Genomic DNA, 55,668 nt, shown 5'->3' with positions numbered 1-55,668 from the left:
CGCCCAAGCCGTACCGGAAGCGGCCCTGCAGGCCATCCGCAAACTGATCAAGGAGCAGGGCTTTGCAGCGGGCGATGCGTTGCCCTCACAGCGCGACCTGGCGGTGCAGTTGGGCGTGAGTCGGGCATCGCTGCGCGAGGCGTTGTCGTCCTTGAGTGCGCTGGGCGTGGTCAGCGTGCAGCCGGGCAAGGGTGTGTTCGTGCAAGAGGTGCAGGAGGCGCCGGGTTTTGCCTGGCCTTTCGCCGCCCAGGCCACACCGCTGGATATCTTCCAGTTGCGCTATGCGCTGGAGGGTTTTGCCGCCGGGCTGGCGGCCGTAACGTTGAGCATCGATGAGTTGGACTGCCTGGAAGACAATGTCGAGGCGATGCGCAAGGTGCTCAAGGCCGGCGATTTTGAAGCCGCCGCCCGGCTCGACTTCGAATTTCACCAGCGGATTCTGCTGGCCAGTGGTAATCAGGCGATGGTGAGCATCCTGAGTGCCAGCGCCGAGGTGTTTCTGGAGAGCCAGAAACTACCGTTCATCCGGCCGGAACGGGCCATGGAAACATGGCAGGAGCACCGCAAGATCCTGCGCGCACTGGCTCGGCGCGCCAGTGCGCAAGCCCAGAGAACCATGCAGGAACACGTACGCAATGCGGCATTGCGCACTGGTATTGCCTTCGTGACTCCCGTGACGCCGTAAGTTGAGCTATACCCAAACTCATGCGTCACCATAGCAAGAGTCAATCAGAGGCGGCTTCCTGAACGGGGGAAGGGCGGCTATGATGGGCCACGTTTTTTTTGCTTACAATCCGGAGACATCCATGAGCAACGATCTTATCAAGCACGTCACCGACGCGAACTTTGAGGAACAAGTACTCAAGGCTCAAGGCCCGGTCCTGGTTGACTACTGGGCTGAATGGTGCGGCCCTTGCAAAATGATCGCCCCTGTTCTGGACGACATTGCAACCACCTACGACGGCAAGCTGACCATTGCCAAGCTGAACATCGACGATAACCAGGAGACTCCGGCCAAGCACGGCGTGCGTGGTATTCCGACCCTGATGCTGTTCAAGAACGGCAACGTCGAAGCCACTAAAGTAGGCGCGCTGTCCAAGTCCCAGCTGCAAGCTTTCCTCGACGCGAACATTTAAGCGTCGTCAAAAAAGCCCCGCAAATTGCGGGGCTTTTTCGTGAAACAGGGCTAGACGCTCCGAAACTCAGGTGGTACATTCGGCCCCGCACTGGTTTCTCCACTGCCCCCTGCAAGCCGTCGCCGACGCATTCCTTTTCGATTAGTACGCGATCCTGTCGCCTTCTCTGCGGCGCGGCCTCATTAAGCCAAAAGCTTAATTTCCCCCCTCCATAAATGATTACGTCATTCCTATATGAATCTGACTGAACTCAAGCAAAAGCCGATTACCGACCTGCTCCAATTGGCCGAAGAAATGGGCATAGAAAATATGGCCCGTTCGCGCAAGCAGGACGTGATTTTCTCCCTGCTCAAAAAGCACGCGAAAAGCGGCGAGGAAATCTCCGGTGATGGCGTGCTGGAGATTCTCCAGGACGGCTTCGGCTTCCTCCGCTCTGCAGACGCTTCCTATCTTGCCGGCCCAGACGACATCTATGTCTCGCCGAGCCAGATCCGTCGCTTCAACTTGCGCACCGGTGACACCATCGTTGGCAAGATCCGCCCTCCTAAGGAAGGCGAGCGTTATTTCGCCCTGCTCAAGGTCGACACGATCAACTTCGACCGTCCCGAGAACGCGAAAAACAAGATTCTCTTCGAGAACCTGACCCCGCTGTTCCCGACTGTGCGCATGAAGATGGAAGCCGGTAACGGTTCCACCGAAGACTTGACCGGTCGTGTCATCGACCTGTGCGCCCCGATCGGTAAAGGCCAGCGCGGTCTGATCGTCGCACCGCCGAAAGCCGGTAAGACCATCATGCTGCAGAACATCGCAGCGAACATCGCTCGTAACAACCCGGAAGTTCACCTGATCGTGTTGCTGATCGATGAGCGTCCGGAAGAAGTAACCGAAATGCAGCGCACTGTGCGCGGCGAAGTGGTTGCCTCCACGTTCGACGAGCCGCCAACCCGCCACGTGCAGGTTGCCGAAATGGTGATCGAGAAGGCCAAGCGCCTGGTCGAACACAAGAAAGACGTGGTGATCCTGCTCGACTCCATCACCCGTCTGGCCCGTGCCTACAACACCGTGATCCCAAGCTCCGGCAAAGTGCTCACCGGTGGTGTCGATGCCCACGCCCTGGAGAAACCAAAGCGTTTCTTCGGTGCTGCGCGGAACATCGAAGAAGGCGGCTCGCTGACCATTATCGCCACCGCGCTGGTTGAAACCGGCTCGAAGATGGACGAAGTGATCTACGAAGAGTTCAAGGGTACCGGCAACATGGAACTGCCGCTTGACCGTCGTATCGCTGAGAAGCGTGTGTTCCCTGCGATCAACATCAACCGCTCCGGCACCCGCCGCGAAGAGTTGCTGACCGCCGACGACGAACTGCAGCGCATGTGGATCCTGCGCAAGCTGCTGCACCCGATGGACGAAGTCGCCGCCATCGAGTTCCTGATCGACAAGTTGAAAACCACCAAGACCAACGACGAGTTCTTCCTGTCGATGAAGCGTAAGTAACACGACGCTCCAGGTCCGAAAAAACGGCGCCCTTCGGGGCGCCATTTTTTTGTGTTGAGAAAGAGAGCTTTGCAGGACAATAGTGTCAGTTAAGAAACAAAAAAACTGAGTGCGGCTACGCTCATTCCCATTCGAATCAGGCTGACCTACGATTTATGACCGCTCTTGCTTACCGAAGGGACATTGACGGCCTGCGTGCCATCGCTGTCCTGGCTGTTGTGCTGTTCCATTTTGGAGTACCAGGCGTCACTGGCGGCTTTGTTGGCGTTGATGTGTTCTTTGTGATTTCAGGGTTTCTGATCACTTCGATTATCTGGCGCGAGCGTGAAGCCGGGCGTTTCAGTTTTCTCGATTTCTGGGCTCGCCGGGCCCGGCGCATCCTGCCGGCACTGGTCGTCATGATGTTCGTGTCATTGGTGGTTGGCTGGTTTTTGATGGCGCCCAAGGACTATTCAGAGCTGGGACGCTCGATTCACAACCAAGTGATCTTCATCTCCAACCTCTTCTTTATGCGGCAGGACGGCTATTTCGATACAGCCTCCGATATGAAGCCGATGCTGCACACCTGGTCGCTTTCGGTTGAAGAGCAGTTCTACATCGGTTTCCCACTCTTGCTGGCGCTGCTGTCGAGCCGGCTCAAGCAATGGCGTGGTGCCTTGTTTGTGCTGATGCTCGCCTCATTTGCTGCCAGCGTGTGGGCGGTGTCCCGAGAACCGGACAAGGCCTTTTTCCTGCTGCCGATGCGGGCCTGGGAGTTGTTGGCGGGTTCCATGCTGGCGGTAATGCCGGCGCGGGCGCAGCGCGCAAGCCCGATGCTGGCGCAGACGGTCAGCTTGATCGGCCTGGGAATGATTCTGGTGGCGGTACTGGGTTATGACGCCAGCACCGCCTTTCCAGGGGTTGCAGCGCTGTTGCCGGTAGTGGGTGTGGTGGGGCTTATTTGGGCCAACGGTCAGCACAGCACACTGGTAGGCCGGTTGTTGGGTAGCCGTGTGCTGGTGGGCGTGGGGCTGATTTCCTATTCCTGGTACCTGTGGCACTGGCCGGTGCTGGTGTTTGGCAAGTACGCCAGCATTTTCGGCCTGGCGCCTGTGGAGGTTGCGGGCCTGTTTTTCCTGAGTCTGGTACTGGGCTATGGGTCCTGGCGATTCGTTGAGGGGCCCTTTCGCGAGCGGCGTCTGTTGGCGGGCAATCGGGCAATCCTGGCCGCGGGCGTCATGGCGCTCGTCAGCCTCGGCCTGATCGGCAAGAGCCTGGTGTGGTCGGATGGTTTTGCGTGGCGGCTGCCGCCTCAGGCGCTGCAATTTGCCCAGGCGTACACCTGGAGTCCCACGCTTATGAACTGTTTGTCGGACGACAAGAAAAACAAGCACCGTGAGTTGTGCCATTTTGGTCCGCAGGCGGCCACGGCCAAGGCGCTGGTCTGGGGCGACAGCCATGCCTCGGCGCTGATTCCGGCATTGAGCGATGCTTCAAAACAGTACGACTTCAGCATCACCCAGGCGGGCTACGCCGGTTGCCTGCCGTTCTACCGCAAAGAAAACACCCCAGGGTGCGGGGCGTTCAACGAGCGCGTTACGCAGTTGCTCAAGCGCGAGCCCTTCAGTGATGTGGTGCTGGTGGCGCGCTGGAGCCTCTACGTGTATGGACAGCGTTCCGGTGATACCGGTGCGTCGATCCATGACCCGGCGACGGGGAAATATGACCGTGCCGTGGCTGAGCAGCTATTCAGCGAGGGTTTGAATACCTTGGTGCAGCAATTACGCGCCGGTGGTCATCGTGTATGGCTGGTCAAGGAAGTGCCGCTGCAGGAATTCAATGTGCCGTACCGGCTTAGCCGTTTGGCCATGTTGGGGCGCCCGACCGACCGCGAAGGCTTGCCCCTGGCCGAACACCTGCAGCGCCAAACCTTCATCAGCGGTGTCTTTGAGCAGATCGCAGCGGCCGATCCAGGTGTTCAACTGCTGGACCCGGCGCCGAAGCTGTGCGACACCAATGGGTGGTGTCGCGTCGAACTCGGCGGCCAGTCGCTGTATACCGATGACAACCACCTCTCAAGCGTGGGCACGCGGTATGTGGAAGGGTTCCTGGAGCCGTTCTTCCGCACCCTGCGCCAGGCCTCGGTGCAAACAGATGTAAGCCGCAATGATGTGCAATAAGCTGCCAGCGCTCGTAAGAGCAGGTAGGATGTACGCCTATTTTACGAGTGGCATGGTTAATGAAATTCAAGGATCTTCGGGATTTCGTGCAGCAACTTGAGCAGCGCGGAGAGTTGAAACGTATCCAGGTGCCGATTTCCCCGGTGCTGGAAATGACTGAGATTTGCGACCGTACCCTGCGTAACAAGGGCCCGGCGCTGCTGTTCGAAAACCCGACCGGCTTTGATATTCCGGTGCTCGGCAACCTGTTCGGCACGCCCGACCGTGTTGCCTTTGGCATGGGCGCCGAGTCGGTCAGCGAGCTGCGCGAGATCGGCAAGCTGCTGGCCTTCCTCAAGGAGCCCGAGCCACCCAAGGGCCTCAAGGATGCCTGGTCGAAGCTGCCGATCTTCCGCAAGATCATCGCCATGGCGCCCAAGGTGGTCAAAGACGCCGTGTGCCAGGAAGTGGTCATCGAAGGCGATGACGTCGACCTCGGCATGCTGCCCGTGCAGACCTGCTGGCCGGGCGACGTCGGCCCGCTGATCACATGGGGACTGACCGTCACCAAAGGCCCGAACAAAGACCGCCAGAACCTCGGCATCTACCGTCAGCAAGTGATCGGCCGCAACAAGGTGATCATGCGCTGGCTGAGCCACCGTGGCGGCGCACTGGACTTTCGTGAGTGGTGCGAAAAACACCCCGGCAAGCCGTTCCCGGTTTCCGTGGCCCTGGGCGCTGACCCGGCGACCATTCTCGGCGCCGTCACGCCAGTGCCCGACAGCCTCTCTGAATATGCCTTCGCCGGCCTGCTGCGCGGTAACCGTACCGAGCTGGTGAAGTGCCGCGGCAACGACCTGCAAGTGCCGGCCACCGCCGAAATCATCCTTGAAGGCGTGATTCATCCGGGCGAAATGGCCGATGAAGGCCCTTACGGCGACCATACCGGCTACTACAACGAAGTCGACAGCTTCCCGGTGTTCACCGTCGAGCGCATTACCCATCGGATCAAACCGATCTACCACAGCACCTACACCGGCCGTCCGCCGGATGAGCCGGCCATCCTGGGCGTGGCCCTCAACGAAGTGTTTGTGCCGATCCTGCAGAAGCAATTCCCGGAAATCACCGACTTCTACCTGCCGCCGGAAGGCTGCTCGTACCGCATGGCCATCGTGACGATGAAGAAGTCGTACCCGGGCCACGCCAAGCGGGTAATGCTCGGTGTGTGGTCGTTTTTGCGACAGTTCATGTATACCAAGTTCGTTATTGTCACCGACGACGACATCAATGCCCGGGACTGGAACGACGTGATCTGGGCCATCACCACGCGCATGGACCCCAAGCGCGACACGGTGATGATCGACAACACGCCGATCGACTACCTCGACTTCGCATCGCCAGTGTCAGGCCTGGGCTCGAAAATGGGCCTGGATGCCACCCACAAATGGCCGGGTGAAACGACCCGCGAATGGGGCCGGGTAATCGTCAAGGATGACGCCGTGACCGCGCGTGTCGATGCAATCTGGAAAGAATTGGGAATAGATTGATGCGTGTAACCCTGCAACCTTCCGGCGCTGTACTGGAACTGGTCCCTGGCGAGCGGATCCTCGAAGGTGCGCGCCGCCTGGGCTACGAGTGCCCGCAAGCCTGTCGCAATGGCGTGTGCCATGTGTGCGCGGCGCTGCTGGTAGAAGGGCGGGTACAGCAAGCCGGCGAGGTGCGCGACCATGGTGAGTTCTACACCTGCATCGCCGAGCCGCTGGAAGATTGCGTTGTGTTGTGGGATGGCGTGCTGGCGCCGGGAGAGTTGCCGTTGCGCAAGTTGTCGTGCCAATTGAGTGAGTGCGTGGAAGTCGGTGGCGATGTATGGCGCGTGCGCCTGCGGGCTCCGGCCGGCAAGCCGGTGCGTTACCACGCCGGGCAATACCTGATGATCGAGCGGGAGAATGGCGAGAAGTCGGCGTTTTCTTTGGCCTCGGCGCCCCACGCCGGGCGTGAGCTGGAATTGCATGTGCTGGCCCGTGAGGACAGCGCGCGTAACCTGCTCGAACAGTTGCAGCGTAATCAGATGGCTCGCATCGAATTGCCGTTTGGCGACACCCACCTGGCTGAACTGCCGGACGGGCCGCTGGTATTGATCGCCGCCGGCACCGGCATGGCGCAGATGCACAGCCTGATCGAGCATTGCCGCGCCTCTGGCTTCAAGCACCCGGTGCACCTGTACTGGGGCGTGCGCCGCCCGGAAGACTTCTACGAAATCGAGCACTGGGACCAGTGGCTGAAACTGCCCAACCTGTTCCTGCACAAAGTGGTCAGCGACCTCTGTGGTTGGGAAGGCCGTTGCGGCCTCCTGCATGAAGCGGTGTGTGAAGACATCAGCGACCTTAAAGCCGTGCATGTCTACGCCAGTGGCTCGCCGGCGATGATCTACGGCACGCTGGATGCGCTGGTTGAAGCGGGTATGGATGCGCACCAGATGCGCGCCGATGTGTTCGCCTACGCACCGCGCCCTTAAAAGCGCACGCCGGTGGTGACCATCGCGGCATTAAAGCCCAGTAACACCAGCTCTGCTGCTACCGGCCCATAGTGGGCGCCCACGGACGGGATGATCACCGGCGCAACGCCGAAACGGTTCAACGGGATCTTGTCGCGGTACTCGCCGCGATAGCCCTGCAATAACCCGCCCGTGAGTTTTACATACACCGGATAGTCGGCCATGTCATAGCGCTTGCCTGCATAGGCGTAGTAAGCGCGTTGGCTGAACGAATTGCGAAATGTCGCCGCGCCATACACAAAACCTGACGCCTCATTGCGCTCCAGGCCGATCAGGTCCTGATTGTTGTTGTGCTTAGGGTCGGGCGCGAAATGCCGGGTATAGACGCTGGTCTGCGCGTACCAGAACCCCTTGTCTTCATCAGCCGGCGGTACTTCGGCCGCCAGTGCGGTGGTGGCCTGGGCCAGGAACAACAGGCTGGGCAATCGAAACTTCTTCATGGGTGCGACCTCGATAGGCGGTTGGACGGCTAAGTGGGTCGTGCTGTGCGCTATTTTGAGGGCTTGGCGCGTTGTCAGGCTGAACCGCGGCTGAAATTACCGGGATTGCTGGCCCCAATCCTGATGAACAGGTGCGGCGCTTATGCTTTTGCTTATGCTTTAAAGGTATTTAATTTGTTACATAAATATCATTAAGCTATATATCAACGGACTACCGACTATCTGCCAATAACCAATAACTGACCGCCACCGCCCGCCAGCCGGATCGATCGTAGGAACTCAGAGCTTGACGTTCTGATGTTTGATTCTGAGGGGAGCGGTATGGGGAGCTACAAGAAACACGCGCTGTACACAGCGATTTTGTCGGCCAATTTGCTGACTGCTGTGGGATTCAATCCCGTCATGGCTGCGCAGACAGCGACCACCGACGCACCAAAACTCGACACCGTCATCGTCACCGGCACTCGCGCCCAAGAGCGCACGGCCAGTGCTTCGCTGTCGCCCATTGATGTGATTTCCGGCGACAGCCTGCGCAGCACCGGCTCCGATGAGCTGGGCGCTGTGTTGGCGCGCCTGATTCCGTCGATCAACTTCCCGCGTCCGAGCCTGGTGGACGGCGCCGAACTGGTGCGCCCTGCGCAACTGCGCGGTCTGTCGCCGGATCAAGTGCTGGTGCTGGTCAATGGCAAACGCCGCCACACCAGCGCCTTCGTCAACCTTGGCGGGGCGGTGGGGCGTGGCTCGGCCCCGGCGGATTTGAATGCGATCCCGTTGTCGGCAGTCGACCACATCGAAGTGCTGCGTGACGGCGCGTCAGCGCGTTATGGCTCTGACGCGATCGCCGGCGTGATCAACGTGATCCTCAAGCACGACGACCACGGCGGTTCGATCTCGACCAAGTTCGGCGAGTACAAAAAGGGTGATGGCATCCAGCGCAATGTCAGCGGCAATACCGGGTTTGCCTTGGGCGACAATGGCTTTATCAATGTCTCGGGCGAAGGTGCCGACAACGATTACACCAACCGCGCCGGCGACGACTTCCGTCCAGGCAGCATCGGTTCCACCACGTATGGCCAGCGCGTGTTCCGTCAGGGCGAACCGGCCACCAATGAAGGCAAATTCCAGTTCAACTCGGAATATTCCTTCAACGATGCAGCCGAGTTCTACACCTTCGGCGGCTACAGCAAGCGTCGCGGCGAGACGGCGGCGTTCTACCGGGCGAGCAATGCGTCCAATAACATCCCGGCGCTGAACCCTAATGGTTATCTGCCGTTGATCAAAGGCAACCTGGAAGACACCTCATTGGTCGTCGGCCTGCGCGGCTTGCTGGCTTACGACTGGCATTACGACCTGTCGGCCAACTACGGCAAGAACCAGTACGAGCTGAGCACTGAAACCATCAACACCTCACTGGGCCTGGCCACGCCGCGCAAGTTCGACAACGGCACCCTGAGCAATGACCAGAAGCAAGTCAGCCTGGACCTGTCGCGCGAATTCGACGTGGGCTTCCTGCCGTACCCGGTGTCGGTGGCGTTTGGCGGCGAGTACCTGCGCCAGGGCTATGAAATCGAAGCCGGAGAACCTGCGTCCTACTATCAAAGCGGCAGCTCGGGCCTGGGTGGTTTTCGTGATGCCGACGCCGGCAGCAGCGCGCGGCATAGCTGGGCGCAGTACCTGGACCTGGAAACCAACTTCACCGAAAAACTCAGCGCCTCGGCCGCCGTGCGTCATGAGGACTACAGCGACTTTGGGTCCAACGTCAGCGGTTCGCTGTCGGCCCGTTATGACTTCACCCCGCAAGTGGCCTTGCGTGGCAGCATCTCGAACGGCTTTCGCGCACCTTCCCTGGCCCAGCAGAACTTTGCCTACACCTCGTCCCAGTTGATCGGTAACACCATTCAGGAAGCCGGCACGTTCCCGGCCAACAGCCAGGTGGCCCGCCTGCTTGGCGCCGAAGACCTGAAAGCCGAGAAGTCGCGCAACTACAGCCTTGGCCTGGTGCTGGAGCCTGCCGATGACTTGACCGTGACGCTCGACGTGTACCGGATCGATATCCGCGATCGCATCAGCCTGTCCTCCAACCTCAATCTCAACCCGGCCACCATCGCCTACCTGCAAGCCAATGGGGTAGGCAATATCAACTACACCAGCGCCCGTTACTTCACCAACGCCACCGACACCAGCACCGACGGCGTCGATCTGGTGGCCAACTATCGCTACCCGTTCGATAACGGCATCCGCTGGAACAGCACCGTGGGCTACAACTACAACCACACCAAAGTGACCGACGTGAAGCCTAACCCGGCGATTCTGGACAGCCTGGGCGCCAACCTGGTGCGGGTGGACCGTCGTGAGCGCATCGGTTTGCTCGGCGACACCACGCCTCAGCACAAGCTGAGCCTGGGTAACGATTTCACCTATGGCCATTGGGCGCTGCACAGCAACCTGGTTCGCTACGGTGAATTCACCAGTTATCAGGCGGACAAGGTCAACGACCAGACCTTCAAGGCCGCCTGGGTGTTGGACCTGTCGGCGGACTACAAGCTCAAGAACTGGACTTTCACCCTGGGCGGCGACAACGTCACCGATAAATACCCGGAAAAGGTCAACGCTTACGCCAGCAGTGGCGGCAACCTCGCCTATAGCACTTTTTCGCCGTACGGTTACAGCGGCGCGTTTTATTACGGTAAAGTTGCTTACAACTGGTAACAGCTTATTTGAGTGATAAAGGAGACCTAAGCGATCCGCCATGACCGTTATTGAAACCGATCTTTTGCAATTGGCTTACCCTCCGCGGCTCGATCTGGGGCCGCAACTGACTCACGAGCAATTAATGAGTTCGATGCAGGCCACCATGGCCAAGCACAAGGGTGGGCCGGTCTGGCTGTTCGCTTATGGTTCGCTGATCTGGCGCCCCGAATGCTCGTCGACTCAGCGCATGCGCGCACGGGTTCACGGCTATCACCGGGGTTTGTACCTGTGGTCACACGAGCATCGGGGTACGCCGGAGTTGCCAGGGTTGGTGTTCGGTCTGGATCGCGGCGGCTCATGCAGCGGGTTTGCCTACCGCTTGCCGGAGGATCAGCTGGAGGCCTCGCTTTACGCCCTGTGGCAGCGCGAGATGCCGTATCCCTCATACCGGCCGCACTGGCTCAGCTGCCGTCTGGAAGATGGCAGTCAGGTACAAGCGTTGGGGTTTGTGTTGGAGCGGCATTTGCCCAGTTATGCCGGCAACTTGCCCGATATCGTGCTCAATCACGTACTGGAAAGCGCTTGCGGGCGTTACGGCACCACGCGCGATTATGTCGAGCAGACCGTTAACGCCCTGCGTAGCCACGCCATGCCAGATAAAAATCTGGAGGCGCGGCTCAAGCGTTGTGCAAAGGATTGCTCAGGCGGTTAACGCGCTGCGCTGACGCTGTTGGTGTGCCACAGCGTTGGGATCAGGAAGGCAATCGCCAACAGACACGCGCCTACCAGCAACACAAAACCACCGTCCCAGCCGAAATGGTCCACGGTGTAGCCCATGGCCGCACTCGCTGCCACCGAACCGCCCAGGTAACCGAACAAGCCCGTGAAACCCGCAGCGGTGCCCGCGGCTTTTTTCGGCGCCAGTTCCAGCGCCTGCAGGCCGATCAGCATCACCGGGCCGTAAATCAGGAAGCCGATGGAGAACAGCGCGATCATGTCGATCATCGGGTTGCCTGGCGGGTTGAGCCAGTAAACCAGGGTCGCCACGGTGACCAACGCCATGAACACGATGCCGGTCAGGCCGCGGTTGCCACGGAAGATCTTGTCCGACATCCAGCCGCACAGCAGCGTGCCCGGAATACCCGCCCACTCGTAGAAGAAGTATGCCCACGAGGTTTTATCCACGTCGAAGTGCTTGGCTTCCTTGAGGTACGTTGGCGCCCAGTCCAATACGCCGTAGCGCAGCAGGTAGACGAAGACGTTGGCGAAGGCGATGTACCACAGCATTTTGTTGCGCAGCACGTACTTGACGAAGATTTCCTTGGCGCTGAATTCGTCTTCGTGGCTGGCGTCGTAGCCTTCCGGGTAGTCGTTCTTGTATGCCTCGATTGGCGGCAGGCCGACCGATTGCGGGGTGTCACGCATGGTGATGAAGGCAAACGCCGCTACCAGCAATGCCACGGTCGCCGGCACGTAGAACGCTGCGTGCCAGTCGTTGAACCAGGCCATGCCCAACAGGAACAGCGGGCCGATCAGGCCACCGCCGACGTTGTGCGCCACGTTCCATACCGACACCACGCCGCCGCGTTCTTTCTGCGACCACCAGTGCACCATGGTGCGTCCGCTCGGCGGCCAGCCCATGCCCTGAGCCCAGCCGTTGATGAACAGCAAAATGAACATCATGGTCACGCTGGACGTGGCCCAAGGCGCGAAACCGAAAATGAACATCACCCCGGCCGATATCAGCAGGCCGAAAGGCAGGAAATAGCGTGGGTTGGAGCGGTCGGACACCAGGCCCATGAGGAATTTGGACAAGCCGTAGGCAATCGCAATCGCCGACATCGCCAGGCCCAGCTCACCACGGGTGTAACCCTCGTCGATCAGGTACGGCATGGCCAGCGAGAAGTTTTTGCGCAGCAGGTAGTAACCGGCGTAACCAAAGAAAATACCGGCGAAGATCTGCCAGCGCAGCCGTCGGTAGGTACTGTCTATTTTTTCTTCAGGCAGAGGCGCCTGGTGTGCGGCAGGACGAAAGAAAGCAAACATTCAAGAGCTCCAAATTTCTTGTTTTGACTGCGGATGCGAATGTTACAGTTTCGTTACCGAAAATAGCATCGCCTCTTATCTGCAAACACAGGAAATCGGAGCTATTGCATGTTCTGTTATGAACATGTCGCTAATAGGTAAGTGTGGGTCGTGATTGCGTTCTTCAGAACGATCGGAATCCAAATGTGGGAGCGGGCTTGCCCGCGAAAGCGCTGGGTCAGTCAGAACATGTATCGCTGACAGACCGCCTTCGCGAGCAAGCCCGCTCCCACATTGACCGCGTTTCAGATCAGTCAGCGGGTCTGGACGACGACCTTGCCCACCGCCTTGCGCTGCCCCAGATCATTGATCGCCTGGGCAGCCTGCTCCAGCGGATACACCTGCGACACCAGCGGCTTCAACTTGCCCTCGGCGTACCAGGTGAACAGTTGCTGGAAATTCGCCGCATTGTCCTGCGGCTGGCGCTGGGCAAACGAACCCCAGAACACCCCGACCACCGACGCACCTTTGAGCAGCGCCAGGTTCACCGGCAGCTCGGGAATACGCCCACTGGCAAAACCCACCACCAGCAGGCGGCCGCTCCAGGCGATGCCGCGAACGGCCTGGTCAAACAGATCGCCGCCCACCGGGTCGTAGATCACATCGACACCGTTGCCGTCGGTCAGGCGCTTGATCTCATCCTTGAGGCTGGCTTCGCTGTAGTTGATCAACTCGTCTGCACCGGCCGCCTTGGCCACGGCGAGTTTGTCGGCGCTGCTGGCGGCGGCGATCACGCGGGCACCCATGGCCTTGCCGATTTCCACGGCGGCCAGGCCCACGCCGCCAGACGCGCCGAGCACCAACAGGGTTTCGCCGGGCTGCAGGTTGGCCCGTTGTTTCAAGGCATGCATCGAGGTGCCGTAAGTCATGCTGAACGCGGCCGCGACGTTGAAATCCATGCTCGGCGGGATCGGCAGCACGTTGTAGCCGGGGACCGCGACCTGCTCGGCAAAGCTGCCCCAGCCGGTCAGCGCCATGACCCGGTCGCCGACTTTCAAATGGCTGACCTTCTCGCCCACTTCACTGATCACGCCCGCCGCTTCGCCACCCGGCGAGAACGGGAAGGGCGGCTTGAACTGGTATTTGCCCTCGATGATCAAGGTGTCCGGGAAATTGACCCCGGCCGCGTGCACGTCCAGCAGGATTTCGTTCTTCTTGATCGTGGGGCTTGCGATCTCTTCCAGCACCAGGGTTTCGGCGGGGCCGAAGGCTTTGCACAGCACAGCTTTCATCGGACTATTCCTTTTGGCGTCATGGCCGATAAGTGTAGGAGGGTACGCCCGTGGGTCAACGAGCATGCCCAGGCCTGATAAGTCGCCATAAGCTTGTGCTCAGCCTTGCTAGCGTTATGCTACCCGGCAACCGAATTTGAGGAATGAACTGTGAAAGCGTGGATCCTGTTGATGCTCGCCCTGACCTTGCCGATGGCAGCCCAGGCCGAAGAAGCGAAAGAAGGCGAGGCACCGAAGGTCAGCTACATCAGCCTGACGCCGCCGTTCGTGGGCAACTATGGCCTGGACGGCTCCGCAAAGCTCAAGGTGTTCAAGGCCGACATTGCCCTGCGCGTGACCGGGCCGGAAGCCGCCGCTGCGGTCAAAGCCAACGATGCGTTGATTCGTAACCAACTGGTGGCGTTGTTCACCCAGCAGACCAACGAGGCCATGAGCACCGTTGAGGGCAAGGAAAAGCTGCGCCAGGAAGCCCTCAAGCAAACCCAGCAAGTGATGAACGACGAGACCGGCAAACCGGTGGTGGAAGACCTGTTGTTCAACAACTTGATCATCCAGTAACGGTTCCATGTAGCGAGCGGGCGTGTCGTGGCAGGCAGGTTTGTCGTGGCGAGCGGGCTTGCCCCGCGTAGGGTGGCGAAGCCGCCCCACAACCATACGCCTCGGTACACCTGAACCAATGCGCTGACTTTGAAGGGGGCTACTGCGCAGCCCAACGCGGGGGCAAGCCCGCTCGCTACAACACGCCCGCTCGTCACAATTAAGAGGCCAGGCTTTTTCTGAACCGTGCCAGTGCCACTGCAAAAAACACTAACCCAATCCCCGCCAGCGCCAGCACATCCGGCCACACCACGCTCACGCCTGCGTCCCTGAACAGAATCGCCGCGCTCAAACTCACAAAGTGTGTCGACGGCGATCCCTGCATCACCCATTGCAACCACTCGGGCATGCTGTCCAACGGCGTACTGCCGCCCGACAGCAACAGCATCGGGATGATCACCGGAATCGCCAGCAGCCCGAACTGCGGCGTCGAACGGGCGAGAGTGGCGAGGAATATCCCCAGGGCGGTGCTCGCAAACAAATACAGCGCCGTCACAAACAGAAACAGGCTCAAAGAGCCGGCCAACGGCACGCCGAGCAGGCCTTTGACCACCAGCTCCAGCGACAGCCACGTGCACAGCACCACCACCAGCATGTTGCTCCAGATTTTTGCCAGCATGATTTCCAGCGCGGTCAGTGGCAGCACCAGCAAATGGTCGAGGGTGCCGTGCTCGCGTTCGCGCAGCAGCGCGGTGCCGGTCAGCACAATCGCGAGGATGGTGATGTTGTTGACGATCTGGATCACCGCCAGAAACCAGCCGCCTTCCAGGTTGGTATTGAACAGCGCGCGGGTGGTCAGCAGTGCAGGCGCCTTTTGGCTGGCGGCGGTTTGGCCGCTGTAGTTGAGCAATTCGCGCTGAAAAATCCTGCCGATGTAACCTGCGCCCATAAACGCCTGGCTCATCGCCGTGGCATCCACGTTGACCTGCACACCTGGCTGGCGCCCGGCCAGCAGATCGGCCTGGAAATTGGCCGGCACGTTGATCACGAATGTGTACTCGCCGCTGTCCATGACCTTGTCCAGCTGGTCGTAGGCCAGCGGCGCAGGCGGCTGGAATTCGGGCGGTTGCAACGCCTCGGCCATTTGCCGCGAGAGCGCACTGTGGTCTTCATCGACAAAGGCCACGCTGGCGTTGTGCACGCCAATCACCGAACCGGCGGCGGGCATGTAGATCGCGACTGTAAAGGCGTAGGCCAGAAACAGCAGCAATACGCTGTCATGGCGCAGGCTGGTCAATTCCTTGAAGCCCAGGCGCAGGATATGAGCGAGCTTGTGCATCAGGCCTCCTGCTTCTTGAGCATGATCAGGCTCAGGCCGGTGAACCCGACGAAAAACCCGAACAGCGCCAGGCATTGCGGCCACAACTGGCGCAGGTCGAGGGCCTTGGTGAAGGTGCCCACGGCGATATCCAGAAAGTGCCCGGCCGGAAACAGCATGCCCATCAGCGCGGCTGCGCCCTCCAGGGATGAGCGCGGCACGATCAGCCCGGAGAACTGGATGGTCGGCAGGCTGGTGATGATCATCGTGCCCAGGATTGCCGCGATCTGCGTGCGTGTGAACGCCGAAATCAGCAAGCCCATGCTGGTGGTGGCCAACACATACAACAGGCCGCCAAATGCCAGCGCCAGGCCGCTGCCCTTGAACGGCACGCCGAACAACCAACGGTTCATGGCCACCAGCAACGCCAGGTTGACCAGGCTAACGGCCAGGTACGGCGCCTGCTTGCCCAGCAGAAATTCCAGGCGGGTCAGGGGCGTGGCATAGAAGTTGGTGATCGAGCCCAGCTCTTTTTCGCGCACGATGCCCAGCGCGGTGAGCATCGCCGGGATAAACGCCAGGATCAGCGCCATCACGCCGGGGCCAATGGCATTCACGCTGACCACGTCCTGGTTGTAGCGAAAGCGCGTTTCCAGCTTGGCGGCGGCTTGAGTGCTGCGGGGCAGGCTGCTCAGGTCGGCCAGTTGCTGGAGGTTGCCTTGGTGTACCGCTTCCACGTAATTACGGCTGGTTTCCGCGCGAAACGGCATGCCGCCGTCAATCCACGCCGCCACGGTGGGTTGGCGGCCGGCGTAGAGGTCACGGCCAAAGCCGGGCGGGATTTCCAGGGCGAGTTTGATTTCCGAACGTTGCAGGCGCCGATGCAGTTCGTTGGCATCGCGAATGGGCGCCTGTTCGGCGAAATAGCGCGAGCTGCGGAAGGCTTCCAGGTAGGCGCGGCTTTGTGGGGTCTGGTCCTGGTCATAGACGGCGAAGGCGAGGTTTTCCACGTCCAGGGAAATGCCGTAGCCGAAGATCACCATCATGAACATCGCCCCGAGCAGGGCAAAGGCCATGCGAACTTTGTCGCGCAGCAGCTCTTTGCCTTCGCGGCTGGCCACGGCCAACAGCCGAGAAAGACTGAAACCACGTTTGCTCACGGGCGGCGCACTGGTTTCGCTGACGGTGCTGCTGGGTGCTGCGGGTTCGGGAGCGCCTTGAGCTTGCTCCAGACAGGTGACGAACGCGGCTTCCAGGGTGTCACCGTGAAATTGCTGTTGCAGGGCGTCGGGTGTGTCACATGCCAGCACTTTACCCGCGTGCATCAGAGAGATGCGGTCGCAGCGCTGGGCTTCGTTCATGAAATGGGTGGACAGGAAGATCGTCACGCCTTGTTCGCGGGACAGCTCGATCAGCAGTCGCCAGAAGTCATCCCGCGCCGCCGGGTCGACGCCCGAGGTGGGCTCATCGAGGATCAGCACTTCCGGGCGATGCAGCACCGCCACGGCCAATGACAAGCGCTGGCGCAGGCCAAGGGGCAATTCGCCGGAAGGCTGCTCGGCCACCTCGCCGAGGTCGAAGCGCTGAATCAACTCATCGATACGCGGGCCGCTGTCGGCCTTGGGCAAATCGAACAGCTGCGCGTGCAACACCAGGTTCTGGCGCACGCTGAGTTCGCCGTACAGCGAGAAACTTTGCGACATGAACCCAACGCGCTTGCGGGTCGCCAGGTCCTTGGCATTCACCGGGTTGCCGAGCAGCGTGGCACTGCCCTCGGTGGCCGGCATCAGGCCGGTGAGGACTTTCATGGTGGTGGTCTTGCCGCAGCCGTTGGAGCCGAGAAAGCCGAAAATCTCACCGCGACCAATCGCGAAGCTGACCTTGTTTACCGCCGTGAAATCACCAAAGCGCAGGGTCAGGTCGTGGGCTTCGATGGCGATATCGGTGTTGCCGCTTTCGCGCGGCGGGATCACCAACGGCTGATTGTTGTGGGCGCTGTCGCCCTGGAAATGGGTAAAGGCTTCATCGAGTTTGCCGCTGGGTGTCGCGGCTGCCAGTTCGCGGCTCAGGCCATCGGCGATGAGTTTGCCGCGGTCGAGCATCAGGCAATGTTCGAACTGCTCGGCTTCTTCCATGTAGGCCGTAGCCACCAGCAGCGTCAGTTGCGGGCGCTCGCTGCGCACGCTTTCGACCAGTTCCCAAAAGCGTCGGCGCGACAGCGGGTCGACGCCGGTGGTGGGCTCGTCGAGGATCAACAGGTCCGGGTCGTGGATCAGTGCACAGCACAGGCCGAGTTTCTGTTTCATGCCGCCGGACAACTTGCCGGCCGGGCGCTCGGCGAAGCGTGCAAGGTCGGTGGCCAGCAGCAGGTTGTGCATGCGCTGTTCGCAATCGCCTTTCGACAGGCCGAACAGTGTGGCGAAGAAGCGGATGTTCTCGCTGATGGACAATTCCGGATACAGGTTGCCACCCAGGCCTTGGGGCATGAAGGCAATACGCGGGTACAGGCTGTTGCGGTGGCGGCGATCCTCGATGGAGCCGCCGAGCACTTCGAGCTGCCCGTCTTGAAGTTTTTTAACCCCGGCGATCAACCCCAGCAAGCTCGATTTGCCCGCGCCGTCCGGACCGATCAACCCGCAGCGCGTGCCGGCGGGCAGGCTGAAGGCAATGTCGACCAGTGCCTGTTGCTTGCCGTAGCGATGGTTGATGCCCGTGGCGTGCAGCGCCAGGCCGGTCATTGCAGGTTGGCCGGCCAGTCGATATCCGCCGTGCGCACGTAGCCGGCGCCGGGCATGCCCGGTTTGGCTTGCGGTACGGCACTGGGTTGGGTCAGGCGCAGTTTGACGCGAAACACCAGCTTCTGGCGTTCGTCGCGGGTTTCCACTTCCTTGGGCGTGAACTGCGATTTAGCCGCGACAAAGCTGATTTTCGCCGGCAGCGGTTGTTGGGGCAGGGCGTCGAGCAGAATGCGCGCGTCACTGCCGACGGTCAGGCGACCGGTGACAGAGGCAGGCAGGTAGAGGTTCATGTACTGGTCATTCGGATCGATCAGCAGCAACACGCGACCGCCCGCGCCGAGCACTTCACCTGGCTCGGCCAGGCGCAATTGGATAATGCCGTCGATGGGCGCGCGCAGGCTGCTTTCGTCGATTTCGCTGGTGAGCTGCGCAACCTGGGCCTGTGCGGCGCCGATGGCAGCCTTCACCGAGTTGACCTGGGCTTGCGCGGCGATCACCGCGGCATTACCGGTGTTCTGGCGTGCTTGTTGTTGGTCAATCAACTGGCTGCTGGCGAAGCCGCGCTTGTACAACTCCTGGGTGCGCTTGAGTTCCTGATTGGCCAGCAGTTGCTCGCTTTGGCGCAACTGCACGTTGGCTTGGGCGGCGGCGAAGTTTTCCCTGGCGCGCAGCACTTCGGCTTCGGCCTGGGCGCGCTGGGCTTCGAGGGTGCGGGTGTCCATGCGCGCGAGCAATTGGCCCTTGAGCACTTTGTCGCCTTCATCCACGCGCACTTCGGCCAGGCGCCCTGGGATCTTGGCGGCGATCTGTACTTCGGTGGACTCCAGGCGGCCATTGCCCATGCTCAAGCCTTCGGGCAGGCGGTCCTGGGTCGATCGCCAGTAACCGAAGCCACCTGCGCCCAGTAACAGGACGATCAGGGCGATGGCGAAAAGGCGCGACATATGATGGTTCGTAGACATGGCTGCATCCTGCGGCATTAGCATCCTAGTTTGACCGATAGCGCCGGAGCGGCCGTTGATACCGGTCAAATGAAGCGCAAGCCTAACCCGCTTGGCACGCAGATGCATGCGCCAGAAGTGTGACCGCAGGGTTCTGCCCTTTCAGCGCAGCGCCAGCACCGCCGCCCACTGCTCGGCGGTCACCGGCATCACCGACAGTCGGCTGCCTTTTTGCACCAAGGGCAACTCGGCGAGGGCGCTTTGTTGTTTCAGATAGCCCAGGCCCAGCACCTTTGCGAAGGTTTCGACGTGGGCGACGTTGATTGCACTCCACGGATTTTTCTGCGGGCTGGCCTTGGCGTCGAAATAGTGGCTTTGCGGCTCCAGCGCTGTCGGGTCCGGGTAGGCTGCTTCGACGATCTTGCCGATGCCGGCAATGCCGGGCTCGGGGCAGCTGGAGTGGTAAAAGAAAAACTCGTCACCGACGGCCATGGCGCGCAGGAAATTGCGTGCCTGGTAATTGCGCACGCCGTCCCAGCGGGCTTCGCCGAGCGTTTCCAGGCCCTTGATGGAGAGTTCGTCGGGCTCGGATTTCATCAGCCAGTAGGCCATTGTTGGGCTCCTGAAAAAGGCATTGGGCAAGTTGTCGGGCAATCCCATGACAAACCGACAGTCGGTTGGCGCCAAGGTTTGCGTGTTGGTTCACGTTACCGCAGAATGCGCGCTTTTAAGCTTGACGCAGCTGCAACGGACTACTTTGGAACGTTGTTGTCATCGTGTACGAGGTGCCTGAAGGGGGGCAATCGATGCAACGTAAACCGGATTTACTATGGATTTTGGTTATTTTGTTTGGTCTGGGCGTCGTGACCACCGGGTATGCCCAGAGCTTGTGGTCGAACAAGACCGATGCGCCGGTTGAACTGGCTCAGCAGCAGCCACAACCGTTCAAGCGTTAACACCCTTCAAGGCGTCGCTGGTTCCAGCGACGTTTGTGCGACATACCACTGCTTATCCGTGACGGTGCCTGCCAGCGGCACATCCCAGCTTGCCTGCGCCAGGCGCTCGACTTTCTGACATTCATGGGCCAGCCCCAGCAGCGCGGGCGTGCGCCAACTCTGGCGCCTGGCGAGGTAGGCCAGGCTGCGGTCGTAAAACCCACCGCCCATGCCCAGACGCCCACCCACATCATCGAACCCCACCAGCGGCAGCAGCACCAGGTCGAGTGCCCAGACGGGGCGCTGGCGATTGGCATTCACGCGCGGCTCCAGGATACGAAAACGGTTGGGCGACAACTTGTCCCCAGGCCGCACCCGCTGGAACACCATCTTGGTTCGCGGCCAGGCGCTGAGCACTGGCAGGTAGGTGGCCTTGCCCCGGCGCTGAGCGGCGCGCAGCAGCAGGCGCGGATCGATTTCACCGTCCGTCGGTAGATATAAGGAAATATGTTTAGCCCGGCGAAACAGCGGGTGCTGCGCCAGTTGCCGATACAGGCCAAGGGCGGCCTTGCGCTGCTCGCTCGGCGTCAGTTCGCGGCGGGCTTTGCGCAACATGCGTCGAAGTTGCGGACGGGAAAGCGGCGCAGGTTCGGTCATGGTTTTTCGGCTCATAAAACAATGCCAGTCCGAGGACTGGCATTGAGTTTGGAATTCAGGCTCCCCGACAGAGCCGCTGTCGACTTAGCCCTTGAACCCGAAAGTTCAAGGTGGAAGATGCAGTAGGCTTTAAGGCTTTCCGTCTAGCGGACATGCACACCAGCCCAACGTGCAACTTCCAGGGTAGTGCGAATCGGCTCAGGGACATCGCCGACTGGCAAACACGCCAGGGAGTGGGGCGAGTATACCTTAAACAGACTCGGCAATCAGCCCTTGGGTGGCTCTGGATCGGTAGAAAGTACCAGATCAACCCGTTCCAGCAGGTCGCGCACTTGCTCGCGCGTCGAACCACTGGCCTGCACGTCAGGCCGTTCCTGCTTATGCAGCAAATCGTGGGTAATGTTCAGCGCGGCCATCACGGCGATACGATCGGCGCCGATGACTTTGCCGCTGCTGCGGATTTCACGCATCTTGCCATCCAGGTAGCGGGCAGCACTCACCAGGTTGCTGCGTTCTTCCTGGGGGCAGATGATCGAATATTCTTTGTCGAGGATCTGCACGGTAACGCTATTGCTTGAACTCATGAGTCTTGCTCCAGGGCCTTCAGGCGCGAAATCATCGATTCGACCTTACGCCGGGCGATTTCGTTTTTTTCAATGAGGTGAGCGCGTTCCTCGCGCCAGGTCTTTTCCTGAGCTAATAGGAGTCCGTTTTGACTCTTAAGTTGCTCGACCCGATCAATTAGCAATTCGAGTCTGGCCATCAGCGCTTGCAGGTCGGTGTCTTCCATTGGGTTCCACTGGATTTGTCTGATGAATGGCAACTGCAGGATAAACGATCTGACGCCCTCGATAGTCTTGGTACGTCTGCCGGTGCTAGGATACAGCGCTTCATTCTAGACATTGCGCCGTCTGGCGCCTAGCTCACCATGCCTATTCAGAACTCCCCGTACGACGCTTTTTCCAAACTGCTGAGCACCAGCGGTCATCCTTGCTCGCCTGCCGAACTGCACGGCGTGTTGTTGGGCCGCAGCTGCACCGGTGTTGGCTTTGATGCCGACAATTGGCTGGCTGATGTGGCCGAGCTGCTGGAAACCGAGCCGACCGAGAACGTGCGTAACGCGCTGATCGGCCTGCAAGAGATGGTCAAAGGCGAGCTGACCGGTGATGACGTCACCGTGGTCCTGCTGCTGCCGACCGACGACGCGCCGCTGACCGAGCGCGCTGCTGCGCTGGGCCAATGGTGCCAGGGTTTCCTCCACGGTTTCGGCGTGAACGCCGGCGGCCTGGAGCTGAGCACCGACGCCAAGGAAGTGCTGCAGGACCTGGCGGCTATTTCCCAGGTGCAAGACGCCCTGGAAGAGTCCGAAGACGGCGAAGGCGATTACATGGAAGTCATGGAATACCTGCGCGTCGCGCCACTGCTGCTGTTCACCGAGACCAAAAAGGCCGCTGAGCCAGCCGCACCCAAGCCGTCGCTGCACTAAGAAAGGAAGCCCATCTGCCCATGATCCATATCCCGAAAGCGGAATACACCCGTCGCCGCAAGGCGCTCATGGCGCAGATGGAACCCAACAGCATCGCAATTCTGCCGGCCGCCGCCGTGGCGATCCGCAACCGTGATGTCGAGCATGTTTACCGCCAGGACAGCGACTTTCAATACCTGAGCGGCTTCCCTGAACCGGAAGCGGTGATCGTGCTGATGCCTGGTCGCCAGCACGGCGAGTACGTGCTGTTCTGCCGCGAGCGCAATGCCGAGCGCGAATTGTGGGACGGCCTGCGCGCTGGCACCGAAGGCGCGATCCGTGACTTTGGCGCCGACGACGCGTTTCCCATCACCGATATCGACGACATCCTGCCCGGCCTGATCGAAGGCCGTGACCGGGTGTATTCGGCCATGGGCAGCAACGCCGAATTCGACCGGCACGTGATGGAATGGATCAACGTGATCCGCTCTAAAGCGCACCTGGGCGCCCAGCCACCGAACGAGTTTGTTGCCCTGGATCACCTGCTTCACGACATGCGCCTGTATAAATCGGCGGCAGAAGTGAAGGTGATGCGCGAGGCCGCGCGAATTTCCTGCGCGGCGCACGTCAAGGCGATGCAGGCCAGCCGCGCCGGGTTATATGAGTTCAGCCTCGAAGCCGAGCTGGATTACGAATTCCGCAAGGGCGGCGCGAAGATGCCGGCCTATGGCTCCATCGTCGCTGCCGGGCGTAACAGCTGCATCCTGCATTACCAGCAGAATGACGCCGTGCTCAAGGACGGCGACCTGGTGCTGATCGACGCCGGTTGCGAGATCGACTGCTACGCCAGCGACATCACCCGCACCTGGCCGGTCAACGGCAGGTTTTCGCCCGAGCAAAAGGCGATCTACGAGATTGTGCTGGCCTCCCAGGAAGCCGCCTTTGCCGAGATCGCGCCGAACAAACATTGGAACCAGGCCCATGAGGCGACGGTGCGCGTCATCACCGCCGGGCTGGTAAAGCTGGGACTGCTGCAAGGCGATGTCGACGAGTTGATCGCCAGCGAAGCCTACCGCGCTTTTTATATGCACCGCGCCGGCCATTGGCTGGGCATGGACGTGCATGATGTGGGCGAATACAAGGTGGGCGGCGAATGGCGGGTGCTGGAAGTCGGCATGGCGTTGACCGTGGAACCCGGCATCTATATTTCGCCGGACAACCAGAACGTGGCGAAGAAATGGCGTGGCATTGGCGTACGCATCGAGGACGACGTGGTAGTGACCAAGCAAGGCTGTGAAATTCTGACCGGCGGCGTGCCCAAGACCGTCGCTGACATCGAAGCGCTGATGGCGGCTGCCCGATGAGCCGGGTCAACCTGGCCATCATCGGCGGCGGACTGGTAGGCGCCAGCCTGGCGTTGGCCTTGCAGGCGGGTGCCAAGGCACGGGGTTGGAAAATCGTGCTGATCGAACCGTTCGCGCCAGGCGACAGTTACCAACCGAGCTACGACGCGCGTTCTTCGGCGTTGTCCTACGGCGCCCGGCAGATTTATCAGCGCTTGGGTGTGTGGCAGGACATCTCCCGCCGCGCCGAGCCGATCAAACAGATTCACGTGTCGGACCGTGGCCGTTTCTCCACCGCGCGCTTGTCTGCCATGGAGGAGGGCGTGCCGGCCCTCGGCTACGTGGTGGAAAACGCCTGGCTTGGCCAGTGCCTGTGGCAAGGTTTGGACAAACAAGTGGTCAGTTGGCGCTGCCCGGCGGAAGTCACCCGCATGGAGCCACTGCCCGACGGGTATCGCCTGACGCTCAACGACGAAACCGTGCTCGAATGCGACCTTGCGGTATTGGCCGATGGCGGCCGCTCCGGTTTGCGCGAGCAATTGGGCATCGGCGTGAAAACCCGGCCCTACAACCAGAGCGCGCTGATCGCCAACATCACTCCAAGCGAGGCGCACAATGGCGAGGCGTTCGAGCGCTTTACCGACGAAGGCCCAATGGCCTTGCTGCCGCTGCCGGACAACCGTTGCGCGCTGGTATGGACGCGCATCGGCATGGATGCCCAGCGCCTGGCCAACCTCGATGAGCGCAGTTTCCTGAGTGAATTGCAGGGCGTGTTCGGCTACCGCCTGGGCACGCTGAAACAAGTTGGCGCCCGCCATTTGTACCCGCTGACGCTGGTGGAGGCCGAAGAACAAGTGCGCTCGCACCTGGCGATCCTCGGTAATGCCGCCCACAGCCTGCACCCGATTGCCGGGCAGGGTTTCAACTTGTCCCTGCGCGACGCGAACGCCTTGGCCGAGGCCTTGCTGGCCGGGCCGGCAGTGCCCGGCGACCTGGCAACCTTGCAACGCTATCGCGAGCGCCAGCGCCAGGACCAGCAACTGACCGTAGGTTTTTCCGATCAAGTGACCCGACTGTTTGGCAGCGCGCAACCGTTAGTGGCACTGGGCCGTAACATGGGCCTGCTGGGCCTGGATTTGTTGCCGCCCGCCAAACGCTGGTTCGCCCGTCAGGCCATGGGCCTGGGCACACGCCCTGATGCGTAACTGGCTGACCCGACGCCTGGGCAAGGCGCGGCTGTTGCGCTGGGTGCTCTCCCTGTACCCGCCTTACCTGGGCGCGGGAATTCGGGTGCAGGTCCTCAGCGCCGATTTTCGCCATGCCAAGGTGCGCATGGGCCTGGGCTGGTACAACCGCAATTACGTCGGTACGCAATTTGGCGGCAGCCTGTATTCGATGGTCGATCCGTTCTACATGTTGCTGTTGATGGAGAACCTGGGGCGCGACTACATCGTCTGGGATAAAGCCGCGAGCATCGACTTCGTGTCGCCGGGCAAAGGCCCGGTCTACGCTGAGTTTTCCATCGACGAGGCCTTGCTGGACGAGATTCGCCGGCAAACCGAAGGCGGCGAGAAGTATTTGCCCCTCCTCAAAGTACAGATTCATGACGGCTCCGGCACTCTGGTGGCGCGGGTCGACAAAACCCTTTACGTGCGGCGCAAGCCGCCAGCAAAGCAGGCTTAAAGCATGGACATGCGCGCAGATGTGCTGATTGTCGGGGCCGGAATGGTCGGAAGCGCCCTGGCGCTGGCGTTGCAAGGCAGTGGCCTGCAGGTGCTGCTGCTCGATGGCAGCCCGCTGAGCGTCAAACCGTTCGACCAGGATGCGGCCTTCGAACCCCGCGTGAGTGCCTTGTCGGCCGCCAGCCAGCGCATTCTGGAGCGCCTGGGCGTGTGGGATGGCATTGTCGAACGGCGCGCCAGCCCTTACGGTGAAATGCAGGTGTGGGACGGCAGCGGCACCGGGCAGATCCATTTTTCGGCGGCCAGTGTGCATGCCGAAGTGCTCGGGCATATCGTCGAGAACCGGGTGGTTCAGGATGCTTTGCTCGACCGCCTGCACGACTGCGACCTGGGCCTGCTGGCCAACGCGCGCCTGGAGCAGATGCGTCGCTCCGGCGATGACTGGCTGCTGACCCTGGCCGACGGTCGCAAATTGCGTGCGCCCCTGGTGGTGGCCGCCGACGGCGCCAATTCTGCTGTGCGCCGCTTGACCGGCACCGCCACGCGCGAGTGGGATTACCTGCACAACGCCATCGTCACCAGCGTGCGCTGCAGCCAGCCGCACCAGCGCACGGCGTGGCAACGCTTTACCGATACCGGCCCGCTGGCATTTTTGCCGCTGGTGCGCGATGGGCAAGAGGACTGGTGCTCGATCGTGTGGTCGACCACACCCGCTGAGTCCGAGCGCCTGATGGCGTTGGATGATGAACGCTTCCGCCGTGAGCTGGAGCGAGCCTTTGAAGGGCGACTCGGTACGGTCATCAGCGCCGATCCACGGGTCTGTGTGCCGTTGCGCCAGCGCCACGCCAAACGCTATGTGGCCGAAGGCCTGGCGTTGATCGGTGACGCGGCCCACGTCATCCACCCGTTGGCGGGGCAAGGTGTGAACCTGGGCTTTCTTGATGCGGCGGTGCTGGCTGAAGTGCTGTTGTCGGCGACCGAACGCGGCGAGCGCCTGGCGGATGTGAAGGTGCTGAGCCGTTACGAGCGTCGGCGCATGCCGCATAACCTCGCGCTGATGGCGGCAATGGAAGGCTTTGAACGGTTGTTCCAGGCGGACCGGCTGCCGTTGCGTTGGCTGCGTAATGCCGGATTGAAACTGGTCGACCAGATGCCCGAAGCCAAGGCAGTGTTTGTGCGCCAGGCCCTCGGGCTCACGGGCGACCTGCCAGACCTCGCAAAGCCCTGAATCGAAATATGCCCCCTGTGGGAGGGGGCTTGCCCCGATGAGGCCAGCCCATCCAGCGCACATCCCAACTATGCAACATCTGGTAACGCCTCCAGCAAGCGCTACTAAATGTGAGTCCTTATCATTTGCCCTCTTTTTGCAAATGAGAGACCGCACCCATGTTGGCACCCAAGCGCCTCCTGACTGCCCTGGCACTCACCCTTATCGGCAGCACCACCGTGCAGGCAGCCGACGAAGTCGTGGTCTACTCCTCGCGCATCGACGAACTGATCAAACCGGTGTTTGACGCCTACACCCAGAAGACCGGCGTGCAGGTGAAGTTTATCACCGACAAGGAAGCCCCCTTGATGCAGCGGATCAAGGCCGAAGGCGAAAACGCCACGGCTGACCTGCTGCTCACCGTCGATGCCGGCAACCTCTGGCAAGCCGAACAGATGGGCATCCTGCAGCCGTTCACCTCTGCAGTGATCGACAAGAATATCCCCCTGCAATACCGCTCTTCCAACCATGCGTGGACCGGCTTGAGCCTGCGCGCGCGGACCATCGCCTATTCCACCGACCGGGTAAAGCCCAGTGACCTGACCACCTACGAAGCGCTGGCCGTCAAGCAATGGGAAGGGCGTCTGTGCCTACGCACGGCGAAGAAGGTCTACAACCAGTCGCTGACCGCCACGCTGATCGAAACCCATGGCGCGGCCAAGACCGAAGAAATCGTCAAGGGTTGGGTCAACAACCTGTCCACCGACGTGTTCTCCGATGACATCGCCGTGCTCGAAGCGATCAACGCCGGGCAGTGCGACGTAGGCATCGTCAACACCTACTACTACGGCCGCTTGCACAAGCAGAAACCGGACCTCGCGGTGAAGCTGTTCTGGCCGAACCAGGGCGACCGTGGCGTGCATGTGAACCTGTCGGGCATCGGCCTGACCAAACATGCGCCGCACCCGGAAGCCGCCAAGGCCTTGGTGGAATGGATGACCACGCCTGAGGCGCAGAAGATCTTTGCCGACGTGAACCAGGAGTTTCCGGCCAACCCCGCTGTGCCGCCATCGGCGGAAGTCGCAACCTGGGGCAAGTTCGTGGCCGATACCTTGCCGGTGGAGGTAGCCGGTAAACGTCAGGCTGAGGCCATTCGCCTGATGGATCGCGCGGGCTGGAACTGAGTACCGATCTAAATGTGGGAGCGGCCTTGTGTGGGAGCTGGCTTGCCTGCGATAGCATTACCTCGGTGTGACTGACGCACCGAGGTGCCTGCATCGCGGGCCAGCCCGCCCCCACACAACCCGCTCCCACAGTGTTAGCCGCGACTTCATAACCTTCATTTCCAGAGAGCTTTTCCTTGGCCCACCCCGCCCAACGTCGCTGGTACCTGCCGGTTTTCACCGTCGCCGCACTGGTGCTGTTGCCGCTGAGCGTGTTGTTGCTGTCCTGGCAGAGCATCGATCAACAGATCTGGTCGCACCTGTGGGAAACCCAGATGCCCCGCCTGCTGGGCAACACCCTGACATTGGTGTTGGGCGTTGGCGCCGGCGTGACGCTGTTGGGCGTAAGCCTGGCCTGGCTGACCAGCCTCTGCGAATTTCCGGGGCGGCGCTGGCTCGACTGGGCGTTGATGCTGCCCTTCGCGATTCCGGCCTACGTGCTGGCTTTTGTGTTTGTCGGCCTACTGGATTTCGCGGGGCCGGTGCAAACCCTGCTGCGCGAATGGTTCGGCAACGGCCTGCGCCTGCCACGCGTGCGCTCTACCAGCGGCGTGATCATCGTGCTGGTGCTGGTGTTCTATCCCTACGTCTACCTGTTGGCGCGCACTGCATTTTTGGCGCAGGGCAAAGGCCTTATGGAAGCGGCGCGGGTGCTCGGTCAATCGCCATGGCAAGCGTTCTGGCGTGTCGCATTGCCCATGGCGCGGCCGGCGATTGGTGCCGGCGTCGCCTTGGCATTGATGGAAACCCTGGCGGACTTCGGCGCGGTTTCGGTGTTCAACTTCGACACCTTCACTACGGCCATCTACAAGACCTGGTACGGCTTTTTCAGCCTTTCCAGCGCCGCCCAACTCGCCAGCCTGTTGCTTCTGGTGGTGATGCTGGTGCTGTACGGCGAACGACGTGCCCGAGGCGCCAGCCGCCCGAGTAATGAGCGACCCCGTGGCGAGGCGTTGTATCACCTGCGCGGTTTCAAAGCGGCGGCAGCCAGCACGTGGTGCGGCTTGGTGTTCGCCTGCGCCTTTGTCATCCCCATGCTGCAACTGGTCGCCTGGTTCTGGCAACGTGGCCGTTTCGACCTGGATGAGCGTTACAGCGGCTTGATCATCCATACCCTTTACCTGGGTGGCATCGCGGCACTGATTACGGTCAGCGTGGCGTTGATATTGGCCTTTGCCAATCGCCTGGCGCCTACGCGGGCGATTCGCTCCGGGATCAGCCTGGGTAATGTCGGCTATGCCTTGCCGGGCTCGGTGCTGGCCGTGTCGATCATGCTGGCGTTCAGCTACCTGGACCGTGAACTGGTGGTGCCATTGTCGAGTTGGCTCGGCGGCGCGGGCAAGCCTCTGTTGCTGGGCAGCCTGTCGGCGCTGGTGCTGGCGTATCTGGTGCGTTTCCTGGCAGTGGCCTACGGGCCGTTGGAAAACAGCCTGGCGCGAATCCGCCCTTCGTTGCCGGAAGCCGCGCGCAGCCTCGGCGTGAGCGGACCGCGACTGTTTTGCAAAGTGTATCTGCCGCTGTTGCTGCCGGGGACGTTGAGCGCGGCGCTGCTGGTGTTTGTCGATGTGCTCAAGGAAATGCCTGCGACCCTGCTGATGCGCCCGTTTGGCTGGGACACCCTGGCTGTACGAATTTTTGAAATGACCAGCGAAGGGGAGTGGGCGCGAGCCTCATTACCCGCACTCACGTTGGTGTTGGTGGGCCTGTTGCCGGTGATCGGCCTGATTCGACGCTCCGCCCGGCAAATCGGTTAGGTGCCAGTCCTACGGCTTGCGGCTACAATGCGCGGCATTCGGTGCGCTCCGTCCTTCGGATCGAGTCGCTGTGTGTCGCTGCAGGCCTTGTAGTCAGAGGTATTGAGCGCAAACAGCAGCTCTGTGCATCTTCGCCAATCCCGGAAGGAGAAACCCATGGGACAGCGTACGCCTCTGTATGACCTGCATCTCGCCCTCGGCGCGAAAATGGTCGATTTTGGCGGTTGGGATATGCCTCTGCACTACGGCTCGCAAGTTGAAGAGCACCATCAGGTGCGACGCGACTGCGGGGTGTTTGACGTATCTCATATGACCGTGATCGATGTCACAGGCCTTCAGGCCAAGGAATGGCTCCAGCACCTGCTGGCCAATGATGTCGATCGTTTGCATGGCTGCGGCCGTGCGCTTTACAGCGCCATGCTCAATGAGCAGGGCGGCGTGGTGGACGACATGATCGTTTACCGCACCGAGACCGGTTACCGGCTGGTGGTCAACGCCGCTACGCGTGATCAGGACATGGCCTGGATGCAAGCACAGCTGGGCGACTACGCGGCTCAGCTGCATGAGCGGCCAGAATTGGCGATGCTCGCCATTCAAGGCCCGCACGCCCGGCAGAAAATCGCCGAGCTGGTCACGCAAGCCCGCGGCACGCTTATCCACCAGCTCAAGCCCTTTGAAGGCCAGGCCGATGGCGATTGGTTTATCGCCCGCACGGGTTACACCGGCGAAGACGGCCTGGAAATTGTCCTGCCGGCCGAGCAGGCTCCGGGCTTTTTCAACGATCTGGTAGGGGCCGGTATCTCACCTATCGGCCTTGGCGCCCGCGATACGCTTCGCCTCGAAGCCGGCATGAACCTGTACGGCCAGGATATTCACCAGCATGTATCGCCTCTGGCGGCCAATATGGCCTGGAGCATCGCCTGGGAACCGGCTGAGCGTCAGTTCATCGGCCGCACTGCCCTTGAGGCGGAAAAGGCCGCAGGTGTGCAGTTCAAATTGGTCGGGCTGGTACTGGAAGAGCGTGGTGTTTTACGCGCTCATCAGGTGGTTCGTATCGCCAATGTTGGCGAAGGGGAGATAACCAGTGGTAGTTTCTCTCCTACGCTGAGCAAATCCATTGCCCTGGCGCGCGTACCGACGGCCACCACCGATCGGGCCGAAGTGGAAATCCGCGGCAAGTGGTACCCGGTTCGAGTGGTCAAACCGACCTTCGTGCGCCATGGCAAAACCTTGATCTAACTATTTCCGGCAGGCCTGAGGCCGCTGACATTTCTTCTTGAGGACACAGACTATGAGCGATATCCCTGCCGACCTGCGTTTTGCCGAAAGTCACGAGTGGGCCCGTCTGGAAGCCGACGGCACCGTGACCGTCGGTATCTCCGACCATGCTCAGGAAGCTTTGGGTGATGTGGTGTTCGTTGAGCTGGCTGAGGTGGGTGCCAACTTTGACGCTCAAGGCCAGGCTGGCGTCGTTGAGTCGGTGAAAGCTGCGTCAGATATCTACTCACCGGTTGCTGGCGAAGTGATCGCCGTCAACGAGGAACTGAGCGGCAGCCCTGAACTGTTGAACTCCGACCCGTATGGCGCCTGGATCTTCAAGCTCAAGCCAAGCAACCCGGCTGACTTGGAAAAACTGCTTGATGCCGCTGGCTACAAAGCGGCCATCGGCGAGTAAACGCAAGCCGTTGGAACAGCACAAATCAATGTGGGAGCTGGCTTGCCTGCGATAGCATCACTACGGTGTGATTGAATCACCGCGGTGCCGGCATCGCAGGCAAGCCAGCTCCCACAGTTGATTGCGGATAGCTGGCAGTTTGTTTTCAGCTCGCTTTCAGTACCGCTTTTACCGCCGCTACAGACCGCTCTACGTCCGCTTCTGTCATCGCCGTGAACATCGGCAACGATACGATCAAACGCCCAACACGCTCCGCCACCGGGAACATGCCTTCCTTGAAACCCTGCGCCCGATACAAGCTCAGCAGGTGGATTGGCGGGTAGTGATAGCCAATGCCGACGCCGTGGGCCTGCATTTGTTCCATGAACGTAGCGCGGGCGGGCAGACCGTCCTGACGCTCCGGCAGTACCAACTGGAACAGGTGCCAGTTGCTGTTTTCGAAATCAGCTGGCGGCAGTTGCGCGCCATATTGCGCTTCAAAGTCGCTGCCGAAGCACTTGAAGTAATGGCGTGCGAGGTTCTGGCGATGCGCAGTGATTTTCTCGATATGCGCAAACTGGCCCAGGCCGATAGCGGCGGCGATATCGGTCATGTTGAACTTGCCGCCCAGCACATCCACGTCCAGGCCATCGAAGCCGGTGCGGGTAACACCTTGCAGGCGATACTTTTCAGCCAGACGGGCTTCCTCGGCATTGTTCAACACCAAGCAACCGCCTTCGGAAGACGTGATGTTCTTGTTCGCCTGGAAGCTGAACGACACGAAGTCGCCGGTCGCGCCGATACGCTCGCCATCCCAGCTGGAACCCAATGCCTGGGCGGCGTCTTCGACAATGCGCAGGTTGTACTTGTTGGCCAGCGCGTAGAGCATCGGCATATCCAGGGGCAGGCCCGCCAGGTACACAGGAATGATCGCCTTGGTGCGCGGGGTGATCGCGGCTTCTACCTGAGCCAGGTCGATATTGCGGGTGACCGGGTCGATATCCGCAAATACCGGCGTGGCACCTACTTCCAGAATCACGTTGGCCGTGGCGACCCAGGAAATCGGCGTGGTGATCACTTCATCCCCAGGCCCGATGCCGGCGATGCGCAACGCGATCTCCATGGTGCAGGTGCCGGAATTGAAGGTACGCACCGGACGGCCGCCAAAGTATTCCGAGAGCTGCGCTTCGAACGCCTGCACTTTCGGCCCGCTGGTGATCCAGCCCGAGCGCAGTACATCGCCGACCGCCGAGATGGTCGCTTCGTCAATGGTAGGTTTGGAAAACGGCAGAAAGGGCTGTTGGCTCATAACGACGAAGGCATCCGTTTCAGATAGGCGATGAGTAAGAGAGGTATCAGTACCGCATGGTTGCACGGCTCGACTGAATATAGCCTGTCGTCGGTGAACGAATTGTCATGTGGCGCATAAAAATGCCGCTTGTCAGCGGCATTTTCTGTTGCAGGTCAGAATGAAACGCGAGCTTCAAGAAACACATTCTGCTCCTTGAGTTTGCCCTTGAGTTGTTCATCGCGGGCGTTTATCCGGTTAGCGAAGGTGTTGTAGCCGGTTTCGACCTTGCCCATGTCCACGTAACGCCAACCTGTGCCCAGAGTGACTTTTTCGCTGACCTTGGCCTCCAGGCCCAAGCCTGCGCTGTAGGCAAAGTTGTAGTGGCGGTTACTAGCGAACTGGCGGGTGGCATTGCTCTGGTATCCCGCGGCATCAATTTGCGCCATGCCGATACCGGCCATGGCGTAGAACGACAGCCAGTCATTGACCGCGATATTTTTATAGCCGTTGAGCATCACGCGCTGGCTGTCGACCTCCAGGCGGTTGACGTTGGCATTGAAGGGCGCCCAATAGGAGTCGAACGTCGAGCTGCTGCGCGTGGTGTATTCCCCTTCCAGGCGCCAGCCATCAGCAAAGGCGTAGCCTAGAGCCAGTGATCCAGTGAACGCTTTGTTACTGTCAGGGGCCTGCACGCGATCAGTGACGCGTGGGCTGGTCAATTGCGCACTGGAGAGGTTCTGACGGGCACTGTTGAGTTTTGCCGACCCGTACCAATTTTCTGCCTGAGCCAAAGGTGCAGCTAACGCAGAGAGAGCCAAAGCGTAAGCAAGTTTTTGCATGGGAGATGATTCACTTTATATAAGAGAATCTCAGTGTGGCGCTTGGTACTTTGGGGTTCGGCAGGAGTTTTCCGCTTTCAACGGGAAAAAGCAGAAGGTCTGGGCGGCGGCGGAGATCGTAGAGAAACGGGCATAAAAAATGCCGCTTAAAAAGCGGCATTTTTTATGGGCAGGTATTACTCGGTCACAGCATTTTTCGCGAGGATGGCGTTGGCCAACTCCATGTCCGTGGCTTGCAGGCCAGGGTTGTCGGCGCGAACTTTCTGCATGGCAGCTTCCAGGTAGGGGCCGCGGATGCCGCCGTCGCTGGCGACAAAGCTACCAGCGTCGTCTTGGGCGGCGACTACCAGCTTGTGGTCCTTGAAGGTCAGGTACGTCGAGCCGGTCGTGGCACCCGACGAGATGACATTGCGCCAGAAGCTGTCGGCCATGGCTGAACCGACAGGTAGGGAAAGCACAGCGAGGGTTGCGACAGCATATTTGAGACGCATGGTGGGTGACTCCGGGTGGGTTATCTGAACAGTTTGATTGTAGATAACCCAGGCGAGTTCCATCACTGACTAAACAGTTTCGACCTGTAAAACCACGCCATCCTGACCAATGACACGTACTTGAGCGCCGACGGGGCTGTCCGGCCCGGTTGCCATCCACACGCCATCGCCGACTTTTATCTTGCCTCGACCATCGACGATGGCTTGATGCACCACAAAGGTGCGGCCTACCAATTCCGAGCCGCGCATGTTCAGCCCCGGCTGGTCGCTTACCTTGGCGCTGCTGCGCTGGCGTTTCCACCAGTACACCGCTGTCAGGATCGACAACACGGCAAATAGCAGCAGTTGCCATTCCAGCCCGAGCGGTGGGATCAAAAACTTGATCACGCCCACAGCAGCGGCAGCGATCCCCATCCACAGCAGGTAGCCACCGGCGCCAAACACTTCAAGAATCAACAGCACCGTACCCAGCGCCAACCAATCCCAGAACGACAGATGCTGCAGGAAATCCCACATGGCGATTGCCTCAGCCTTTCTTGTTGTCGAAGGTTGCCTTGACGATCTCGCCGATACCACCGACGGCGCCAATCACCTGGCTGGCTTCCAGCGGCATCAGGATGACTTTGCTGTTGTTGGCCGACGCCAGCTTGCCCAGCGCATCGATGTATTTTTGCGCGACAAAGTAGTTGATGGCCTGCACGTTACCGGTGGCGATTGCTTCTGAAACCACCTGGGTTGCACGGGCCTCTGCTTCTGCCTGGCGTTCACGGGCTTCGGATTCGAGGAAGGCTGCCTGGCGTCCACCTTCGGCCTCAAGGATCTGCGCCTGCTTCTTGCCTTCGGCGGTCAGGATTGCCGATGCCCGCAGGCCTTCGGCTTCCAGGATCTGCGCGCGCTTGATTCGCTCGGCCTTCATCTGGCCGGACATGGCGGCCATCAGGTCGGCGGGCGGGCTGATGTCCTTGATCTCGATACGGGTGATCTTGATGCCCCACGGCGCCGTGGCTTCGTCCACGGTGCGCAGCAGTTTTTCGTTGATGCCGTCACGCTGGCTAAGCATCGCGTCCAGCTCCATGGAGCCGAGCACGGTACGGATATTGGTTTGCAGCAGGTTACGGATGGCATGCTCGAGGTTATTGACCTCGTAGGCGGCCTGGGCGGTGTTGACCACCTGGAAGAAGCACACGGCGTCGATCTGCACGGTGGCGTTGTCGGCGGTGATCACTTCCTGGGGCGGGATATCCAGCACGCTTTCCATCACGTTGATCTTGCGACCGATGCGGTCCATGACCGGGATGATGATGTTGAGGCCAGGTTTAAGGGTGTTGGTGTAGCGGCCGAAACGCTCGACCGTCCACTGGTAACCCTGAGGCACCACCTTGAAACCCATGAAAAGGATGGCCACGGCCAACCCCACGAAAAGAAGCAGTACGGTTCCGATCTGCATAGCGATTCCCTATCTGATGGTGTCAGTGAAGCGACGTGCGGCCGATTGTAACGGTCTGCTCACTGATAAGGACGGTTTCAGGGTGCAACAAGCAAATCATTTGTTTCTGAATCCCCAGGCGTTACCCGTAATACTTCTGCCATCGTTGTCAGCCCGGCATTCACTTTGTCGATGCCACTCATCCGCAGGCTGCGCATGCCTTGGCTGCGTGATGCCCGACCTAAAGCCTGCACGTCGGCGCCGGGTGTAATCAGCGCCTTGAGCTTCTCGTCCATCACCATGATTTCGTAGAGCCCGGCCCGGCCTCGATAACCACTATCACGACAGTCCGCGCAGCCGACCGCTTCATGGGTATTGCCCTGCCCAGTCACCCCACGTTTGCAGTGAGGGCATAAAAGCCGCACCAAGCGCTGCGCCATCACGCCTATCAGCGTAGCTTTGATCAAATAATGAGCAATGCCTAGTTCCTGCAAACGGCTGATAGCGCTGGGTGCGTCGTTGGTGTGCAGGGTCGACAGCACCAGGTGCCCGGTGAGCGCGGCCTGGATGGCCATTTCTGCAGTTTCCTGATCGCGAATCTCGCCGATCATGATGATGTCCGGGTCCTGGCGCAGCAGTGCGCGAACACCGCTGGCGAAGGTCAGGTCGATGTTGTGCTGCACTTGCATCTGGTTAAAGGCGGGTTCCACCATTTCTATCGGGTCTTCTACCGTGCACAGGTTGACCTCGCGGGTCGCCAGTTGCTTGAGCGTGGCGTAGAGCGTGCTGGTCTTGCCTGAGCCGGTAGGCCCGGTGACCAGGATGATGCCGTTGGCCTGGCCGGCCATGGCATGCCAGCGTTGCTGATCATCGGCAGACAAACCCAACTGGTCAAAATCCTTGAGCAGGACGTGCGGGTCGAAAATTCGCATCACCAGTTTTTCGCCAAACGCTGTCGGCAGTGTTGAGAGGCGCAACTCCACTTCGATACCCGCCGGGCTCTTGGTCTTGACCCGGCCGTCCTGGGGTTTGCGTTTTTCCGCCACATTCATTCGGCCCAGACTTTTCAGGCGGCTGACCACCGCCATGGTGACCTGGGGTGGAAATTGATAGACGTCATGCAGCAGCCCGTCGATGCGAAAACGCACGCGGCCCTGGTCGCGGCAGGGTTCGATATGGATATCACTGGCTCGCTGGCCGAAGGCGTACTGCAACAGCCAGTCGACGATGTTGACGATATGCGCGTCATTGGCGTCCGGCTCCTGATCACCGGTGCCGAGGTTGAGCAGTTCGAAGTTGCCAGCCACTGCGACTTTTTGATCGGCGCCGCTGACGGACTTTGCCAGCCGGTAAAAGTCACCGATACAGCGCTGAATCTCTCGGGGGTTGGCGACCACGCGCCTGATCGAGCGCTTGAGCACCTGTGCCAAACCGGCCTCCCATCCACGGATATGCGGCTGGGCGCTGGCGACGGTGACGGTCTGCGCATCCACCGCCACCGCAAGGATGGCGTGGCGCTGCGCGAATGCGTGGGACATCAACGGCACCACCGCCGCCACGTCGATCTTCAGCGGGTCGATACGCAGATAAGGTTGCCCGACATGCCCGGCAAGCCATTGAGTCAACGTTTCGAGGCAATGCCCTTCAGCCGCGATGCTTTCCAACGGATGTTGAGTAGCGGGTGCTGCCGCTGACCTTTGCGCCTCGTGCGCTGTAATCAGCCCCTGCTCGACCAATGCAGGTAACAGTTGATGCAGTTCCAATCGCTGATCGTGCAAGGCGGCGAGCATGAAGATTTCCTGAGTGACGTCGGGCGTGATCTCAGGCTAGCCATCCTCTGAACACTCACCGCTCGGGGTGTGTTGCAGGCTTTTACTGATTGGCCGCCGCCACCGCTTGAGGCCGCACGGAATCGGCCTGCCACACCTCCAGCGAGCACACGCTGATCAGGTTTCGAATCTTTTCACCGATCACCTGGGCGCGGTGCCAGCTCAGACCGTTCATCACGATATCAATGCTCAGCAGATCGTCGTCACGGCTCACATTGACCTGTTGCGGCGTCAGGAACTGCAGCGCGAAGTAATTGAGTACCCGGCACAGCAGGTCCGGTTCTGCCTCGGCGGTGATCTGATAATGCGCTTGGCAGTGGGCGCTGTTGACGGCCCATGCATCGATACGCGTAGCGGGGAAGGTGGTTTCGACGGCGTGCATGCTGACTCTCCAGATTCGACTGGAGAAATTTTTACATTCGCGTGCGGAGATTTCTTATCTAAGATGCGGCTTATTGGTGAGAAAAAGACTCACGTAATTCAGGCTTAGCGCCTTCAGAGGTATTTTTATGCACAGTGAGTTGGACGTCTACGACCGCCGCATTCTTGCCCTGCTGCAAGAGGACGCCTCGCTTTCCAGCGCGCAGATCGCCGAGCAGGTGGGTCTCTCGCAGTCGCCATGCTGGCGGCGCATTCAACGGCTTAAAGAGGAGGGCGTGATTCGCGGCCAGGTCACGCTGCTGGACCGCAAGAAGATCGGTCTCAACACGCAGATTTTCGCCGAGGTCAAACTCAATGCCCATGGACGGTCCAACTTCACCGAATTCACCGAAGCGATTCGCGGGTTTCCGGAAGTCCTGGAGTGCTATGTGCTGATGGGGGCGGTGGATTTTCTGCTGCGCATCGTTACCTCTGACATCGAGGCGTATGAGCGGTTTTTCTTCGAGAAGCTGTCGATGGTGCCGGGGATTCAGGAGGTGAATTCGATTGTGGCCCTGTCGGAGATCAAGTCCACCACCAGCCTGCCAGTGCTGCGCTGACGGTGGGAGCGCGCTTGTTCGCGAATGCGGTGTGTCAGCTACTAAAGAAGTCGACTGATCCAGCGCTTTCGCGAGCAAGCCCGCGCCCACATTTGACCCAGCGGCCTGGTATTACAGGCGCAGCAAAGTCTTCCACGCACGGTTCTGATACACCGCAATCGCCTGATGCATACGCGCATCCAGCGACTCGTCGGTAATCGGCTGATTAGCCAGTACCGCCAGCTTGTTCAGCTCACCGTACAAACGGTCCAGTTCCGGAATGTCTACCACCTGACGTGCGTGGTGCAGCCAGGCCTGGATGCGTTCGATGCGCGGCAGCTGCTCGGCCAGGTCTTCCGGTTGTTGCTGGTAACGCGACAGTTGCAGGGCAACGGCGTCGTCAGCCAGCAGGCGCGGCAGCCAGTTGGTGATTTGCGCAGCGCCCTGGCGGTTGCCACGTACGTTGCGGTCGGCGGTCCAGGTGCGGGCCAGCAGCCAGCGCGAGGTGTTCAGCGAGAACAAGCCCCAACGCACGTCTTGCAGCTCTTCAACAAACTGTTCAGGTGCGGCTTTGCGGATGTCTTCATCGTCGTCACCGGCCTGCACCAGTGGGCGCCAGTCTTCCAGCAATGCATCGAGTGCGCTGCGCAGCTCGCTGGTGGATTGACGCGGAGCGGCCTGGCCGAGGCTGCCGATCAGCGCGCGCAGTTCACCGAGGTTTTCGACCCAGTCCTGCAGCAAGCGCCAGTGACCATTGAAGCGATATTGCTCGGCCAGGCGCTGGCTGCTGCCCAACAGGTGCCACATGATCGCGGCGAAGGCGTCGTCCAGCGGCATTTCGGCGTGGATCTGCGGTGCAGGCAGGCTCAGCGAGTAGCTGCTGGCGTCATATAGACGGTAGCCGCGCTCGGCCTTGCTGATATCACACGGCATCAGCGCCAGGGTGGCGGCCAGTTCGGCAGCCAGTTCCAGCAGGGCGGCCGGTTCACCTTCGCGCAGTTCCAGTTCCAGCTCGCAGATTTCTTCTTTCTGCTTGCCGACCACCACGTGGCCCAGGTCCAGGGCGGCTTCGATCACGACCTTGGCCTTGCCACGGCCCCAGGCGATTTCGGCACGTTCGCGCACAAAATCGGTGGTGAAAATCGGCTTGAGGGTCTTTTTGTCCAACTCGGCCAGTTGCTCGGGCCAGCATTCGCCGTCGAGCTTCTTCACGTCGAGCTTGGCTTTGGGCAGGTCCCAGTTGTACTCATTGCGTTCCGACAAGCCGGCGACGCTTTGGCCACGGGTCTTGAGGGTCTGGATGATTTCGTCACCATCCTTGCGCAAACGCAGGGCGACTTTGGCCTGGGCCAGGTCGCGCTCGGGGGTGTCGAAATACTGGTTCATCAACTCACGGCGTTCCCAGCCACTTTTGTTGCGTTTTTTCAGTAGCGGGTGCTCACGCAGCGCGGCGAGTGTTTCGCGGCTGACGCGGAGCTTGATTTCGGTTTCTTTCTGCATGGCCGGAAAATCCAGGATCGGGAGCGCAGCCGGGGAAAAGAGTGGCTGCCAAGGTCGTGCAGTGTACAGGACTGAGCCCGGCAACGCGCCGCAACGGTTTATTGTGGCGTGCAGATGGTTCTATAGTGGGGCTCATCCGGGAAGTTGAGAGGCCGCGCATGCCGTTACCGTCCATGAAAGAGCAATTCGCCGCATTGATTGCCGCGCCGTCGGTCAGTTGCACCCAAGCGTCTCTCGACCAGACCAACCGCCCGGTGATCGACCTGCTCGCCGGGTGGCTGGGCGACCTGGGTTTTTCCATCGACATCCAGCAAGTCAGTTCGGGCAAATTCAACCTGCTCGCCAGTTTCGGCAGTGGCCCCGGCGGCCTGGTGTTGGCTGGCCATAGCGATACCGTTCCCTACGACGCCGCGCTGTGGAAGACCGATCCGCTCAAGTTGACGGAAGTTGACGGCCGCTGGGTAGGACTGGGCAGTTGTGACATGAAGGGCTTTTTTGCGCTGGCCATTGAAGCCGTGCTGCCGTTGCTGGACCAGCCGTTCAAACAACCGCTGCTGATCCTCGCGACCTGCGATGAAGAGAGCTCGATGTCCGGCGCCCGCGCACTGGCCGAGGCCGGGCGCCCCCTGGGCCGCGCGGCGGTGATTGGCGAACCGACGGGCCTCAAGCCCATCCGCCTGCACAAGGGCGTGATGATGGAACGCATCGACATCCTTGGCCAAAGCGGCCATTCGTCAGACCCAAGCCTGGGCCACAGTGCTCTGGAAGCCATGCACGATGCCATCGGCGAGCTGCGCGGCCTGCGCCTGGCCTGGCAGCGCGAGTACCGCAATCCGCAATTCAGCGTGCCGCAGCCGACCATGAATTTTGGTTGCATCCACGGCGGCGACAACCCCAACCGTATCTGCGGCCAATGTTCCCTGGAGTTCGACCTGCGGCCCCTGCCGGGCATGGACCCCAAGGTGCTGCGCGACGCTATCCGGCAAAAGCTCGAACCCCTGGCCGAGCGCCATAAGGTCAAGATCGACTACGCGCCGTTGTTCCCCGAAGTGCCGCCGTTCGAGCAGGCCGAAGACGCCGAGCTGGTGCGGGTGGCGGAACGATTGACCGGTCATCGTGCCGAAGCAGTAGCGTTCGGCACCGAAGCGCCTTATCTTCAGCGCCTTGGGTGCGAAACCCTGGTGCTCGGCCCTGGCGATATCGCCTGCGCCCACCAGCCGGGCGAGTACCTCGAAATGTCACGCTTGACGCCTACAGTGCGTCTATTGCGGGAACTGATCGACCATTACTGCCTGAAACCTGCATAAATTAACCCCCGCCCATTCGTACATAAGGAGAGCGAGCGTGTCGCCAAGCCTGTTCCGACGATAACCATCAGCCCGCTGTGCGCTTTTATGTTTCATCCTTTTTTGGCTGCTTTTTATTACAGGCCCAGGTTTTATGCCCGAATACGTCAATTGGCTTCGTCACGCTTCGCCCTACATCAACGCCCACCGCGACTGCACCTTTGTGGTCATGCTGCCCGGCGATGGTGTGGAACACCCCAACTTCGGCAATATCGTCCACGACCTGGTGCTGCTCCATAGCCTGGGTGTGCGGCTGGTATTGGTTCATGGGTCGCGCCCACAAATCGAAGCGCGTCTTGAAGCGCGCGGCCTCACCCCGGCTTACCACGAAGGCCTGCGCATCACGGATGCCGCGACGCTGGAGTGCGTAATCGACGCGGTCGGCCACCTGCGTATTGCTATCGAAGCACGCCTGTCGATGGACATGGCCTCCTCGCCGATGCAGGGCTCGCGCCTGCGCGTCGCCAGCGGCAACCTGGTTACGGCGCGGCCGATCGGAGTGCTTGAAGGTGTGGATTACCACCACACCGGCGAAGTGCGCCGGGTCGACCGCAAGGGCATCAACCGCCTGCTGGACGAGCGCTCCATCGTGTTGCTGTCGCCGTTGGGTTACTCACCGACCGGGGAAATCTTCAACCTGGCCTGCGAAGACGTCGCCACCCGCGCCGCCATCGACCTGGGCGCCGACAAGCTGCTGCTGTTTGGCGCCGATCTGGGCCTGATCGACGAACATGGTCGCCTGGTCCGCGAGCTGCGTCCGCAGCAAGTGCCGGCGCACCTGCAGCGCCTGGGCAGCAACTATCAAGCTGAACTGTTGGACGCTGCCGCCGAAGCGTGCCGTGGCGGAGTAGGGCGCAGCCATATCGTCAGCTACGCCGAAGATGGCGCGTTGCTCACCGAGCTGTTCACCCGGGACGGCGGCGGTACGCTGGTGGCCCAGGAGCAATTCGAACAAGTGCGCGAGGCGGCGATTGAGGATGTGGGCGGTCTGCTCGACCTGATCAGCCCGCTGGAAGAGCAGGGCATTCTGGTGCGGCGTTCGCGGGAAGTGCTGGAGCGTGAGATCGAGCAGTTCAGCGTGGTTGAGCGCGAAGGCATGATCATCGCCTGTGCGGCGCTGTATCAGATCGCGGATTCGGATGCAGGGGAGCTGGCGTGTCTGGCGGTCAACCCGGAATATCGTCACGGCGCACGCGGTGACGTGTTGCTGGAGCGCATCGAGACCCGTGCGCGGGCGCAGGGTTTGAAGACGCTGTTTGTGCTCACCACGCGAACCGCACACTGGTTTCGCGAGCGGGGGTTTGTGCCGAGCAGCGTCGACCGCCTGCCGTCAGCGCGGGCGTCGCTGTACAACTATCAGCGTAACTCGAAGATTTTCGAGAAGGCCCTGTAAGCCCGATTTTGGAACTCAAGCAGGTCCAAGTGTGGGAGCGGACTTGCTCGCGAAGGCGGAGTGTCAGTCACTGAATGTGTTGACTGATCCAGCGCTTTCGCGAGCAAGCCCGCTCGCGCATTTGATCGCGTTTAGTCTTTGATGAATTTGTCGGTCACGAAAGCCGAGTAGTCCGGCAACACCGCTTCAACCTTCCCCTGTTCCTTCAAAAACTTTGCCGTTTCCCCAATCGCCTTCGCCGTGCCCCCTTTAAGCAGGGCATCGGTTTGCTGCGCCTGCGCGTCCGGGAAAGTGCTGCCGGCCAAAAGCTCGGGAATATCGGCGGCATTAGAACCTGTCAGTTTGGCGATTTTCTGCACCGGCTCTGAATCCACCGTCCAGCTGTCTTTATGGGCGGCGTAGTCGGCGAATGCATCCAGCGTGACCTTGGCAAACTTGGCCACTGTGTCAGGATGTTTTTCCGCGAAATCCTTGCGTGCCACCCACACCTCAAACGTCGGTGCACCCCACTGACCCACCTGAGCGGCGTCTGTCAGGGTTTTTCCGGTCTTGCGGATTTCCCCCAGCGCCGGTGACCACACGAACGCGCCGTCGATATCGCCCCGTTTCCACGCGGCCGCAATTTCGGCGGGCTGCAGGTTCACTACTTTGACTTGTTTGGTGTCCAGCCCCCAATGCTTCAGCGCGCCGAGCAGGCTGTAATGAGAGGTTGAGACGAAGGGCGTAGCGATGGTTTTACCGATCAGGTCCTGCGGTTTGTCGATACCACTGCCATTGCGCACCACCAGGGCTTCAGAAGCATTGATCTGCGCCGATACGATAAAGGCCACGATGGGTAGATTGCGTGAAGCCGCCGCTGCGAGGGGGCTGGAACCGAGGTTGCCGATTTGCACATCGCCCGATGCAATCGCGGTTACGACGTCGGGCCCACTGTTGAAACGGCGCCAGGCAATCTTCTCGCCGAGGGCTTTTTCATAGAGGCCGTCGGCCTGTGGGACTTTGCTGGGGTCGATACCGGTCTGGTAGCCGATGGTTAAATCGGCCGCTTTGACACCAAAAGAAAGTATTAGTGACACAAAAACTGTAACAAATTGACGGGAGGATGTGCGTTTGGCCATGATGGCGTCGCCTTTTTGATCGTGGGTGACGTATGCAACTGAACGTCCACACTAATCGATCTAAAAAAAGGCTAGTAAATACCCTTTAGGAATTAGCTTATGAAGCGGTTGATCTATGCTGATCGGCTCGCGTCATGGAAGGGCTTATTCCTGGATGGTATGAAAAAGAATGAAACAATTCTTTTTGGGTGTATGAAAAACTCATTACCCTGCAGGGACCAAATTAACTGCGGCTAGACGAAGGTAGTAGACACACAAGGTTACGATTGACTTGTCGGTCACTATCTGGCGCTAATCGCGCATCTGTGGATCGAGGGCGTCAGACCCGAGACCAAAGAAATACAAAAATTAGAAATGAGAGGAGCGGTACATGAAGAAGTCAACATTGGCGTTGGCCGTGGCTGTCGCTGCGATTGCCCAACAGGTAAACGCCGCCGGTTTCATCGACGACAGCAAAGTAACACTGGGTCTGCGTAACTTTTACATCAACACCGACAACCGTGATTTGAAGCCTTCGGCGACCTCGAACACCCGCAGCAAGAACGCTGAATGGGGCCAAGGTTTTGACCTGCGTTTCATCTCCGGCTTCACCGAAGGGACCGTTGGTTTCGGCCTTGATGCGATCGGCCTGTACGGTGTGCGTCTGGATTCCAGCCGTGCCGACCACGGTAACTACACGGGCACCGCGTCTGGCGGCACCGTGTTCCCAAGCGATGGCAACAAAGCTGTCAACGATTTCGCCAGCCTGGGTGTGACCGGTAAGGTCAAGGTTTCCCAGACCGTGCTGAAAATCGGCACCCTGCAGCCAAACAACCCGGTCATCAAGACCAACGACGGTCGTTTGCTGCCGCAAACATTCCAGGGTGGCGAGATCTCCTCGAACGAGATCAAGGACCTGACCCTGACTGCTGGTCAGATCGAGCACGCCAAGGGCCGTAACTCCAGCAACAACGAAGGCCTGTCGCTGGCGGGTGCCAACGGTAGCTCGAACTATGACGCTGGCAACTTCGTCAACAAGTTCTACTACGCCGGTGCTGACTACAAAATCACCAAAGATCTGACTGCTTCGTACTACTACGGTGAGCTGAAAGACTTCTACGCGCAGAACTTCCTGGGCTTGGTCCACAACTGGGCTATCGGTCCTGGCGTGCTGAAAAGTGACCTGCGTTACTACCGCAGCCGCGACAACGGCGCCAACGGCAACGAAGCGGGCTATTACACCTCGGGTTACTACTCGGATCACCCGACCAACGCCACCAAGGTTAAAGGCAAGGTCGATAACGATCTGTACAGCTACCTGGCGTTGTACTCGGTTGCCGGTCACACCTTCGGCGGTGGCTACCAGTACACCAAGGGCGACAGCGACTTCCCTTGGCTGAACCAAGGTGATGGTTCTTCGAACAGCACCACCACCGACATGCAAATCCAGAAGTTTGCCCGTGCTGGCGAACGCACCTGGCAAGCTCGCTACGCGTATGACTTCGCCAAGGTTGGCCTGCCAGGCCTGACTGCTGGTGTTGTGTACCTCAAAGGCAGCAACATCCAGACCACCGCCGGCGATAAAACCGAGTGGGAACGCGACCTGACTCTGGCTTACGTTGTTCCAGAAGGTCCGCTGAAAAACCTCGGCGTCGCTTGGAAAAACGCTATGTGGCGTACCGACCTGGTCAACACCCGTGCCCAGGACGAAAACCGTGTAATCGTTAGCTATAGCTACGCGTTCAAGTAAGAGCGTAAAACCTTGCCCGGCGTAACGCCGGGCAGGGTGACTTACTGTTCAAGTCGGGCTCAACCCCCGCAAGCCCTTCCTGAATCCCCTCTTTGTACAGCGTCTCAAGGCCTTCTCGAACCTTGTGATGGATGTTGATCCTCGGCCTTTGTCGCGTCCAATGAATTGATTTTTAATATTCGTTTATCGTCTAAATAAATCGATATTTATTCTTTTTAAATAATCTTCAACCCATGCACAGTGGGCTCCATAAGCACTCACCAGGAGCCACACCATGAGCCTAAGACTGGGCGACATCGCCCCCGACTTCGAACAGGATTCCAGCGCCGGCAAGATTCGTTTCCACGAATGGTTGGGCGATAGCTGGGGCGTGCTGTTTTCCCATCCGGCGGACTTCACCCCGGTGTGCACCACCGAGCTTGGCTTTACCGCCAAGCTCAAGGACGAATTCGCCCAGCGCGGCGTCAAGGCCATTGCCCTGTCGGTCGACCCGGTGGACTCGCACCACAAGTGGATCGAAGACATCAATGAAACCCAGAACACGGTCGTCAACTTCCCGATCCTGGCCGATGCCGATCGTAAAGTGTCGGACCTGTACGACCTGATCCACCCGAACGCAAGTGACACCCTCACCGTGCGCTCCTTGTTTGTGATCGACCCGAACAAGAAAATCCGCCTGACGATTACCTACCCGGCCAGCACCGGCCGCAATTTCCACGAAATCCTGCGGGTCATCGACTCGCTGCAGCTGACTGACAACCACAAGGTCGCCACCCCCGCCAACTGGCAGGACGGCGATGAGGTGGTGATTGTGCCGTCGCTCAAGGACGAGGAAGAGATCAAGAAACGCTTTCCCAAGGGCTATCGCGCAGTGAAGCCGTACCTGCGCCTCACCCCACAGCCCAACCGTTAACACGCAACCCAATGTGGGAGCGGGCTTGCCCGCGAATGCTGGCTTTCAGTTGATGCATCTTTGAGTGACACACCGCCTTCGCGAGCAAGCCCGCTCCCACAGTTCAACGCATTTGCAGTCTCACATAGCAGGGGTTTTCAGGCCGTTTCGACGGCCTTTTTTTTCGCCCCAGGATTTATAAAGTACATATGCATTTATAGAATAAACAAATGAAAAAATAAGATTTAAAGATATATAAATATACTGATAGGGTCTGTCCCATCTTGGCGCCATCGCCACACAGCGAACCGCCGACACTTGCTCAAGGAATACCTGCATGCTGGTCGTAACACTTGGAGGCAGTCCCAGCCAACGTTCCCGCTCCGGGGTCTTGCTGGAAAAAACTCGTCAGTGGCTGCAAGACAAAGGCGTGGAAGTGGTGAGTTATCAGATACGGGACTTCCCGGCCGAAGACTTGCTGCATGCACGCTTCGACAGCCCCAAGGTCATCGACCTGCTGCAACAGGTCGCCAACGCCGACGGCCTGGTCATTGCCACCCCGGTGTACAAAGCCTCGTTCTCCGGCGCGTTGAAAACCGTGCTGGATCTGCTGCCCGAACGCGCCCTGGCCCACAAGATCGTATTGCCCATGGCCACGGGCGGCAGCATCGCGCACATGCTGGCGGTGGACTACGCGCTGAAGCCCGTGCTGTCGGCCCTCAAGGCCCAGGAATTGCTCCACGGCATTTTTGCCGAGGACAGCCAGATCGCTTATGCCGAAGGCAGCGCCCAAGCGCAGCTGGTGCCCGTGCTTGAACAGCGTTTGCACGAGGCCCTGGAGACCTTCTATAGCGCCATGGCCCGTCGCCCCAAACCGCTGGACCCTAATGTGTTGAATGAACGTTTGTTGAGTGCTCGCTGGAGCATTTAAGCCTGACCCGATTGTTGTAGTACTCACCTTACTCAGCCGCCAACGGCCAAGCAGGTGCAGCCAACCCCCTCATCGCATTTTTGGAGAGAGCGCCATGCGCACTGTCATCTTGCGTCGTGGTCTGGTCGCACTGTTTGTTGCGGCTGTGTCCTTCGGCGCCATGGTTCAAGCCCAAGCCGCCGAAACCCTGCGGATCGGCTATCAGAAGTACGGCACGCTGGTGCTGCTCAAAGCCAAGGGCACCCTGGAAAAACGCCTGGCCGCCCAAGGCGTGCAGGTGCAATGGACTGAGTTCCCCGGTGGCCCGCAACTGCTCGAAGGCCTGAACGTCGGCTCCATCGACTTCGGCGTCACCGGCGAAACCCCGCCGGTCTTCGCCCAGGCGGCCGGTGCCGATCTGCTCTACGTGGCTTACGAGCCGCCAGCGCCGACCAGTGAAGCGATCCTGGTGCCGAAAGACTCGCCGATCAAATCCGTGGCCGAGCTCAAGGGCAAGAAAATCGTGCTCAATAAAGGCTCCAACGTGCACTACCTGCTGGTGCGTGCACTGGAAGATGCCGGCCTGAAATACACCGACGTGCAGACCGTGTTCCTGCCGCCCGCCGATGCCCGTGCCGCGTTCGAGCGTGGCAGTGTCGACGCCTGGGTGATCTGGGACCCGTACCAGGCTGCTGCCGAGAAACAACTGCAGGCACGCACCCTGCGTGACGGCACCGGCATTGCCGACAACCACCAGTTCTACCTGGCGACCAAGCCCTATGCCACGCAGCACCCTGAAGTGATCAAGGCGCTGGTGGAGGAAGTGCGCGCAGTGGGCGAATGGTCCAAGGCCAACCCGCAGGAAGTCACCGAACAAGTTGCACCGCTGCTTGGCCTGCCGGCTGACATCACCCTGACCTCGGTGAAGCGCCAAGGCTACGGCGCGCTGTTCCTGACCCCGGACGTGGTCGCCGCTCAGCAGAAAATCGCCGACAGCTTCTACCAGCTCAAACTGATCCCCAAACCCTTGAACATCAAGGACGTGATCTGGACGCCACCCGCCGCCGTTGCCACAGCGCCGTAATCCGATTTCTTCAGGAGACAACTCCATGAGCCTCAATATTTTCTGGTTCCTGCCTACCCACGGCGACGGCCATTACCTTGGCACCGCCGAAGGCGCTCGCGCCGTCGATCACGGTTATCTGCAGCAAGTGGCCCAGGCCGCTGACCGCCTGGGGTTTGGCGGTGTGCTGATTCCCACCGGCCGCTCCTGCGAAGACTCGTGGCTGGTGGCCGCCTCGCTGATCCCGGTGACCCAGCGTTTGAAATTCCTTGTGGCGCTGCGCCCCGGGATCATTTCCCCGACGGTGGCCGCACGTCAGGCCGCGACTCTGGATCGCCTGTCTGGCGGCCGTGCGCTGTTCAACCTGGTCACCGGTGGTGATCCGGAAGAACTGGCCGGCGACGGCTTGTTCCTCAGTCACGAAGATCGCTACCAGGCCTCGGTCGAATTCACGCGCATCTGGCGCCGTGTGCTCGAAGGCGAAACCGTGGACTACGACGGCGAGCACATCAGCGTCAAAGGCGCCAAATTGCTCTACCCGCCGATCCAGCAACCGCGTCCGCCGCTGTACTTCGGCGGTTCTTCCGAAGCGGCGCAGGACCTGGCAGCCGAACAGGTGGAAATGGTCCTGACCTGGGGCGAACCGCCGGCCGCCGTCGCGGAAAAAATCCAACAGGTGCGCGCCAAGGCCGCGAAGCTCGGGCGTACCGTGCGCTTTGGCATTCGCCTGCATGTAATCGTGCGCGAGACCAACGACGAAGCATGGAAAGCCGCCGACAAACTGATCTCCCATTTGGATGACGACACCATCGCGCGTGCCCAGGCGTCCCTGGCGCGCTTCGATTCCGTCGGCCAGCAACGCATGGCCGCCTTGCACGGCGGCAACCGCGACAACCTCGAGGTCAGCCCCAACCTGTGGGCCGGCGTTGGCCTGGTACGTGGCGGCGCAGGCACCGCGCTGGTGGGCGATGGCCCGACCGTCGCGGCACGCGTCAATGAATACGCTGCGTTGGGCATCGACACGTTCATCTTCTCGGGTTATCCGCACCTGGAAGAATCGTATCGGGTGGCCGAACTGCTGTTCCCGCACTTGGATATCGAACGTCCCGAGCTGCCCAAAAGCGCCGGTTACGTCAGCCCGTTCGGCGAGATGGTTGCCAACGACATCCTTCCCAAAGCGGCGTCGCAGAGCTGAGGCGTAGTCATGAACTATGAAAAATTAAGCCATCGTGTCGCGCCTTGGGTGCTGCCAATCCTGTTGCTGGCGGTGTGGCAGCTGTCGGTGTCGGCGGGCTGGTTGTCGACCCGCATTCTGCCGGCGCCGAGTGCGGTGATCGAGGCTGGGGTCAATCTGGTTCGCACGGGCGAAATCTGGACGCACCTGGCTATCAGCGGCTGGCGTGCCGGCCTGGGTTTTGTGATCGGTGGCAGCATCGGTTTGGCCCTGGGCTTTATCACCGGCCTGTCCAAATGGGGCGAGCGCCTGTTGGACAGTTCGGTGCAGATGATCCGCAACGTGCCGCACCTGGCGCTGATTCCGCTGGTGATCCTGTGGTTCGGCATTGACGAGACCGCGAAGATTTTCCTGGTCGCCCTCGGCACACTGTTCCCGATTTACCTGAACACCTATCACGGCATCCGCAACGTCGACCCGGCGCTGGTAGAAATGTCGCGCAGCTATGGCTTGTCCGGCTTCAGCCTGTTCCGCCAGGTGATTCTGCCGGGTGCACTGCCGTCGATCCTGGTCGGCGTGCGCTTTGCCCTGGGCTTTATGTGGCTGACGCTGATCGTGGCGGAAACCATCTCGGCCAGCTCCGGCATCGGTTACCTGGCAATGAATGCGCGTGAATTTCTGCAAACCGACGTGGTGGTATTGGCCATCGTCATGTACGCCATCCTCGGCAAGCTGGCCGACTTGGCCGCGCGCGGTCTGGAGCGTGTGTGGCTGCGCTGGCACCCGGCGTATCAAGTGAATAAAGGCGGTGCGGCATGACGGCTCAACAACTTCCGCGCCTGCTCAAGGGTATCCCGCTGGCGGTGCGCAAATTGCGCAAGGCCTTTGGTGCGCGGGAAGTACTTAAAGAAATTGATCTGCACATTCCCGCTGGCCAGTTCGTGGCGGTGGTGGGGCGCAGCGGCTGCGGCAAAAGTACCTTGCTGCGCTTGCTGGCTGGCCTGGACAAAGCCAGCGGCGGCGAGTTGCTGGCAGGCTCTGCGCCGCTTGGCGATGCGATTGAAGACACGCGGTTGATGTTTCAGGAAGCGCGCCTGCTGCCGTGGAAAAAGATCATCGACAACGTGGGTCTGGGTCTGAAGGGCAACTGGCGTCCCAAGGCGCTTGAAGCGCTGGAAGCGGTTGGCCTGGCCGAGCGTGCCAACGAGTGGCCCGCGGCCTTGTCCGGTGGCCAGAAGCAGCGCGTGGCCCTGGCCCGCGCGTTGATTCACCAGCCGCGCCTGCTGCTGCTGGATGAGCCGCTGGGCGCGCTGGATGCCCTGACCCGTATCGAAATGCAGCAACTGATCGAAAACCTCTGGCAGAAGCACGGCTTTACCGTGTTGCTGGTGACCCACGACGTCAGTGAAGCCGTGGCGATTGCCGACCGGGTGATTCTGATCGAGGACGGCGAGATCGGTCTGGACCTGATTGTCGACCTGCCGCGTCCACGCGCCCGGGGCTCACATCGCCTGGCGGCGCTGGAAGCCGAAGTGCTTAACCGCGTGCTGTCGTTGCCCGGCACGCCGCCTGAACCCGAACCTGTTTCACCGCTGCCTACGCAATTGCGTTGGGCTCAATAACTTACTTGTCCCACGAAGGAAAAACACCATGACTATTAAAGCCATCAACGTGCGTAACCAGTTCAAGGGCACCATCAAGGAAATCGTCGAAGGCGACGTGCTTTCCGAAATCGATGTTCAGACAGCGTCTGGCATCGTGACTTCTGTGATCACCACGCGCTCGGTCAAAGAGCTGGAATTGGTGATTGGCAGCGAAGTGATTGCCTTTGTGAAGTCCACCGAGGTGTCGATCGCCAAGTTGTGATTGCCGTCGCTCTGGAGGCTGCCTTCGCGAGCAAGCCCGCTCCCACACTTGACCGAGTTCCAACGCTGGAATGCATTCAAATGTGGGAGCGGGCTTGCTCGCGAAGAGGCCGGCCCAGTCACCACAAGCCTTACCGCTTGGGCAAATACGCCGGCAAATAAAGCCCCACATACGCATCAAACACCCGCATCCCTTCTTCTGCCATGCGCGGCGTGATCTGGCCGTGCTGATGCACCGAGCGCGCGTAAACGCGGTCGCTGAGTTCCAGCGCGAGGGCGAACACATCCACATCAGCGGGCAACGTCGGCACTTCGAAGTGACGATTGAACACCTCCAGCATCAAATCCCCCAGTTCCAGATCATGCTGACGGTCCGCCTGGGTCACCTCGGTCAGCCCATGCTGGGCCAGGATCAACTGGCGTGCGGCGGCGTCATGGTCGTAGACACTGAGCATGCGTTGCTCGACGATGCAGGACAGGTCACGCCAATGCTTGAGTGACTCATGCTCGATGGGCGCCTGGATTGCAGCGCGGAAGGCGGCGTGCACATCGGCGGTCAGGGCTTCCAGCAACGCCGGCACACTGGCAAAAAAGTGATACACCGACGACGGTGGAATCTGCGCGCGCTCGGCCACGCTGTAGATCGACAGACTGGCCACGCCTTCGGTTGCCAGCAAGGTGCGGGCGGCGTCGAGGATCGCATCAATCCGGGCCTGGCTGCGGGCACGGGGTTTGCGAGGAGCGGCGGGGCGAGTCGTCATGGAAGTCTCCTACAAGGCAGCGGGCATTGTATGAGCACATAAGTGTGTTGTCTGCCGCGCCGCCTTCGCAGGCAAGCCAGCTCCCACATTTGACTGCGTTCCGAAGTGGGAACTCGGTTAAATGTGGGAGCTGGCTTGCCTGCGAATGGACCAACCCGGTCTCCATGAATAAACCCCTAAAAAAACGCCACAGACCAAAAGCCTGTGGCGTTTTTTCAATCCAGCAACCATTTACACGGTATGCAGGTACCAGTTGTACTCAAGGTCGGAGATGGAGTGTTCAAACTCCTCCAGCTCACTTTCCTTACAGGCGACGAAGATATCGATGTACTTAGGATCGATGTACTTGGCCATCACCTCGCTGTCGTCCAACTCGCGCAGGGCATCGCGCAGGTTATTCGGCAGGCTTTGTTCGTTCTGCTCGTAGCTGTTGCCTTCCACTGGAGCGCCCGGTTCGATCTTGTTGGTCAGACCGTGGTGCACGCCTGCCAGGACCGAAGCCATCAGCAGGTAGGGGTTGGCGTCGGCGCCGGCCACACGGTGTTCGATACGTACGGCATCGGACGAGCCGGTCGGTACGCGAATCGCCACGGTGCGGTTATCCAGGCCCCAGCACGGCGAGTTCGGCACGTAGAACTGTGCGCCGAAACGACGGTAGGAGTTGACGTTGGGGCACAGGAACGCCATTTGGGCGGGTAGGGTCTCGAGCACACCGCCGATCGCGTGACGCAATGCGGCGTTCTGCTCGGGATCCTCGCTGGCAAAGATGTTCTTGCCGTCCTTGTCCAGGATCGAAATGTGTACGTGCAAACCGTTGCCTGCCTGGCCTGGGTAAGGCTTGGCCATGAAGGTGGTATCCATCTCATGGTCGTAGGCGATGTTCTTGATCAGGCGCTTGAGCAGTACCGCGTAGTCGCAGGCCTTGATCGGGTCGGCGACGTGGTGCAGGTTCACTTCGAACTGCGCCGGGGCACTTTCCTTGACGATGGCGTCGGCAGGGATGCCTTGCTCTTTGGCCCCTTCCAGAATGTCCTGGAGGCAGTCGACGTATTCGTCGAGGTCGTCGATCAGGTAGACCTGTGTCGAGTGCGGGCGTTTGCCGGAGATCGGCGAGCGGGGCGGTTGGGGGCGGCCGTTCACGTTCTCCTGGTCGATCAGGTAGAACTCAAGCTCGAAGGCGGCGCAGATGGTCAAACCAAGGTCGTCGAATTTGCTGACAACTTGGCGGAGCACCTCGCGAGGATCGGCGAAGAAAGGTTCACCTTCAAGTTCGTGCATGGTCATCAGCAGTTGCGCGGTGGGGCGCTTTTGCCAGGGTTCATTGCACAGGGTGTCGGGGATCGGATAACAGATTCGGTCAGCATCACCGATGTCCAGGCCCAGGCCGGTGCTTTCCACCGTCGAGCCGTTGATATCCAGGGCAAATAAAGAGGCAGGCAGGTTAATGCCCTTCTCGTAAACCTTGTGGAGGCTGGTGCGTTCGATGCGCTTGCCGCGCACCACACCATTCATATCCGCAATTAGAAGGTCTACGTACAGAACCTCAGGATGATCCTTAAGGAACGCGTTCGCTTCGTTAAGCTGAACGGCACGCGGGGGTACCGACATGATGCAACACCTTTGTTGTTAAAAATATCAATCATTGATCTTTTCTGGTTTCAGTCAACCCGAACGGCATGCCGAAGTCAAGCGAGGCCTTTTTTGCCCTAAAAAAGCGCCTTGAGGCCTTTTTTGGGGCTTTTTGGGGCGGTTTTTTGGGTTTGGAGGGCTTGGGACTAGCAGGCTTGAGCGGGCCGTGTTGTATTTTTTACGGGGGTGTTGTGTAAAAAAATGAACAAGGCTAAGCTCGATTCAAACCCATAACAGCAATAATACCGGGGTGCTTCATGTCTCGCCTGCCGTTAATCGGCGTCACCGCCTGCTCCAAACAGGTCGGTCTGCATGCTTATCACATCAGTGGCGACAAATACGTCCGTGCAGTGGCCACCGCTGCCAAGGGCTTGCCATTGATCATTCCATCCTTGGGCGATCTGCTCGACCCGGCCAATATTTTTGACGGCCTGGATGGCATTCTATTTACCGGCTCTCCTTCCAATATCGAACCCTTCCATTACGACGGTCCGGCCAGCGCGCCCGGGACTGCTCATGATTCTGCACGCGACCAGACCACCTTGCCGTTGCTGCGTGCCGCGATTGCGGCAGGCGTGCCGGTGCTGGGCATCTGCCGTGGCTTCCAGGAAATGAACGTGGCGTTTGGCGGCAGCCTGCACCAGAAGGTTCATGAAGTGCCGGGCATGATGGATCACCGCGAAGACGACACTCAGCCGCTGGAGGTCCAGTACGGCCCGGCGCACGCCGTGGCGATCTCCCCGAATGGGGTATTGGCAAGCCTGGGTTTGCCGCAGACGATCCAGGTCAATTCGATTCACAGCCAGGGCGTTGACCGCCTGGCGCCGGGTTTGCAGGTCGAAGCCACCGCGCCTGATGGGCTGATCGAAGCTTTTTCTTACACCGCGGGCAAGGCTTTTGCTTTAGGAGTGCAATGGCACCCCGAATGGCAGGTAAGCTCTAACCCGCACTACCTCGCGATCTTCCAGGCCTTTGGTTCGGCCTGTCGACAGCGGGCGATGCAACGCGACGCGGATGCTGCGTCAACTTACGCCTGACCTTTAATGGATGTCAGGAAACACAGCCCAGAGGCATTTATGAGTAACAACCTCGACCAGCTCACCGATTGGTTGAAAGACCACAAGATCACAGAAGTCGAATGCATGATTGGCGACCTCACCGGCATCACCCGGGGCAAGATCTCGCCGACCAACAAGTTCATCGCCGAAAAAGGCATGCGCCTGCCCGAGAGCGTTCTGTTGCAGACCGTGACCGGCGACTATGTCGAAGACGACATCTATTACGAATTGCTCGACCCGGCCGACATCGACATGATCTGCCGCCCGGACCAGAACGCCGTATTCCTGGTGCCCTGGGCCATCGAGCCCACCGCCCAGGTGATTCACGACACCTACGACAAGCAAGGCAACCCGATCGAGCTGTCGCCGCGCAACGTGCTCAAGAAAGTCCTCAAGTTGTACTCCGACAGAGGCTGGCAGCCCATCGTGGCGCCGGAGATGGAGTTCTACCTGACCAAACGCTGCGAAGACCCGGACTTCCCGCTGCAACCGCCGATCGGCCGTTCCGGGCGCCCGGAGACCGGTCGCCAATCCTTCTCTATAGAAGCGGCCAACGAATTCGACCCATTGTTCGAAGACGTCTACGACTGGTGCGAGCTGCAGGAGCTGGACCTCGACACGCTGATCCACGAGGACGGCACGGCGCAGATGGAAATCAACTTCCGTCACGGCGATGCCCTGTCCCTGGCCGACCAGATCCTGGTGTTCAAGCGCACCATGCGTGAAGCCGCGCTCAAGCACAACGTGGCCGCCACCTTCATGGCCAAGCCGATGACCGGCGAGCCCGGCAGCGCGATGCACTTGCACCAGAGCATCATCGACATCGCCACTGGCAAGAACGTCTTCTCCAATGAAGACGGGACCATGAGCCAATTGTTCCTCAACCACATTGGCGGCCTGCAGAAATTCATCCCTGAATTGCTGCCGCTGTTTGCCCCCAACGTGAACTCGTTCCGCCGCTTCCTGCCCGACACCTCGGCGCCGGTGAACGTGGAGTGGGGCGAAGAGAACCGCACCGTGGGCCTGCGCGTACCGGATGCCGGCCCGCAGAACCGTCGCGTCGAAAACCGCCTGCCGGGCGCCGACGCCAACCCGTACCTGGCAATTGCCGCCAGCCTGTTGTGCGGCTACATCGGCATGGTCGAAGGCCATAACCCGAGCGCGCCCGTGG

At 60.2% G+C, this 55,668-nt stretch carries 53 protein-coding genes and 1 other RNA gene (2 of these 54 running past the window's edge); 32 read left to right on the top strand and 22 right to left on the bottom strand.

The window, feature by feature from the left end; genetic code table 11:
• From C4J83_RS29155 to C4J83_RS29130, 6 genes are all read left to right on the top strand, one after another.
• Positions 1–685 carry the 3' portion of a FadR/GntR family transcriptional regulator gene (locus C4J83_RS29155; RefSeq protein ID WP_124418720.1) on the top strand. The gene continues 11 nt to the left of window position 1, outside the view, so the window shows 685 of its 696 coding nt (coding positions 12–696); its start codon lies beyond the left edge, outside the window; its stop codon occupies positions 683–685.
• A gap of 121 nt (positions 686–806) precedes the next feature.
• Entirely contained in the window at positions 807–1,136 is a 330-nt protein-coding gene (gene trxA, locus C4J83_RS29150; protein ID WP_106575789.1) for a thioredoxin TrxA, read from the top strand.
• A 234-nt stretch (positions 1,137–1,370) separates the two neighbouring features.
• A complete protein-coding gene (gene rho, locus C4J83_RS29145; protein ID WP_003176825.1) occupies positions 1,371–2,630 on the top strand; it encodes a transcription termination factor Rho in 1,260 nt (419 codons plus the stop codon).
• 155 nt (positions 2,631–2,785) lie between these two features.
• Positions 2,786–4,789, top strand: coding sequence for an acyltransferase family protein (locus tag C4J83_RS29140; protein ID WP_124418719.1), 2,004 nt, complete (start codon positions 2,786–2,788; stop codon positions 4,787–4,789).
• A 59-nt stretch (positions 4,790–4,848) separates the two neighbouring features.
• Positions 4,849–6,315, top strand: a complete 1,467-nt coding sequence (gene ubiD, locus C4J83_RS29135; RefSeq protein WP_106575787.1) for a 4-hydroxy-3-polyprenylbenzoate decarboxylase — start codon at positions 4,849–4,851, stop codon at positions 6,313–6,315.
• Positions 6,315–7,283 (top strand): CDP-6-deoxy-delta-3,4-glucoseen reductase, encoded by a 969-nt coding sequence (locus tag C4J83_RS29130; RefSeq protein ID WP_106575786.1) that lies wholly within the window; start codon positions 6,315–6,317, stop codon positions 7,281–7,283. Before ubiD ends, C4J83_RS29130 begins: the two co-directional genes overlap by 1 nt.
• Here the strand turns inward: C4J83_RS29130 and C4J83_RS29125 are convergent.
• The gene (locus C4J83_RS29125) at positions 7,280–7,762 is read right to left on the bottom strand and encodes a sn-glycerol-3-phosphate transporter (RefSeq protein WP_119737299.1); all 483 of its coding nucleotides are present in this window, start codon (positions 7,760–7,762) and stop codon (positions 7,280–7,282) included. The two genes, C4J83_RS29130 and C4J83_RS29125, sit on opposite strands and share 4 nt — an antisense overlap.
• A 321-nt stretch (positions 7,763–8,083) precedes the next feature.
• On the opposite strand from C4J83_RS29125, the gene C4J83_RS29120 reads away from it, so the two are divergent.
• Both C4J83_RS29120 and C4J83_RS29115 read left to right on the top strand, forming a co-directional pair.
• Positions 8,084–10,471 (top strand): TonB-dependent receptor plug domain-containing protein, encoded by a 2,388-nt coding sequence (locus C4J83_RS29120; protein WP_124418718.1) that lies wholly within the window; start codon positions 8,084–8,086, stop codon positions 10,469–10,471.
• Positions 10,472–10,511: 40 nt separating this feature from the next.
• Positions 10,512–11,165: a gamma-glutamylcyclotransferase gene (locus tag C4J83_RS29115; RefSeq protein WP_119737303.1), complete on the top strand. Its 654-nt coding sequence runs from the start codon at positions 10,512–10,514 to the stop codon at positions 11,163–11,165.
• Here C4J83_RS29115 and glpT read toward each other — a convergent pair.
• The gene (gene glpT / locus C4J83_RS29110; protein ID WP_106575782.1) at positions 11,162–12,499 is read right to left on the bottom strand and encodes a glycerol-3-phosphate transporter; all 1,338 of its coding nucleotides are present in this window, start codon (positions 12,497–12,499) and stop codon (positions 11,162–11,164) included. The genes C4J83_RS29115 and glpT overlap by 4 nt on opposite strands.
• A gap of 293 nt (positions 12,500–12,792) precedes the next feature.
• Positions 12,793–13,770 (bottom strand): NADPH:quinone oxidoreductase family protein, encoded by a 978-nt coding sequence (locus C4J83_RS29105; protein WP_124418717.1) that lies wholly within the window; start codon positions 13,768–13,770, stop codon positions 12,793–12,795.
• Between the two features lie 150 nt (positions 13,771–13,920).
• Between C4J83_RS29105 and C4J83_RS29100 the strand changes: the two genes are divergently transcribed.
• Entirely contained in the window at positions 13,921–14,328 is a 408-nt protein-coding gene (locus C4J83_RS29100) for a flagellar basal body-associated protein FliL (protein WP_106575780.1), read from the top strand.
• Positions 14,329–14,527: 199 nt separating this feature from the next.
• Here C4J83_RS29100 and C4J83_RS29095 read toward each other — a convergent pair whose 3' ends face one another.
• The 4 genes from C4J83_RS29095 to C4J83_RS29080 all read right to left on the bottom strand — a co-directional run bounded on the left by C4J83_RS29095 (position 14,528) and on the right by C4J83_RS29080 (position 19,916).
• Positions 14,528–15,646 (bottom strand): ABC transporter permease, encoded by a 1,119-nt coding sequence (locus C4J83_RS29095; protein WP_124418716.1) that lies wholly within the window; start codon positions 15,644–15,646, stop codon positions 14,528–14,530.
• Positions 15,646–18,363, bottom strand: coding sequence for a ribosome-associated ATPase/putative transporter RbbA (gene rbbA, locus C4J83_RS29090; protein WP_124418715.1), 2,718 nt, complete (start codon positions 18,361–18,363; stop codon positions 15,646–15,648). The genes C4J83_RS29095 and rbbA overlap by 1 nt, the downstream gene beginning before the upstream one ends.
• The gene (locus C4J83_RS29085) at positions 18,360–19,325 is read right to left on the bottom strand and encodes an HlyD family secretion protein (protein ID WP_124418714.1); all 966 of its coding nucleotides are present in this window, start codon (positions 19,323–19,325) and stop codon (positions 18,360–18,362) included. The genes rbbA and C4J83_RS29085 overlap by 4 nt, the downstream gene beginning before the upstream one ends.
• Positions 19,326–19,466: 141 nt before the next feature.
• Positions 19,467–19,916, bottom strand: a complete 450-nt coding sequence (locus tag C4J83_RS29080; RefSeq protein WP_124418713.1) for an EVE domain-containing protein — start codon at positions 19,914–19,916, stop codon at positions 19,467–19,469.
• A 194-nt stretch (positions 19,917–20,110) separates the two neighbouring features.
• On the opposite strand from C4J83_RS29080, the gene C4J83_RS30570 reads away from it, so the two are divergent.
• Positions 20,111–20,260, top strand: a complete 150-nt coding sequence (locus tag C4J83_RS30570) for a hypothetical protein (protein ID WP_010207387.1) — start codon at positions 20,111–20,113, stop codon at positions 20,258–20,260.
• Between the two features lie 6 nt (positions 20,261–20,266).
• On the opposite strand, the gene C4J83_RS29075 is transcribed toward C4J83_RS30570, so the two are convergent.
• From C4J83_RS29075 to C4J83_RS29060, 4 genes are all read right to left on the bottom strand, one after another.
• Positions 20,267–20,896: a 5-formyltetrahydrofolate cyclo-ligase gene (locus C4J83_RS29075; protein ID WP_106575775.1), complete on the bottom strand. Its 630-nt coding sequence runs from the start codon at positions 20,894–20,896 to the stop codon at positions 20,267–20,269.
• 57 nt (positions 20,897–20,953) lie between these two features.
• Positions 20,954–21,132, bottom strand: a non-coding RNA gene (gene ssrS, locus C4J83_RS29070) — 6S RNA.
• Positions 21,133–21,162: 30 nt separating this feature from the next.
• A complete protein-coding gene (locus C4J83_RS29065; RefSeq protein ID WP_003213956.1) occupies positions 21,163–21,480 on the bottom strand; it encodes a cell division protein ZapA in 318 nt (105 codons plus the stop codon).
• Complete coding sequence (locus tag C4J83_RS29060) at positions 21,477–21,686, bottom strand: TIGR02449 family protein (protein WP_003177365.1); 210 nt, start codon at positions 21,684–21,686, stop codon at positions 21,477–21,479. The genes C4J83_RS29065 and C4J83_RS29060 overlap by 4 nt, the downstream gene beginning before the upstream one ends.
• 138 nt (positions 21,687–21,824) lie before the next feature.
• On the opposite strand from C4J83_RS29060, the gene C4J83_RS29055 reads away from it, so the two are divergent.
• The 9 genes from C4J83_RS29055 (at position 21,825) to gcvH (ending at position 31,245) form a co-directional block, all read left to right on the top strand.
• Positions 21,825–22,382, top strand: coding sequence for a YecA/YgfB family protein (locus C4J83_RS29055; protein ID WP_106575774.1), 558 nt, complete (start codon positions 21,825–21,827; stop codon positions 22,380–22,382).
• Between the two features lie 20 nt (positions 22,383–22,402).
• Positions 22,403–23,725, top strand: coding sequence for a Xaa-Pro aminopeptidase (gene pepP, locus C4J83_RS29050; protein ID WP_106575773.1), 1,323 nt, complete (start codon positions 22,403–22,405; stop codon positions 23,723–23,725).
• The gene (ubiH, locus tag C4J83_RS29045) at positions 23,722–24,909 is read left to right on the top strand and encodes a 2-octaprenyl-6-methoxyphenyl hydroxylase (RefSeq protein ID WP_124418712.1); all 1,188 of its coding nucleotides are present in this window, start codon (positions 23,722–23,724) and stop codon (positions 24,907–24,909) included. Before pepP ends, ubiH begins: the two co-directional genes overlap by 4 nt.
• Positions 24,902–25,387 carry a DUF4442 domain-containing protein gene (locus C4J83_RS29040; RefSeq protein ID WP_124418711.1) on the top strand — a complete coding sequence of 162 codons (486 nt, stop codon included), beginning with the start codon at positions 24,902–24,904 and terminating at the stop codon, positions 25,385–25,387. Before ubiH ends, C4J83_RS29040 begins: the two co-directional genes overlap by 8 nt.
• Positions 25,388–25,396: 9 nt before the next feature.
• A complete protein-coding gene (locus tag C4J83_RS29035; protein ID WP_164488003.1) occupies positions 25,397–26,614 on the top strand; it encodes a 2-octaprenyl-3-methyl-6-methoxy-1,4-benzoquinol hydroxylase in 1,218 nt (405 codons plus the stop codon).
• Positions 26,615–26,772: 158 nt separating this feature from the next.
• Positions 26,773–27,777: an extracellular solute-binding protein gene (locus C4J83_RS29030; RefSeq protein WP_124418709.1), complete on the top strand. Its 1,005-nt coding sequence runs from the start codon at positions 26,773–26,775 to the stop codon at positions 27,775–27,777.
• Positions 27,778–27,953: 176 nt separating this feature from the next.
• The gene (locus C4J83_RS29025; RefSeq protein WP_124418708.1) at positions 27,954–29,570 is read left to right on the top strand and encodes an ABC transporter permease; all 1,617 of its coding nucleotides are present in this window, start codon (positions 27,954–27,956) and stop codon (positions 29,568–29,570) included.
• Positions 29,571–29,726: 156 nt separating this feature from the next.
• A complete protein-coding gene (gene gcvT, locus C4J83_RS29020; protein ID WP_124418707.1) occupies positions 29,727–30,809 on the top strand; it encodes a glycine cleavage system aminomethyltransferase GcvT in 1,083 nt (360 codons plus the stop codon).
• Between the two features lie 52 nt (positions 30,810–30,861).
• Positions 30,862–31,245, top strand: a complete 384-nt coding sequence (gcvH, locus tag C4J83_RS29015; RefSeq protein ID WP_106575766.1) for a glycine cleavage system protein GcvH — start codon at positions 30,862–30,864, stop codon at positions 31,243–31,245.
• A gap of 145 nt (positions 31,246–31,390) precedes the next feature.
• Here gcvH and C4J83_RS29005 read toward each other — a convergent pair whose 3' ends face one another.
• The 7 genes from C4J83_RS29005 to C4J83_RS28975 all read right to left on the bottom strand — a co-directional run bounded on the left by C4J83_RS29005 (position 31,391) and on the right by C4J83_RS28975 (position 37,482).
• On the bottom strand, positions 31,391–32,533 hold the full coding sequence (locus C4J83_RS29005) for a DegT/DnrJ/EryC1/StrS family aminotransferase (protein WP_106575765.1): 1,143 nt from the start codon (positions 32,531–32,533) through the stop codon (positions 31,391–31,393).
• A 155-nt stretch (positions 32,534–32,688) separates the two neighbouring features.
• Positions 32,689–33,354 (bottom strand): outer membrane protein, encoded by a 666-nt coding sequence (locus tag C4J83_RS29000; protein WP_106575764.1) that lies wholly within the window; start codon positions 33,352–33,354, stop codon positions 32,689–32,691.
• Positions 33,355–33,530: 176 nt separating this feature from the next.
• Positions 33,531–33,845: a DUF2388 domain-containing protein gene (locus C4J83_RS28995; protein ID WP_003176799.1), complete on the bottom strand. Its 315-nt coding sequence runs from the start codon at positions 33,843–33,845 to the stop codon at positions 33,531–33,533.
• Between the two features lie 69 nt (positions 33,846–33,914).
• A complete protein-coding gene (locus C4J83_RS28990; RefSeq protein ID WP_106575763.1) occupies positions 33,915–34,361 on the bottom strand; it encodes an NfeD family protein in 447 nt (148 codons plus the stop codon).
• 10 nt (positions 34,362–34,371) lie between these two features.
• Positions 34,372–35,292, bottom strand: a complete 921-nt coding sequence (locus C4J83_RS28985) for an SPFH domain-containing protein (RefSeq protein WP_024077991.1) — start codon at positions 35,290–35,292, stop codon at positions 34,372–34,374.
• 77 nt (positions 35,293–35,369) lie between these two features.
• On the bottom strand, positions 35,370–37,061 hold the full coding sequence (locus C4J83_RS28980; RefSeq protein ID WP_124418706.1) for a GspE/PulE family protein: 1,692 nt from the start codon (positions 37,059–37,061) through the stop codon (positions 35,370–35,372).
• 82 nt (positions 37,062–37,143) lie between these two features.
• A complete protein-coding gene (locus C4J83_RS28975) occupies positions 37,144–37,482 on the bottom strand; it encodes an ACT-like domain-containing protein (RefSeq protein ID WP_124418705.1) in 339 nt (112 codons plus the stop codon).
• 127 nt (positions 37,483–37,609) lie between these two features.
• On the opposite strand from C4J83_RS28975, the gene C4J83_RS28970 reads away from it, so the two are divergent.
• Complete coding sequence (locus tag C4J83_RS28970) at positions 37,610–38,080, top strand: Lrp/AsnC family transcriptional regulator (RefSeq protein ID WP_010167872.1); 471 nt, start codon at positions 37,610–37,612, stop codon at positions 38,078–38,080.
• Between the two features lie 111 nt (positions 38,081–38,191).
• Here the strand turns inward: C4J83_RS28970 and C4J83_RS28960 are convergent, their stop codons facing one another.
• Positions 38,192–39,559 carry a CYTH domain-containing protein gene (locus C4J83_RS28960; RefSeq protein ID WP_119737333.1) on the bottom strand — a complete coding sequence of 456 codons (1,368 nt, stop codon included), beginning with the start codon at positions 39,557–39,559 and terminating at the stop codon, positions 38,192–38,194.
• 158 nt (positions 39,560–39,717) lie between these two features.
• Between C4J83_RS28960 and argE the strand changes: the two genes are divergently transcribed.
• Both argE and argA read left to right on the top strand, forming a co-directional pair.
• Positions 39,718–40,866: an acetylornithine deacetylase gene (argE, locus tag C4J83_RS28955; RefSeq protein WP_124418704.1), complete on the top strand. Its 1,149-nt coding sequence runs from the start codon at positions 39,718–39,720 to the stop codon at positions 40,864–40,866.
• A 133-nt stretch (positions 40,867–40,999) separates the two neighbouring features.
• The gene (gene argA / locus C4J83_RS28950; RefSeq protein ID WP_119737335.1) at positions 41,000–42,298 is read left to right on the top strand and encodes an amino-acid N-acetyltransferase; all 1,299 of its coding nucleotides are present in this window, start codon (positions 41,000–41,002) and stop codon (positions 42,296–42,298) included.
• A gap of 131 nt (positions 42,299–42,429) precedes the next feature.
• Here the strand turns inward: argA and tauA are convergent, their stop codons facing one another.
• Entirely contained in the window at positions 42,430–43,416 is a 987-nt protein-coding gene (gene tauA, locus C4J83_RS28945; RefSeq protein ID WP_124418703.1) for a taurine ABC transporter substrate-binding protein, read from the bottom strand.
• 370 nt (positions 43,417–43,786) lie between these two features.
• On the opposite strand from tauA, the gene C4J83_RS28940 reads away from it, so the two are divergent.
• From C4J83_RS28940 to C4J83_RS28905, 8 genes are all read left to right on the top strand, one after another.
• Positions 43,787–45,145, top strand: a complete 1,359-nt coding sequence (locus C4J83_RS28940; RefSeq protein WP_124418702.1) for an OprD family porin — start codon at positions 43,787–43,789, stop codon at positions 45,143–45,145.
• A gap of 274 nt (positions 45,146–45,419) precedes the next feature.
• Positions 45,420–46,058 (top strand): peroxiredoxin, encoded by a 639-nt coding sequence (locus C4J83_RS28935; protein WP_015886425.1) that lies wholly within the window; start codon positions 45,420–45,422, stop codon positions 46,056–46,058.
• A 316-nt stretch (positions 46,059–46,374) separates the two neighbouring features.
• The gene (gene ssuE, locus C4J83_RS28930) at positions 46,375–46,968 is read left to right on the top strand and encodes an NADPH-dependent FMN reductase (RefSeq protein ID WP_106575754.1); all 594 of its coding nucleotides are present in this window, start codon (positions 46,375–46,377) and stop codon (positions 46,966–46,968) included.
• A gap of 94 nt (positions 46,969–47,062) precedes the next feature.
• Complete coding sequence (locus C4J83_RS28925) at positions 47,063–48,031, top strand: sulfonate ABC transporter substrate-binding protein (RefSeq protein WP_119737339.1); 969 nt, start codon at positions 47,063–47,065, stop codon at positions 48,029–48,031.
• Positions 48,032–48,056: 25 nt separating this feature from the next.
• Entirely contained in the window at positions 48,057–49,205 is a 1,149-nt protein-coding gene (gene ssuD, locus C4J83_RS28920) for an FMNH2-dependent alkanesulfonate monooxygenase (RefSeq protein WP_124418701.1), read from the top strand.
• A 9-nt stretch (positions 49,206–49,214) separates the two neighbouring features.
• On the top strand, positions 49,215–50,003 hold the full coding sequence (gene ssuC / locus C4J83_RS28915; RefSeq protein WP_106575751.1) for an aliphatic sulfonate ABC transporter permease SsuC: 789 nt from the start codon (positions 49,215–49,217) through the stop codon (positions 50,001–50,003).
• A complete protein-coding gene (ssuB, locus tag C4J83_RS28910; RefSeq protein ID WP_124418700.1) occupies positions 50,000–50,806 on the top strand; it encodes an aliphatic sulfonates ABC transporter ATP-binding protein in 807 nt (268 codons plus the stop codon). Before ssuC ends, ssuB begins: the two co-directional genes overlap by 4 nt.
• A 28-nt stretch (positions 50,807–50,834) precedes the next feature.
• The gene (locus C4J83_RS28905; protein WP_003213899.1) at positions 50,835–51,050 is read left to right on the top strand and encodes a TOBE domain-containing protein; all 216 of its coding nucleotides are present in this window, start codon (positions 50,835–50,837) and stop codon (positions 51,048–51,050) included.
• A 130-nt stretch (positions 51,051–51,180) separates the two neighbouring features.
• Here the strand turns inward: C4J83_RS28905 and C4J83_RS28900 are convergent, their stop codons facing one another.
• Positions 51,181–51,810, bottom strand: a complete 630-nt coding sequence (locus C4J83_RS28900; RefSeq protein ID WP_119737347.1) for a TetR/AcrR family transcriptional regulator — start codon at positions 51,808–51,810, stop codon at positions 51,181–51,183.
• Between the two features lie 231 nt (positions 51,811–52,041).
• Positions 52,042–53,418, bottom strand: coding sequence for a glutamine synthetase family protein (locus C4J83_RS28895; RefSeq protein WP_003213894.1), 1,377 nt, complete (start codon positions 53,416–53,418; stop codon positions 52,042–52,044).
• 278 nt (positions 53,419–53,696) lie between these two features.
• Here C4J83_RS28895 and C4J83_RS28890 point away from each other — a divergent pair, with 278 nt between their 5' ends.
• Complete coding sequence (locus tag C4J83_RS28890; protein ID WP_106575748.1) at positions 53,697–54,476, top strand: gamma-glutamyl-gamma-aminobutyrate hydrolase family protein; 780 nt, start codon at positions 53,697–53,699, stop codon at positions 54,474–54,476.
• Between the two features lie 39 nt (positions 54,477–54,515).
• On the top strand, positions 54,516–55,668 hold the 5' portion of the coding sequence (locus tag C4J83_RS28885) for a glutamine synthetase family protein (protein ID WP_017139534.1). 206 nt of this gene lie beyond the right edge of the window; 1,153 of the gene's 1,359 nt are visible here — the first part of the coding sequence; the start codon lies at positions 54,516–54,518; its stop codon lies off the right edge, out of view.

The sequence above is a fragment of the Pseudomonas sp. LBUM920 genome (assembly GCF_003852315.1).
Classification (GTDB): domain Bacteria; phylum Pseudomonadota; class Gammaproteobacteria; order Pseudomonadales; family Pseudomonadaceae; genus Aquipseudomonas.
This window is presented reverse-complemented; position numbering and strand designations above follow the sequence as displayed.

Excerpts from the sequence above, each read along its gene's own strand:
- C4J83_RS29030 (WP_124418709.1), top strand. The coding sequence starts at position 26,773 with ATGTTGGCACCCAAGCGCCTCCTGACTGCCCTGGCACTCACCCTTATC.
- argE (WP_124418704.1), top strand. The coding sequence starts at position 39,718 with ATGCCGTTACCGTCCATGAAAGAGCAATTCGCCGCATTGATTGCCGCG.
- C4J83_RS28975 (WP_124418705.1), bottom strand. The coding sequence starts at position 37,482 with ATGCACGCCGTCGAAACCACCTTCCCCGCTACGCGTATCGATGCATGG.
- C4J83_RS29065 (WP_003213956.1), bottom strand. The coding sequence starts at position 21,480 with ATGAGTTCAAGCAATAGCGTTACCGTGCAGATCCTCGACAAAGAATAT.
- trxA (WP_106575789.1), top strand. The coding sequence starts at position 807 with ATGAGCAACGATCTTATCAAGCACGTCACCGACGCGAACTTTGAGGAA.
- C4J83_RS29005 (WP_106575765.1), bottom strand. The coding sequence starts at position 32,533 with ATGAGCCAACAGCCCTTTCTGCCGTTTTCCAAACCTACCATTGACGAA.
- C4J83_RS28995 (WP_003176799.1), bottom strand. The coding sequence starts at position 33,845 with ATGCGTCTCAAATATGCTGTCGCAACCCTCGCTGTGCTTTCCCTACCT.
- ubiH (WP_124418712.1), top strand. The coding sequence starts at position 23,722 with ATGAGCCGGGTCAACCTGGCCATCATCGGCGGCGGACTGGTAGGCGCC.
- gcvH (WP_106575766.1), top strand. The coding sequence starts at position 30,862 with ATGAGCGATATCCCTGCCGACCTGCGTTTTGCCGAAAGTCACGAGTGG.
- glpT (WP_106575782.1), bottom strand. The coding sequence starts at position 12,499 with ATGTTTGCTTTCTTTCGTCCTGCCGCACACCAGGCGCCTCTGCCTGAA.
- C4J83_RS29040 (WP_124418711.1), top strand. The coding sequence starts at position 24,902 with ATGCGTAACTGGCTGACCCGACGCCTGGGCAAGGCGCGGCTGTTGCGC.
- ssuD (WP_124418701.1), top strand. The coding sequence starts at position 48,057 with ATGAGCCTCAATATTTTCTGGTTCCTGCCTACCCACGGCGACGGCCAT.
- C4J83_RS28940 (WP_124418702.1), top strand. The coding sequence starts at position 43,787 with ATGAAGAAGTCAACATTGGCGTTGGCCGTGGCTGTCGCTGCGATTGCC.
- C4J83_RS29140 (WP_124418719.1), top strand. The coding sequence starts at position 2,786 with ATGACCGCTCTTGCTTACCGAAGGGACATTGACGGCCTGCGTGCCATC.
- ubiD (WP_106575787.1), top strand. The coding sequence starts at position 4,849 with ATGAAATTCAAGGATCTTCGGGATTTCGTGCAGCAACTTGAGCAGCGC.
- argA (WP_119737335.1), top strand. The coding sequence starts at position 41,000 with ATGCCCGAATACGTCAATTGGCTTCGTCACGCTTCGCCCTACATCAAC.
- C4J83_RS28970 (WP_010167872.1), top strand. The coding sequence starts at position 37,610 with ATGCACAGTGAGTTGGACGTCTACGACCGCCGCATTCTTGCCCTGCTG.
- rho (WP_003176825.1), top strand. The coding sequence starts at position 1,371 with ATGAATCTGACTGAACTCAAGCAAAAGCCGATTACCGACCTGCTCCAA.
- rbbA (WP_124418715.1), bottom strand. The coding sequence starts at position 18,363 with ATGACCGGCCTGGCGCTGCACGCCACGGGCATCAACCATCGCTACGGC.
- C4J83_RS28925 (WP_119737339.1), top strand. The coding sequence starts at position 47,063 with ATGCGCACTGTCATCTTGCGTCGTGGTCTGGTCGCACTGTTTGTTGCG.
- C4J83_RS28985 (WP_024077991.1), bottom strand. The coding sequence starts at position 35,292 with ATGCAGATCGGAACCGTACTGCTTCTTTTCGTGGGGTTGGCCGTGGCC.
- C4J83_RS29105 (WP_124418717.1), bottom strand. The coding sequence starts at position 13,770 with ATGAAAGCTGTGCTGTGCAAAGCCTTCGGCCCCGCCGAAACCCTGGTG.
- C4J83_RS28900 (WP_119737347.1), bottom strand. The coding sequence starts at position 51,810 with ATGACGACTCGCCCCGCCGCTCCTCGCAAACCCCGTGCCCGCAGCCAG.
- C4J83_RS29080 (WP_124418713.1), bottom strand. The coding sequence starts at position 19,916 with ATGGCCTACTGGCTGATGAAATCCGAGCCCGACGAACTCTCCATCAAG.
- C4J83_RS28935 (WP_015886425.1), top strand. The coding sequence starts at position 45,420 with ATGAGCCTAAGACTGGGCGACATCGCCCCCGACTTCGAACAGGATTCC.
- ssuB (WP_124418700.1), top strand. The coding sequence starts at position 50,000 with ATGACGGCTCAACAACTTCCGCGCCTGCTCAAGGGTATCCCGCTGGCG.
- C4J83_RS29120 (WP_124418718.1), top strand. The coding sequence starts at position 8,084 with ATGGGGAGCTACAAGAAACACGCGCTGTACACAGCGATTTTGTCGGCC.
- C4J83_RS28960 (WP_119737333.1), bottom strand. The coding sequence starts at position 39,559 with ATGCAGAAAGAAACCGAAATCAAGCTCCGCGTCAGCCGCGAAACACTC.
- gcvT (WP_124418707.1), top strand. The coding sequence starts at position 29,727 with ATGGGACAGCGTACGCCTCTGTATGACCTGCATCTCGCCCTCGGCGCG.
- tauA (WP_124418703.1), bottom strand. The coding sequence starts at position 43,416 with ATGGCCAAACGCACATCCTCCCGTCAATTTGTTACAGTTTTTGTGTCA.
- C4J83_RS29125 (WP_119737299.1), bottom strand. The coding sequence starts at position 7,762 with ATGAAGAAGTTTCGATTGCCCAGCCTGTTGTTCCTGGCCCAGGCCACC.
- C4J83_RS30570 (WP_010207387.1), top strand. The coding sequence starts at position 20,111 with ATGCAACGTAAACCGGATTTACTATGGATTTTGGTTATTTTGTTTGGT.
- C4J83_RS28890 (WP_106575748.1), top strand. The coding sequence starts at position 53,697 with ATGTCTCGCCTGCCGTTAATCGGCGTCACCGCCTGCTCCAAACAGGTC.
- C4J83_RS29000 (WP_106575764.1), bottom strand. The coding sequence starts at position 33,354 with ATGCAAAAACTTGCTTACGCTTTGGCTCTCTCTGCGTTAGCTGCACCT.
- C4J83_RS29060 (WP_003177365.1), bottom strand. The coding sequence starts at position 21,686 with ATGGAAGACACCGACCTGCAAGCGCTGATGGCCAGACTCGAATTGCTA.
- C4J83_RS29075 (WP_106575775.1), bottom strand. The coding sequence starts at position 20,896 with ATGACCGAACCTGCGCCGCTTTCCCGTCCGCAACTTCGACGCATGTTG.
- ssuC (WP_106575751.1), top strand. The coding sequence starts at position 49,215 with ATGAACTATGAAAAATTAAGCCATCGTGTCGCGCCTTGGGTGCTGCCA.
- C4J83_RS29055 (WP_106575774.1), top strand. The coding sequence starts at position 21,825 with ATGCCTATTCAGAACTCCCCGTACGACGCTTTTTCCAAACTGCTGAGC.
- C4J83_RS28895 (WP_003213894.1), bottom strand. The coding sequence starts at position 53,418 with ATGTCGGTACCCCCGCGTGCCGTTCAGCTTAACGAAGCGAACGCGTTC.
- C4J83_RS28980 (WP_124418706.1), bottom strand. The coding sequence starts at position 37,061 with ATGCTCGCCGCCTTGCACGATCAGCGATTGGAACTGCATCAACTGTTA.
- C4J83_RS29130 (WP_106575786.1), top strand. The coding sequence starts at position 6,315 with ATGCGTGTAACCCTGCAACCTTCCGGCGCTGTACTGGAACTGGTCCCT.
- C4J83_RS29115 (WP_119737303.1), top strand. The coding sequence starts at position 10,512 with ATGACCGTTATTGAAACCGATCTTTTGCAATTGGCTTACCCTCCGCGG.
- C4J83_RS29095 (WP_124418716.1), bottom strand. The coding sequence starts at position 15,646 with ATGCACAAGCTCGCTCATATCCTGCGCCTGGGCTTCAAGGAATTGACC.
- C4J83_RS29085 (WP_124418714.1), bottom strand. The coding sequence starts at position 19,325 with ATGTCTACGAACCATCATATGTCGCGCCTTTTCGCCATCGCCCTGATC.
- C4J83_RS28990 (WP_106575763.1), bottom strand. The coding sequence starts at position 34,361 with ATGTGGGATTTCCTGCAGCATCTGTCGTTCTGGGATTGGTTGGCGCTG.
- C4J83_RS29035 (WP_164488003.1), top strand. The coding sequence starts at position 25,397 with ATGCGCGCAGATGTGCTGATTGTCGGGGCCGGAATGGTCGGAAGCGCC.
- ssuE (WP_106575754.1), top strand. The coding sequence starts at position 46,375 with ATGCTGGTCGTAACACTTGGAGGCAGTCCCAGCCAACGTTCCCGCTCC.
- C4J83_RS28905 (WP_003213899.1), top strand. The coding sequence starts at position 50,835 with ATGACTATTAAAGCCATCAACGTGCGTAACCAGTTCAAGGGCACCATC.
- pepP (WP_106575773.1), top strand. The coding sequence starts at position 22,403 with ATGATCCATATCCCGAAAGCGGAATACACCCGTCGCCGCAAGGCGCTC.